52 protein-coding genes, 2 tRNA genes, 1 riboswitch and 1 other annotated feature (2 of these 56 only partly in view) are annotated in these 57,671 nt (G+C 40.1%); of the genes, 32 read left to right on the top strand and 22 right to left on the bottom strand.

Features of this window, described 5'->3' with window-relative positions:
* Window positions 1-347, top strand: the 3' portion of a protein-coding gene (locus tag AC1DOK_RS08860; RefSeq protein ID WP_477553892.1) for a hypothetical protein. Its footprint begins 85 nt before the window's first position; 347 of the gene's 432 nt are visible here — the last part of the coding sequence; its start codon lies off the left edge, out of view; the stop codon is at window positions 345-347.
* An 83-nt stretch (window positions 348-430) separates the two neighbouring features.
* On the opposite strand, the gene rsgA is transcribed toward AC1DOK_RS08860, so the two are convergent.
* Window positions 431-1,495, bottom strand: coding sequence for a ribosome small subunit-dependent GTPase A (gene rsgA / locus AC1DOK_RS08865; RefSeq protein ID WP_477553893.1), 1,065 nt, complete (start codon window positions 1,493-1,495; stop codon window positions 431-433).
* Window positions 1,496-1,724: 229 nt separating this feature from the next.
* Between rsgA and AC1DOK_RS08870 the strand changes: the two genes are divergently transcribed.
* Window positions 1,725-2,468 (top strand): sigma-70 family RNA polymerase sigma factor, encoded by a 744-nt coding sequence (locus tag AC1DOK_RS08870; protein WP_477553894.1) that lies wholly within the window; start codon window positions 1,725-1,727, stop codon window positions 2,466-2,468.
* Window positions 2,465-3,655 carry an anti-sigma-I factor RsgI family protein gene (locus AC1DOK_RS08875; RefSeq protein ID WP_477553895.1) on the top strand — a complete coding sequence of 397 codons (1,191 nt, stop codon included), beginning with the start codon at window positions 2,465-2,467 and terminating at the stop codon, window positions 3,653-3,655. The genes AC1DOK_RS08870 and AC1DOK_RS08875 overlap by 4 nt, the downstream gene beginning before the upstream one ends.
* A gap of 69 nt (window positions 3,656-3,724) precedes the next feature.
* Here the strand turns inward: AC1DOK_RS08875 and AC1DOK_RS08880 are convergent, their stop codons facing one another.
* Window positions 3,725-4,288 carry a hypothetical protein gene (locus tag AC1DOK_RS08880; protein WP_477553896.1) on the bottom strand — a complete coding sequence of 188 codons (564 nt, stop codon included), beginning with the start codon at window positions 4,286-4,288 and terminating at the stop codon, window positions 3,725-3,727.
* 149 nt (window positions 4,289-4,437) lie between these two features.
* Between AC1DOK_RS08880 and AC1DOK_RS08885 the strand changes: the two genes are divergently transcribed.
* From AC1DOK_RS08885 to AC1DOK_RS08895, 3 genes are all read left to right on the top strand, one after another.
* Window positions 4,438-5,718: an MFS transporter gene (locus tag AC1DOK_RS08885; protein ID WP_477553897.1), complete on the top strand. Its 1,281-nt coding sequence runs from the start codon at window positions 4,438-4,440 to the stop codon at window positions 5,716-5,718.
* 79 nt (window positions 5,719-5,797) lie between these two features.
* Window positions 5,798-6,757: a thymidylate synthase gene (locus tag AC1DOK_RS08890; protein ID WP_477553898.1), complete on the top strand. Its 960-nt coding sequence runs from the start codon at window positions 5,798-5,800 to the stop codon at window positions 6,755-6,757.
* 15 nt (window positions 6,758-6,772) lie between these two features.
* Window positions 6,773-7,255, top strand: a complete 483-nt coding sequence (locus AC1DOK_RS08895) for a dihydrofolate reductase (RefSeq protein WP_477553899.1) — start codon at window positions 6,773-6,775, stop codon at window positions 7,253-7,255.
* Window positions 7,256-7,422: 167 nt separating this feature from the next.
* On the opposite strand, the gene AC1DOK_RS08900 is transcribed toward AC1DOK_RS08895, so the two are convergent.
* The 5 genes from AC1DOK_RS08900 to AC1DOK_RS08920 form a co-directional block, all read right to left on the bottom strand.
* Window positions 7,423-8,577 carry a hypothetical protein gene (locus tag AC1DOK_RS08900; RefSeq protein WP_477553900.1) on the bottom strand — a complete coding sequence of 385 codons (1,155 nt, stop codon included), beginning with the start codon at window positions 8,575-8,577 and terminating at the stop codon, window positions 7,423-7,425.
* A gap of 17 nt (window positions 8,578-8,594) precedes the next feature.
* Window positions 8,595-9,329 (bottom strand): glycerophosphodiester phosphodiesterase, encoded by a 735-nt coding sequence (locus tag AC1DOK_RS08905; RefSeq protein ID WP_477553901.1) that lies wholly within the window; start codon window positions 9,327-9,329, stop codon window positions 8,595-8,597.
* Window positions 9,330-9,442: 113 nt separating this feature from the next.
* Window positions 9,443-10,273: a carbohydrate ABC transporter permease gene (locus AC1DOK_RS08910; RefSeq protein WP_477553902.1), complete on the bottom strand. Its 831-nt coding sequence runs from the start codon at window positions 10,271-10,273 to the stop codon at window positions 9,443-9,445.
* A gap of 8 nt (window positions 10,274-10,281) precedes the next feature.
* Complete coding sequence (locus tag AC1DOK_RS08915) at window positions 10,282-11,136, bottom strand: carbohydrate ABC transporter permease (RefSeq protein WP_477554121.1); 855 nt, start codon at window positions 11,134-11,136, stop codon at window positions 10,282-10,284.
* Between the two features lie 163 nt (window positions 11,137-11,299).
* Window positions 11,300-12,619 (bottom strand): extracellular solute-binding protein, encoded by a 1,320-nt coding sequence (locus tag AC1DOK_RS08920; protein WP_477553903.1) that lies wholly within the window; start codon window positions 12,617-12,619, stop codon window positions 11,300-11,302.
* A gap of 684 nt (window positions 12,620-13,303) precedes the next feature.
* Between AC1DOK_RS08920 and AC1DOK_RS08925 the strand changes: the two genes are divergently transcribed.
* From AC1DOK_RS08925 to AC1DOK_RS08970, 10 genes are all read left to right on the top strand, one after another.
* Window positions 13,304-14,656: an ABC transporter substrate-binding protein gene (locus AC1DOK_RS08925; RefSeq protein WP_477553904.1), complete on the top strand. Its 1,353-nt coding sequence runs from the start codon at window positions 13,304-13,306 to the stop codon at window positions 14,654-14,656.
* A gap of 118 nt (window positions 14,657-14,774) precedes the next feature.
* Window positions 14,775-18,338 carry a lamin tail domain-containing protein gene (locus AC1DOK_RS08930; RefSeq protein WP_477553905.1) on the top strand — a complete coding sequence of 1,188 codons (3,564 nt, stop codon included), beginning with the start codon at window positions 14,775-14,777 and terminating at the stop codon, window positions 18,336-18,338.
* A gap of 156 nt (window positions 18,339-18,494) precedes the next feature.
* Complete coding sequence (locus AC1DOK_RS08935) at window positions 18,495-19,391, top strand: carbohydrate ABC transporter permease (RefSeq protein WP_477553906.1); 897 nt, start codon at window positions 18,495-18,497, stop codon at window positions 19,389-19,391.
* A gap of 21 nt (window positions 19,392-19,412) precedes the next feature.
* Window positions 19,413-20,225 (top strand): carbohydrate ABC transporter permease, encoded by an 813-nt coding sequence (locus AC1DOK_RS08940; protein ID WP_477553907.1) that lies wholly within the window; start codon window positions 19,413-19,415, stop codon window positions 20,223-20,225.
* A gap of 9 nt (window positions 20,226-20,234) precedes the next feature.
* Window positions 20,235-20,990, top strand: coding sequence for an MBL fold metallo-hydrolase (locus tag AC1DOK_RS08945; protein WP_477553908.1), 756 nt, complete (start codon window positions 20,235-20,237; stop codon window positions 20,988-20,990).
* A 259-nt stretch (window positions 20,991-21,249) separates the two neighbouring features.
* Entirely contained in the window at window positions 21,250-22,908 is a 1,659-nt protein-coding gene (locus AC1DOK_RS08950; RefSeq protein ID WP_477553909.1) for a glycerol-3-phosphate dehydrogenase/oxidase, read from the top strand.
* A gap of 186 nt (window positions 22,909-23,094) precedes the next feature.
* Window positions 23,095-23,895, top strand: a complete 801-nt coding sequence (locus tag AC1DOK_RS08955; protein WP_477553910.1) for an HAD-IIA family hydrolase — start codon at window positions 23,095-23,097, stop codon at window positions 23,893-23,895.
* A 9-nt stretch (window positions 23,896-23,904) separates the two neighbouring features.
* Complete coding sequence (locus tag AC1DOK_RS08960; RefSeq protein ID WP_477553911.1) at window positions 23,905-24,537, top strand: glycerol-3-phosphate responsive antiterminator; 633 nt, start codon at window positions 23,905-23,907, stop codon at window positions 24,535-24,537.
* Window positions 24,538-24,582: 45 nt separating this feature from the next.
* Window positions 24,583-25,290, top strand: a complete 708-nt coding sequence (locus tag AC1DOK_RS08965; RefSeq protein WP_477553912.1) for an MgtC/SapB family protein — start codon at window positions 24,583-24,585, stop codon at window positions 25,288-25,290.
* A gap of 84 nt (window positions 25,291-25,374) precedes the next feature.
* The gene (locus AC1DOK_RS08970) at window positions 25,375-26,169 is read left to right on the top strand and encodes a sugar phosphate isomerase/epimerase family protein (RefSeq protein ID WP_477553913.1); all 795 of its coding nucleotides are present in this window, start codon (window positions 25,375-25,377) and stop codon (window positions 26,167-26,169) included.
* 121 nt (window positions 26,170-26,290) lie between these two features.
* Here AC1DOK_RS08970 and AC1DOK_RS08975 read toward each other — a convergent pair whose 3' ends face one another.
* On the bottom strand, window positions 26,291-26,959 hold the full coding sequence (locus tag AC1DOK_RS08975) for a response regulator (protein WP_477553914.1): 669 nt from the start codon (window positions 26,957-26,959) through the stop codon (window positions 26,291-26,293).
* 5 nt (window positions 26,960-26,964) lie between these two features.
* Entirely contained in the window at window positions 26,965-27,759 is a 795-nt protein-coding gene (locus AC1DOK_RS08980; protein WP_477553915.1) for a sensor histidine kinase, read from the bottom strand.
* A 232-nt stretch (window positions 27,760-27,991) separates the two neighbouring features.
* Here AC1DOK_RS08980 and AC1DOK_RS08985 point away from each other — a divergent pair, with 232 nt between their 5' ends.
* Window positions 27,992-29,197, top strand: a complete 1,206-nt coding sequence (locus AC1DOK_RS08985; protein WP_477553916.1) for a copper resistance D family protein — start codon at window positions 27,992-27,994, stop codon at window positions 29,195-29,197.
* Between the two features lie 6 nt (window positions 29,198-29,203).
* Here AC1DOK_RS08985 and AC1DOK_RS08990 read toward each other — a convergent pair whose 3' ends face one another.
* From AC1DOK_RS08990 to AC1DOK_RS09000, 3 genes are read right to left on the bottom strand one after another with little or no spacing between them, the layout of a single operon-like run.
* Window positions 29,204-29,797, bottom strand: a complete 594-nt coding sequence (locus AC1DOK_RS08990) for a TVP38/TMEM64 family protein (protein ID WP_477553917.1) — start codon at window positions 29,795-29,797, stop codon at window positions 29,204-29,206.
* 15 nt (window positions 29,798-29,812) lie between these two features.
* Window positions 29,813-30,613, bottom strand: coding sequence for a lipid II flippase Amj family protein (locus tag AC1DOK_RS08995; RefSeq protein ID WP_477553918.1), 801 nt, complete (start codon window positions 30,611-30,613; stop codon window positions 29,813-29,815).
* Window positions 30,614-30,667: 54 nt separating this feature from the next.
* Complete coding sequence (locus tag AC1DOK_RS09000) at window positions 30,668-31,588, bottom strand: aldo/keto reductase (RefSeq protein ID WP_477553919.1); 921 nt, start codon at window positions 31,586-31,588, stop codon at window positions 30,668-30,670.
* A gap of 117 nt (window positions 31,589-31,705) precedes the next feature.
* Here AC1DOK_RS09000 and lepB point away from each other — a divergent pair, with 117 nt between their 5' ends.
* The 3 genes from lepB to AC1DOK_RS09015 all read left to right on the top strand — a co-directional run bounded on the left by lepB (window position 31,706) and on the right by AC1DOK_RS09015 (window position 32,515).
* Entirely contained in the window at window positions 31,706-32,224 is a 519-nt protein-coding gene (gene lepB / locus AC1DOK_RS09005; RefSeq protein ID WP_477553920.1) for a signal peptidase I, read from the top strand.
* 105 nt (window positions 32,225-32,329) lie between these two features.
* Window positions 32,330-32,406, top strand: a tRNA-Pro gene (locus tag AC1DOK_RS09010).
* Window positions 32,407-32,444: 38 nt separating this feature from the next.
* A tRNA-Gly gene (locus AC1DOK_RS09015) sits at window positions 32,445-32,515 on the top strand.
* Between the two features lie 182 nt (window positions 32,516-32,697).
* On the opposite strand, the gene AC1DOK_RS09020 is transcribed toward AC1DOK_RS09015, so the two are convergent.
* The 8 genes from AC1DOK_RS09020 to AC1DOK_RS09055 form a co-directional block, all read right to left on the bottom strand.
* On the bottom strand, window positions 32,698-34,074 hold the full coding sequence (locus AC1DOK_RS09020; protein ID WP_477553921.1) for a sensor histidine kinase: 1,377 nt from the start codon (window positions 34,072-34,074) through the stop codon (window positions 32,698-32,700).
* A complete protein-coding gene (locus AC1DOK_RS09025) occupies window positions 34,062-34,724 on the bottom strand; it encodes a response regulator transcription factor (RefSeq protein WP_477553922.1) in 663 nt (220 codons plus the stop codon). Before AC1DOK_RS09025 ends, AC1DOK_RS09020 begins: the two co-directional genes overlap by 13 nt.
* An 82-nt stretch (window positions 34,725-34,806) precedes the next feature.
* Window positions 34,807-35,574: a lantibiotic immunity ABC transporter MutG family permease subunit gene (locus AC1DOK_RS09030; protein ID WP_477553923.1), complete on the bottom strand. Its 768-nt coding sequence runs from the start codon at window positions 35,572-35,574 to the stop codon at window positions 34,807-34,809.
* 1 nt (window position 35,575) lies between these two features.
* Entirely contained in the window at window positions 35,576-36,313 is a 738-nt protein-coding gene (locus tag AC1DOK_RS09035; RefSeq protein ID WP_477553924.1) for a lantibiotic immunity ABC transporter MutE/EpiE family permease subunit, read from the bottom strand.
* Window position 36,314: 1 nt separating this feature from the next.
* Complete coding sequence (locus tag AC1DOK_RS09040) at window positions 36,315-37,022, bottom strand: lantibiotic protection ABC transporter ATP-binding protein (RefSeq protein ID WP_477553925.1); 708 nt, start codon at window positions 37,020-37,022, stop codon at window positions 36,315-36,317.
* A 303-nt stretch (window positions 37,023-37,325) separates the two neighbouring features.
* Window positions 37,326-37,799: a hypothetical protein gene (locus AC1DOK_RS09045; RefSeq protein WP_477553926.1), complete on the bottom strand. Its 474-nt coding sequence runs from the start codon at window positions 37,797-37,799 to the stop codon at window positions 37,326-37,328.
* A gap of 28 nt (window positions 37,800-37,827) precedes the next feature.
* Window positions 37,828-38,544 (bottom strand): DUF1266 domain-containing protein, encoded by a 717-nt coding sequence (locus AC1DOK_RS09050; RefSeq protein WP_477553927.1) that lies wholly within the window; start codon window positions 38,542-38,544, stop codon window positions 37,828-37,830.
* 335 nt (window positions 38,545-38,879) lie between these two features.
* Complete coding sequence (locus AC1DOK_RS09055) at window positions 38,880-39,638, bottom strand: helix-turn-helix transcriptional regulator (RefSeq protein WP_477553928.1); 759 nt, start codon at window positions 39,636-39,638, stop codon at window positions 38,880-38,882.
* Window positions 39,639-39,866: 228 nt separating this feature from the next.
* Between AC1DOK_RS09055 and AC1DOK_RS09060 the strand changes: the two genes are divergently transcribed.
* The 4 genes from AC1DOK_RS09060 to zapA all read left to right on the top strand — a co-directional run bounded on the left by AC1DOK_RS09060 (window position 39,867) and on the right by zapA (window position 46,856).
* Window positions 39,867-40,493 carry an NUDIX hydrolase gene (locus AC1DOK_RS09060; protein ID WP_477553929.1) on the top strand — a complete coding sequence of 209 codons (627 nt, stop codon included), beginning with the start codon at window positions 39,867-39,869 and terminating at the stop codon, window positions 40,491-40,493.
* Between the two features lie 162 nt (window positions 40,494-40,655).
* Window positions 40,656-40,935: a binding site (T-box leader), on the top strand.
* A gap of 64 nt (window positions 40,936-40,999) precedes the next feature.
* Window positions 41,000-42,031, top strand: a complete 1,032-nt coding sequence (gene pheS, locus AC1DOK_RS09065; protein WP_477553930.1) for a phenylalanine--tRNA ligase subunit alpha — start codon at window positions 41,000-41,002, stop codon at window positions 42,029-42,031.
* 32 nt (window positions 42,032-42,063) lie between these two features.
* Complete coding sequence (gene pheT / locus AC1DOK_RS09070; protein WP_477553931.1) at window positions 42,064-44,577, top strand: phenylalanine--tRNA ligase subunit beta; 2,514 nt, start codon at window positions 42,064-42,066, stop codon at window positions 44,575-44,577.
* Window positions 44,578-44,675: 98 nt separating this feature from the next.
* Complete coding sequence (gene zapA / locus AC1DOK_RS09075; protein ID WP_477553932.1) at window positions 44,676-46,856, top strand: cell division protein ZapA; 2,181 nt, start codon at window positions 44,676-44,678, stop codon at window positions 46,854-46,856.
* 183 nt (window positions 46,857-47,039) lie between these two features.
* On the opposite strand, the gene AC1DOK_RS09080 is transcribed toward zapA, so the two are convergent.
* Complete coding sequence (locus AC1DOK_RS09080; protein WP_477553933.1) at window positions 47,040-47,420, bottom strand: cupredoxin domain-containing protein; 381 nt, start codon at window positions 47,418-47,420, stop codon at window positions 47,040-47,042.
* A 145-nt stretch (window positions 47,421-47,565) separates the two neighbouring features.
* Window positions 47,566-47,934: a phage holin family protein gene (locus AC1DOK_RS09085; RefSeq protein ID WP_477553934.1), complete on the bottom strand. Its 369-nt coding sequence runs from the start codon at window positions 47,932-47,934 to the stop codon at window positions 47,566-47,568.
* Window positions 47,935-48,104: 170 nt separating this feature from the next.
* On the opposite strand from AC1DOK_RS09085, the gene AC1DOK_RS09090 reads away from it, so the two are divergent.
* From AC1DOK_RS09090 to AC1DOK_RS09125, 8 genes are all read left to right on the top strand, one after another.
* On the top strand, window positions 48,105-50,465 hold the full coding sequence (locus tag AC1DOK_RS09090; protein WP_477553935.1) for an endonuclease MutS2: 2,361 nt from the start codon (window positions 48,105-48,107) through the stop codon (window positions 50,463-50,465).
* Between the two features lie 42 nt (window positions 50,466-50,507).
* A complete protein-coding gene (locus tag AC1DOK_RS09095) occupies window positions 50,508-50,924 on the top strand; it encodes a DUF350 domain-containing protein (RefSeq protein WP_477553936.1) in 417 nt (138 codons plus the stop codon).
* A 148-nt stretch (window positions 50,925-51,072) separates the two neighbouring features.
* Window positions 51,073-51,591: a hypothetical protein gene (locus AC1DOK_RS09100; RefSeq protein ID WP_477553937.1), complete on the top strand. Its 519-nt coding sequence runs from the start codon at window positions 51,073-51,075 to the stop codon at window positions 51,589-51,591.
* Between the two features lie 414 nt (window positions 51,592-52,005).
* On the top strand, window positions 52,006-54,078 hold the full coding sequence (locus AC1DOK_RS09105; RefSeq protein WP_477553938.1) for a sensor domain-containing protein: 2,073 nt from the start codon (window positions 52,006-52,008) through the stop codon (window positions 54,076-54,078).
* A 167-nt stretch (window positions 54,079-54,245) separates the two neighbouring features.
* The gene (locus tag AC1DOK_RS09110) at window positions 54,246-54,737 is read left to right on the top strand and encodes an Lrp/AsnC family transcriptional regulator (RefSeq protein WP_477553939.1); all 492 of its coding nucleotides are present in this window, start codon (window positions 54,246-54,248) and stop codon (window positions 54,735-54,737) included.
* Between the two features lie 13 nt (window positions 54,738-54,750).
* The gene (locus tag AC1DOK_RS09115; protein WP_477553940.1) at window positions 54,751-55,944 is read left to right on the top strand and encodes an aminotransferase class I/II-fold pyridoxal phosphate-dependent enzyme; all 1,194 of its coding nucleotides are present in this window, start codon (window positions 54,751-54,753) and stop codon (window positions 55,942-55,944) included.
* A 75-nt stretch (window positions 55,945-56,019) separates the two neighbouring features.
* The gene (locus tag AC1DOK_RS09120; RefSeq protein ID WP_477553941.1) at window positions 56,020-56,283 is read left to right on the top strand and encodes an aspartyl-phosphate phosphatase Spo0E family protein; all 264 of its coding nucleotides are present in this window, start codon (window positions 56,020-56,022) and stop codon (window positions 56,281-56,283) included.
* A 393-nt stretch (window positions 56,284-56,676) separates the two neighbouring features.
* A riboswitch (cobalamin riboswitch) is annotated at window positions 56,677-56,971 on the top strand.
* A 165-nt stretch (window positions 56,972-57,136) separates the two neighbouring features.
* A protein-coding gene (locus AC1DOK_RS09125) for an ABC transporter substrate-binding protein (RefSeq protein WP_477553942.1) crosses the window boundary here: on the top strand, window positions 57,137-57,671 show its 5' portion. Its footprint extends 476 nt past the window's final position; only the first 535 of its 1,011 coding nucleotides appear in the window; the start codon lies at window positions 57,137-57,139; its stop codon lies beyond the right edge, outside the window.

Genomic DNA, 57,671 nt, shown 5'->3' on the forward strand with positions numbered 1-57,671 from the left:
TGTTCTGTCCAGTATGTCATCGAGTTGAGGTGCATTATCTAGTTGAACAAGAATATGAGCTATTAGCTGAATTCGCCCACGATGATGGGGCGACAGAAATTGATTTTATGCAATATGTTGAAGAGGACTCTGAGCTTGGATTGTTTGAAAATTGTGTGAACCATGATGAAGAGGATCCGCTTCAGGTAGTGAAAAGTCAGATTGATATGGCGCTCGATTTGTTATCTATAGCTAAGGGAATGCAAGATGAGGCATGGGAAGAAGAACTTAAGAAACGATTAGTTATGCTCAGCTCAAGACGCAGTAAATTAACTCGAAGAAAATCACCCAAAGGTTCTCATAAGTAAGGAAAGATTAATTCAAGCTATTAATTAGGAATGCCCAGGCACGTTATTGTGCCTGGGCATTTGATATTGGTCAATTATTAGTGTTAGTAATGTTTAGGTTTATTCCTTATACTTTGGGTGAGTTTCTTCCATTTATCTTTCTCAGCTAGTTGCGCTCGTTGATCTTCTTTACGAGATAAGTAAGCAAGCTCACGTTGGAGCTTAACATAGTTATCATAGCGTCTACGCTCTAATTCTCCTGATGAGATTGCACCTTGGACAGCACAGCCAGGTTCTGTTCCATGTGCGCAGTCATCAAATCGACAATGCTTAGCTATATCTTCAATATCATCAAAGGCAGTTTGGAGACCGGCTTCACTATCCCACAGTCCAATTTCCCTCATGCCGGGTGTGTCTATGATAAGACCACCTAGATCAAGGGGCATCATTTCACGGTGTGTTGTCGTATGTCTGCCTCGGTCATCACCTGATCGAATAGCTTGGACCAGCATAACACTTTCACCAATCAATCGATTAACAATCGATGACTTACCTACGCCTGAAGAACCTAGTAAAGCGACGGTTTGGCCTTCCGTTAAATAGGGATGTAATTGTTCAAGTCCCTCATCCTGTAGACTCGAGATTGCATGTATGGGTACACCAATGGCGATTTTCTCGATTTCGGCTATTTTCTGTTCGATATCGGAGCATAGATCAGCTTTGCTTAAGACAATTACAGGATTTGCTCCACTTTCCCAAGCGAGAATCAAGTATCTCTCTAAGCGTCCAATATTAAAATCATTGTTTAGTGCATTTACGATAAAAACAGTGTCTATATTCGCAGCCACAATTTGTTCATCTATGACTTGGCCTGCTATTTTACGTGAAAACTTGGTTTTCCGCGTAAGAATGGCATGGATTGTTGCTTTGCCTTCAGCAATCCTTGGACTGACCATAACCCAGTCGCCTACAGCGGGATAATCCTTACGACCATCAGCGTTAAATCGCATTTTGCCAGTGATTTCGGCGTTAAGCTCTCCATACTCTGTAATTATTCGATAAAGTTGCTTCTGCTCAGCTGCAACCCGTCCTGCAATTAGACCGTCTTTATTATTGTCAGTTAATTGTTGTTCATAAAATTTGTTCCAACCTAGTGATGTTAAATTCAAATAGAATTCCTCCATTAAATGTTTTTGGGTAATTGTCGTTACAGAATTCAGCATTATACATATAACATCACTCCTTAAGTAAGTTGATTTAATTAATACGTTATTTTTACTGATTTTTACTTTTTGATAATAACATTTATTTCCTTAGAAAGCGATAGTTATGTGAAGACTATGTTATAATAGTAAATCGGAAATAGTTGACTTAGTAAACTAGAATGAGGTGACATGGTTGTTACTTATAGGTATAAAACGATTTTTTGGAAAAGGCCAATCAGACCTCTCAAATGTGCTTCGAACGAATTTGCCGGAGCAGATCGTTACACAGATCCAGACAGGTAATCTGACATTACGGAATGCCTTTATTGCTGAGCATCAGCAATATGTTGCTAGGACTGCAAGTAAGTTCTATAAACGACATATTAATCCCGCGACTGATGATGAGTTTACAATTGCACTTGCTGCTTTTGATGAAGCTATCAATCAGTACAATTCACAAATGGAAAGATCGTTTCTAGATTTTGCAGGAATGATAATGCAACGCCGTATGGCAGAATACAAGAGTAAAGATAAAGAAATGTTTGTGGAGTCGTTCGTTCATTCCGATACGTATGAGAAACAGAGTGGATTAGCTGAGCGTACAAGTGAAATTTCAAACTTAACTGAGGTGCTGAATGAGTTTGGAATGGAGTTCGCTGAATTAATTGAAGAATCTCCACAGGATGAGGAATTAAGTTTTGAATTATACTCGGCAGCTAGGAAACTAGCAGATGATGCAGAATTAATGAGGCAACTACTAAAAACCAGGAAATTACCGATTAAAGAACTAGCATCTAAAGTAGGGATATCGCGAAAAACGCTTAATCGCCATCAGCATTACATTGTTATATTAGCTATTCTAAATAATGGTCCCTTCCCAGCGCTACGAGCTTATCTAGAGCTCTCTTCTCCTAGGGAAAGGAGGGGGAAAATATGAATAATAGAGGAATCGTTCTTGAAATAGAGGACAACCAGTTAATCATCATGCGTTCAACTGGACAAATTGATCGCATACCTCGTGGTAAGCGTATTTGCGAAGTCGGAGAGGAAATTGTTTATATCATTTCTCCGAAATCATCTATTAAAGGACTTATCATTACTATTATTGGTTTATCTATAGCACTAATAGCTTGTTTCTTCATCATTATCAAGATGACTGGGGCTGCTGCAGGTGATGATATAATTGCTTACGTATCTATAGACGTCAAGCCAAGTATTGAATTAGGTATCGATGAGAATGAAATTGTACGTGAAATACGTGAGATAGGTAAAGACAGTAAAGAATGGATTAGCGACATTAAGTACGAGAACCAAAGTCTTGAAGACGTAACGGCTGCGATTCTGAATAAAGCAGAGAAAGGTTCTCTAGCTGGACGGGAAGGCGATATCGTGGTTGCTGCTGCAATAAAGACAGAGAACGCGAAGATTAGTGACGTTGTTCTGGCAAATAAATTAAATGAGCAAGTGACTAAGCATATCCGAGATACTCATCCGAACAATGCGAGTGAATTTATTGTTTTATCTATGGCAGTTCCGAATGAACTTAGAACAATTGGGAATGTTCAAGGTGTATCTATGGGACAATACGCTATTTATTTGAAAATGAAGTCAAATGGAGACCATATTTCATTTGAGAAAATAAAGGAACAAACTCTTCGCCAGCTTGAAACAGAAGTTAAAGATTTAGTAGCCACACTGACAGCCAATCAAGCCATGAGTAAGGCGGTATTAAGTGAATTATTACAAGATGAAAAAGCAGGTAAATTGGATGAGGATCTATCCAATAAGGGAAGCACGGTAGCACCAACTTCAACTAAGAAGCCTGTTTCGACACCTAAACCTACTATGAAACCATCTATTTCACCATCTCAATCTACTAAACCAACAACGACTCCTACTGGAAGTGCTAAACCTACATTTAAGCCAAGTAGTACAAGTAAGCCGACTGCTACTCCAGAGTCATCCATTAAACCGAGTCCAAGTAAGAATCCCGATTCAAGTCCGAAACCGACATCAACGCCAAAATCAACAGCAACTCCTAAACCAACAACAACACTCAAACCATCATCAACACCCAAACCAACTGATAATCCAAAAGAAAGTGATGAACCTTCTGTTGGATAAGCAAAATCCCGTTTTACGAACCATAGGTTCTGTATAACGGGATTTTTTCCATAAGGTGCTATTCAGATGTTAAGCTTCGACATTACGACTTGCTGCAACTTTTCTTGTCGTTTTACGTTTGTTCGTAATTGCTGTAATATCAGCGACTCGAATCACTAAACGATTAACTTCATCCGTCGTATAGGATAAGTAATCAACTCGCTGAGCCAGATGAGACAGTTCAATACCAATCCATCCTCGTTTACTTGGATGCATAAATAAATCGTGTTTTAATACAGATAGTGAGGCGGCGTTATTATCATGGTGATCTTTCGTTACAGTAGCCACTTTACCAAGTGAGAAGTAGAGCGTTCTATTATCCCAATCAATATACCCATTTTGAAAAGTGATAATCAGTAAATCAGACTCTCTTGACTCGTTTGCTTGAATAATATATTGATCTACCTTGTCTGTATCTTTCCCGGTTCTAATCCACTGCGATGTACGTGAATTAGGAATTAAATAGACGATAATGATTGGGCAAGCACTTGCAATATAAATGAAAATGATAGATTCAAAAACAAAAGCTAGTGAACAAATAACGAGGAAGGCGATAATTGATAATATAAGACCTAAATAATTGTTTTTCACCAATGCATGTTACCTCCTGACATGATAGAATAGAATCCAAAGATAGAGATAATCTTCTCTTTCTCATCTAATCTGTCAATATTTTACCACAATTAAGCTAGGCTTTGAAGTTAGGAAAATAGGTTGTTAATGGGTAGAGGAGATCAGTCAGAATGAATTTAAGCAAACATATACCTATGGTAGCTCGTAAAAATTCGGAGACACGTAAAGGTTTGCGTGTGTTGGTATTTGAAGGAATGGTTGCAACGGTCGTGTTGCAGCTACTAGCAGGTCCATTTCAAACCGGATATTTGCTACATTTAGGAGCTTCATCGAGTCAGGTCGGATTAGTACTTGCGATTACTACGTTTGTTAATATGCTTCAGATTTTCGCTGCTTTCTGGATGCAGAAAAGCATGACGAATCGTAAATTATGGTTGACTGTATTCGGAGCATTACACCGTTATTTATGGGCTGCATGCGGATTAATCCCTTTTTTATTACCTCAAATGTGGTGGGTATCGGCTTATATTGTTCTATATACCTCGGCTTTTGCGTTTAATGCCTTTGGTGCAGTTATTTGGACTACACTAGCAGGCGATATAGTTCCAGCTACGATCCGCGGTCGCTTTTTTGGGATTCGGAATACCTTAATTGGTGCATGGGCGATTGTTGTTGTATTCTTAGGCGGTCAAATATTAAAATGGTATCCGGGTGAACTTGGATATATGATATTGTTTGGAATCTGTGGAGTGTTTGCTGTATTTAATATGATAGCGTATACAATGTATCCTAATGTACCCTTGATGAAGTCCACAGAAACTGATTTTTTGCCAATGATGAAGAAGCCATTTATAGACCGTGCGTTCATGAAAGCTATCGTGTTTCTGTCACTCTGGCTGCTGATCCAAGGGATTGCTGTACCGCTATTTTCTTTTGTTATGCTTAGTGTATTGCATGTGAGTATTGATATTGTATCGATCATTACAGTTGTACAAATGACAATTACAATGATTGCTTATTATATATGGGGTAACCTTAATGCCAAGTATTCAACTCGTAAGGTACTCTATTGGACATTGCCTTTTATAGCTTTATCCTGTATAAGCTGGGTTGGACTAACGATATTGCCGATTTATGTTGTACTTATCACAGCCCATTTGTTCTTAGGAATTGGACTTGGAGGGTATAATCAATTAGTATTCAATTTTATTATTGGTGATACACCTAAGAGCGAGCGTCCGATGTTTATTGCGATTTATTCAGCTCTAACAGGCTTTGCAGCATTCCTAGGACCACTCATAGGTGGCTGGCTTTATGGCTTGTTTGATAATTCTCCGAGATGGATCCAATCTTATGGTATAGCCTTTACCGCTGGATGCTTATTGCTTCTATTAGCATTAACATTAGGCCGAGTGATTTTTGGTTCGGAGAGCCATTTATCGAAACAATAGGATGAGGATCTAGCCCTATTTCAGGTATTATGAAATTGATTCATTTGTCCCTAAATAAATTCAAGGAGAGATTAACTATATGTACGAAAATGAACAATCCTATTTAAACTTATGCAAACATGTATTAGAGAATGGCACAGTAAGGGAAGATCGGACAGGAACGGGTACGATCAGTACGTTTGGATATCAAATGAGATTTGATCTGAGTAAAGGTTTTCCTCTTCTAACAACGAAGCGAGTTCCATTCAAATTAATTGCAAGTGAGCTTCTGTGGTTTATTAAAGGAGATACCAATATTAAGTATCTATTAGAGAATAACAATAATATATGGAACGAATGGGCTTTCAAAAAGTGGGTTGAGAGCTCGGACTATCAAGGTCCTGATATGACTAACTTTGGGCTTCGTTCTCTTGAAGATGAGGCGTTTAAGGCGGAGTATGAAGAGCAACTCGAGAAATTTAAACAGCTCATTGTAGAAAATAATGAATTTGCTCAGAAATACGGCGAGCTTGGGAATGTATACGGTAAGCAGTGGCGAGCATGGAAGACTTCTACAGGTGAAGTTATTGATCAGCTGAAACAAGTGATTGAAGACATTAAGAAGAATCCTTCTTCCAGACGTTTAATCGTAACTGCATGGAACCCAGAGGATGTACCAACGAATATGGCGCTTCCACCTTGTCATAGTTTATTCCAATTTCATGTATCTGACGGAAAGTTATCTTGCCAGTTATATCAAAGAAGTGCTGATATTTTCCTCGGAGTTCCATTTAATATTGCAAGTTATTCGCTACTCACGCATTTAATTGCTCAGGAGTGTAATTTACAGGTTGGAGAGTTCATTCATACACTAGGGGATGCACATATTTACTTGAATCATATCGAACAAGTGAAGATTCAACTTAGTAGAGATCCTAGGGAATTACCTGTTTTGAATATTAACGAAGATCTACAAAGTATCTTTGAATGTGAGATGGAGCATTTAACCATTGAGAACTATAATCCCCATCCTACAATTAAAGCACCTATTGCCGTATAAAGGAGGCTATTCAGAATGAGCATATCTTATATTGTGGCTATGGATCGTAATCGTGTAATTGGGCGAGAAAATCAGCTGCCATGGCGTCTACCAGCAGATTTGAAATTTTTCAAGAATACGACTATGGGACATACGATCGTCATGGGGCGTAAAACTTATGAGTCTATTGGAAAGCCTCTACCTGGTCGTACGAACGTCATTATGACGCAGAACCGTGATTATGAGGCCCCAGGATGCGTGATCGTGCATTCCATAGAAGAATTAATGGATCGGTATGGAGATGAAGAAGTATTCGTCACCGGAGGATCGGAGCTGTTTAGACTCTTTATGCCTTATGTAGATAAAATGTACATAACGCGGATTGAGCATGAATTCGAAGGTAATACCGTTTTCCCAGAGTTCGATGAACAGCAGTGGGAGATCACATGGAGTGAACAGGGAATTAAAGATGAGAAGAACCCTTATACGTACTTTTTTCAAAAACATGAGAAGAAATGAAGCTATCCCAAAGGTCATGATAAAAGACTGACGGACGCCTCACTTTAACAAAGAGAAACCTTACCAATGGATAATGTTAAGAGGACCTAACATTAATTCATAGGAGAGGTTTCTTTTTTGTCCAATCATATTCTATGGACCAACTTAGCTTACCGAGGGTGAAGAGATTATCGCTTGAGGTCAAATGTATAGATTCGATCTAGAGGATAGCTGCCCGATGTTCTGAATTTTGTGGCACCCGACTCGAATAATACGTACAGCATATTATCATGCTCTACAATTCCTTCTGTCATCGGAGGACCTGTGATGGTTTCGATATGATTTTTACTATCTAAGAACCATAAAGGCACTTGTTTAGTTCCAAAATCTACCTGTTTATGCGGCTTCTCAGCAAGAGTATTCTTATGGAAGACGAGAGAGCCATCTGTATTTCGACCAAAGGATTCACTTACAATGATTTTGTCTGATCGTACAGTCATTCCTTGAATTCGGTTAGGTATTGCAAGCACATAGTCTGGTACAGTAACATCTTCTTCTATTTTCTTATTAGGAGGAAGATCCGTTTGTTCATCCAGTTTGAATCCTTCCGCCCAAGCGCGATATTCTGCATCGTCACGGTTCGTTATATAGTGCTTTGGACTCGTAGGGTAATCAGCGGTTCCGTTGGCAAATTCGCCAACCCACAGTACTCCATCTGCGTAGGAAGTGTACGAAGCTCTTAAATCTGTCTTAAAGCTTCCTTGGAAATAGATCTTATCTTCCTTAGCGCTCTGGATCAGATCTTCCTTCTTCATGTAGTACATATTACTATTGGAGGAAATCCAAACATATTTGCTGCTTACTGCTACGCCTCCTGCATGTTCGTTGTACGCCTGTTTATCCGCATTATAGAGTTGAAGGGATTTAACAAGCTCTCCGGTTTTAGCATCGACGACAGTCAGTATACTCGGGCTTTTATCTTCACGATAGTAGGATACTAGAATCCAGTTCTGCTCTTTCATATAAGCAATACCTTGTGGAATATAATCCTGAAGGAGTCCAGGTACAATAGGTCCAGGCTTAGCTAACTTTAAGAATGGTTCGAATTCTGGTTTATTCACACGTACTTTAATATTCGTGTCTTCTTGTGTAATGACCGATAGATCTGGTTTTTTCTCAGTAGGCTCCGATGTAGTTGCAGCTGAAGGAGAAGCTACTACAGAAGCTGCTGCAGAAGCAGTAGGTGCTACGGTTTCAGCTGACTGATTTCCTGATTTGGAACAACCAGTTATAACGGTTAACAGTAATAAAGAAATGGTAAATACCTTTGTAATCCGCTTCATCGTACCCTCCATAGCTATTATTCTGCTGAAATAATCGAACGTAATTGTGCAGGGAAGTTCGTAATGATACCAGAGACACCATAGGAAATTGCTTGTTTCATTTCCTTCTCTTCATTAATCGTATAAGGGAATACTTTCAAACCATGTGTAATGGCATCGGTAATATCCTCTGGATCGATGTTGTGAAAATTAGGATGCAAGGAATACACAGGAACTCCCAATAGTTTTGCAACCTCACGATGTTGGTTGAAGTTACAGTTATAGATCAGTCCAATTCTCACATTAGGTTCTGACTGTTTCAGAAACTGAAGTGTTTTAAAATTAAATGAAGACAAAATTACATTGTCTACACGGTTTTTCCTCTTCAATAATTCGAGTAATTTGGGTTCAAGCTGGCGGCCATAGGATTGTTTAACTTCGATATTAATCACGATATGAGGAGGGACTAAATCGAACACTTCCTCAAGCAGAGGAAGCCGTTCTCCTTCGTATTGCTCATGAAACCAACGACCTGCATCCACTTTCTTCAATTCAGATACGGTCATCTCGTTAATATATCCTGTGTGATCTGTTGTTCTATCAAGTGTAGCATCATGACAGACGATGATTTCACCATCTTTGGATAGATGAATGTCAAGCTCAAAAGCATTACAGCCGTGATCCAAACCAAGCTGGAACGCTGCCATAGTATTTTCAGGGGCTTGTCCCATACTTCCGCGATGGGCCATGATCAGAAAGTCTGAATTTGTCATTGGTAGTTCTCCTTCAATTACTTAAAATATAAGAACTTATATCGCCAGGCTCCTAAGTTCTTAAGTATTTCTCGCAGAAACTTGACCGTCTTATATAGACGGCAGAACCGTTTCTACTTAAATGTAGAATTAGCCATTGCAGCGACAATATGTTTCTGAGCGAATATGAATACCAGAACAATTGGTAGAATGACCATGATGCTCGCAGCACTGATGTAGTGGAAATTAAGTGCTTCATCACCTGCGACAGCTTCTCTCATCATCGCGATCCCTACAGTTAGAACTCGCATTGTATTGGAGTTCGTCATAACTAGCGGCCAGAAATAGGAATTCCAGCTGGAGATGAAGGTTAGTACAACGAGTGTACTAATGGTAGGCTTCGCCATAGGTACTAATATGCCATAGAGAATACGTAGACGACCGGCTCCGTCTACACGAGCAGCTTCGATTACATCATTATTAATAGATTTAAAGGTTTGTCTGAGTAGAAAAATCGCATATGCGGAAGCAGCATGAGGAATGATTAGCGCTGCATATGTATTTAACCAACCAACTTTAGCAAGCATGACATAAACGGGAACAAATATTACTTGATCAGGTACGATCAAAGCAGCAAGGATTAATAAGAAGAGTTTATCTCTGCCCCAGAAATTGCCCTTTGCAAAAGCAAACGCCGTGAAGATGGCGATATTAATTTGAAAAAACAGAATTCCAGCTGTTTGTATGACTGTATTGAGGAAGAAACGGTCAAATGGAGCCGTTTTAAATGCATTTACATAGTTAGACCAATTAAATACCTCAGGCCAGAAAGATGGAACTGCTAGTCTTAGCTCATGAGTTGACTTCAAAGAAGTAACAAGTAGCCAATAGATTGGGAAGAACATAATTATAGTTACAATAAGTGCTAATACTAATTGTAGGGTTTTAGAAATTCGGAATGTCATCTATCTGCCTACCCTTCATAGTGAACTCGTTTATTAGATACTACAAATTGTACGATTGTTAATACAATGATAATCAGGAAGAAAATAATGACGAGTGCAGATGCTCTACCTGTCTTAAATTCTTTGAATGCCATCTCATAAATCCAGTAGACCATGGCTTTGGTGGTATCGAGTGGTCCCCCAAAAGTCATAATGTTAACGGATTGGAATACTTGCATGGATGAAATAAAGTTCGTTACAACCAAGAATAATGTAGTTGGCGAAAGCAATGGAAGCGTGATTTTGAAAAACTGTCTTACTTTGCTTGCCCCGTCAATGCTAGAAGCTTCATAATATTCGAGTGGAATTCCACGAATTCCAGCAATGAAGATCAGCATAGCGAATCCTACGCTTTTCCATAAGGATACAGTGATTAGCGACCACAAAGCTGTTTTGGGATTGTTAAGCCAATTGACAGGGTCTAATCCAAACCATCCAATGACCATATTAGCTAAGCCGTATTGGGAGTTAAAGATCCAGACAAAGATCATGGCAGCAATAACCATAGAGATGTAATACGGCATAAACACGATCATACGCATAAAACCATATATTTTTTTGGTCGAATTAAGCAAAAGTGCTAATAGAAGACCGATCACAAGTGTTAATATAACGTCGATAAACGTATAAGAAAAAGTAACTTTTAACACGTTGTAGAAGTCGTCATTAGTCAGAAGCTTCTCGTAATTTTCAAGGCCAATGAACTTTTTAGCAGGCTTCGTCATGTTCCAGTTCGTAAAGCTGATATAAAGTGAATAAAGAAGTGGATAGTACACAAAAACACCTAGGAAAAACAGAGCAGGGACAGCAAACGAAAAATCCATTAATTTATCAAAAAACTGGTAGTTTAATTTTTTATGCTTTGTGTGTGTTTGTAAATTCACACTCTTTGATGTTTCCATTCACTAACCTCATTTCATACAAATATCCTTTGAAGAAGTGTAGGTGCGAAATGAAATTCGCACCTACAGTTGCTAATTCTCTAGTTTATAGATCGTCTAGTACTTCATTCATTTTGGTAGCAGCTTCCTTCATAACTGTTTCAGGGTCTGCCTTCTCAAGCACTATTTTAGCCATTGCATCTTTGTAGAAGTTACTTAATTCTGTATAAACAACGTGCTGCAAGCGAGGTGTTACATTATCAAAGTTATCTAGAACTGCTTTATATTGCGGCCATGTTTCTTGATATTTCTTACCTTCTTCAGATGCTACTGAAGATTTATGAGTTGGTAAGTATCCAACTTTCTCTGCCCATTGAATGTTAAATTCAGCAGAGGTCATATGTTTAATGAATTTCCATGCAGCTTCTTTCTGATTGTCCTTGGCACCTGACATCATGACGATACCAGCACCACCGATGTTAGCAATACGCTTTTTATCCCCTGGAATGAAAGATACGCCAACTTCAAATTTAGCATTTTCTACATAAGTTTTGATAATTGAAGAAGAATGCTGTACCATTGCGATTTTTTCCTCTAAGAACATTTGACGCATAGTATCAGAAGCACCTTTACCTACGCCAATATGCATGGAGCCTTCATCAAACCATTTTTTGAAGTTCTTAATGTAACGTAAGCTTTCTGGTGAATCAATATTTGATTTGGTCATGTCTGCATTAAGGATTGAACCGCCACCGTTAATCATCCACGGGTCATAGTTCCATACGTCCCAACCAGGTACTGAGAATGCATAACGAGTTGTTTTGCCGCCTTCTTTGACAGTAGCTTTCTGATTGAACGCTTCAATCTCGTCCCAAGTTTGTGGAGGTGTAATTCCTAATTTATCGAACAAGGTTTTGTTATAGATGTTAACGCTTGTACTAACGATTAGTGGGAAACCAAATTGCTTTCCATTATATGCATAAGCAGCTAGCATGCCTTGGGAGAAATCAGCAGTATCAACTTTATCACGTTTGATGTAACCATCTAGATTCTCGAAAGCACCGCCTTCTGAGAAGGTTGCTAGTGAAGCAACTTCAACGTTCGTTACAGCAGGTACATCTTTTGCTGCAATCGCTGCTTGAAGCTTTTGGTGTAAATCGGCATAAGCACCTTGGAAGACCGGCTCAACTGTGATATGAGGATATTTCTTTTTGAATTCCTCGATCATAAAGTTAACGCCTTTCATTTGTGCTTCAGCATGAGCATGCCAATACTGAATCGTTACAGGTGTTGTATCTTCAACAACAGCAGGTGCTGGTGTTGCTTCTCCTGCATTCGAACCAGCTGTTGAATTTGATCCTGAGCCAGAACAAGCTGCTGTGACCATGAGCATCACAAGTGTTAACAACGTGAACAACTTTTTCATTGTAATCTCCCCCAAAATGAATTTTTATTAAAATTACACAAATAATTCTCTAGGTACTGAACACTATAAGCTTTATTTGTAAATTATAATCCGTGAATTTGTAAGATTAATGCTATAAATGCTCTGGATAAATCACAACCTTCCAAAAATTACTAATAATCTGATAAAAATAAAAAAAACCGAAGGAGCCTATTACTTTTCTTTGTACTACAAAGAAAAGTAGATAAGTTCTCTGGGTCTTCTCATTTTCTCCACCCGGAGCGTAAATAGGTTTTCTTGAAAGCGTTTGCTGATAGTAAGTATATGTTAAGAATGTTTATAACGTCAACTAAAATGTAAAAATTGTGAATAATTATTTTTTTATGTTTAGAGAAAATAACGAAAATCTAAGATGTGATAATAAATTTAGAAAACCTCTTGTCAAGATTGCTTAATAAATGTAATATTTTGATTGTTCAAATTAAATAGTTTGGGTAGAGATAATGAGAACCCTTTACATGATTTAGCACTTCTTATAATGGAAGCGCTATTATGTCTTGGGTTCTCATTAATTTTATATAGAATAGGAGGTTCAGATAAGTAACTATTTAATTTTTACGTAATTTTGATAAATACATTAATTTAAATTTACACAAGCATTCTATACTAACCTGAGCAAGTTGCTATATTCTAAGGGGGAAAATCATGAAAAAATTAGTGGTATTAATGTTTGCAATCGTACTTATTATTTCTGCGTGTAGCAAAGGGGATTCAGGGAAGTCTACCCAAGGAAGTGCGGCTCCTAGTGGATCGACAGCTCCTCAAAAAGATAAGAAAGAAGGCGGAGACAGCGGTAAAGCTGTTGATCTCGAATTCTTTTTCCCAGTTGCTGTAGGTGGTCCAATCACTAAAATTATTGATGCATTGGCTAAAGATTTTGAAAAAGAAAATGAAAATATTAAAATCAAACCTATCTATGGTGGAAGCTACCAAGATACGGTTACGAAGGTTATGACGGCTGTTCAAGGAAATAATGCACCAGATATCGCGGTTCTATTGTCAACTGACTTATATTCCTTATTGCAAATGAATGCAATTGAGGAATTGACACCGAGATTCTCTAAAGAGTATTTGGGTGGATTCTATGAAGCTTTTATGGGTAATACCAAATCGGGTGATAACGTATGGAGTATCCCATTCCAACGTAGTACGATCGTTCTATATTACAACAAGGAAATGTTCAAGAAGGCTAACTTAGATCCAGAGAAAGCACCAGCGAATTGGACTGAGATACGAGACTTTGCAAGTAAGCTGACCGTTAAAGATAGTCAAGGTAAAGTGTCACAATGGGGTATTGAAATCCCAAGTACGGGTTATCAATACTGGATGCTGCAAGCAATGTCTCTCCAAAGTGGGGAGAATATCATGTCTAATGATGGCAAACAAGTATTCTTTAATAAGCCTCATGTTGAGGAAGCACTACAAATGTATATGGATTTAGGCCAAAAGGATAAAGTTATGCCAGAAGGTACTTTGGAGTGGGCAACGGTTCCTTCAGATTTTATCAGTGGAAAAACAGCTATGATGTTCCATACAACTGGTAATCTGACGAAAGTGAAGACGGATGCGAAGTTTGATTTTGGCGTGTCTTTCTTGCCTGCTAACAAACAGTATGGCTCACCGACTGGAGGCGGTAATTTATACGTCTTCAAGGATATCCCAGAAGAAAACAAAAAAGCAGCTGTTAAGTTTATTGAATTTCTAACTCAGCCTGAGCGTGTGGCTCAATGGTCTATCGATACAGGATATGTAGGCACTACCAAAGCAGCTTATGAAACTGATCTACTAAAAAAATATGTAGAAGGATTCCCTCAAGCGAAAGTTGCAAGAGATCAACTTCAATATGCACATAGTGAATTGTCCACTTATCAAAATGGACAAGTGACGAAATTGTTTAACGATAACATTCAGGCTGCTTTGCATAGCAAGATGAGCGCAAAAGAAGCTCTAGAAAAATCGCAAACACAAGCAGATCAAATTTTGAAGAACTTTAAGTAGTTCATTTTGAATTCTAATATTGGCGACACGGTCATGAAAGCTATGGCGAGTGTCGCCAAATACTTACTAGGTTAATTTAAGGACGTCGAAGCCGTATCTACTTGTAGGAGGCAGAAAAATGAAGATATATGGGCTGAAAAAGATCATGGTTATGGCAATGATCGTTACAATGCTACTTAGTATGTTAAATGTTCCAATGCAAACTGTTTATGCAGAGAGCAATAGTGTGTCTGATCTGGTCATCACTGAAATTGTGCCTAATTCTTCTGGGGCGGGGCAGCTTTATGAGTATGTGGAAATTTATAATACAACTTCCCATCGAATTGATTTAAATGGTTATCAATTACAATACTTCACGACGGATTTTGCAAAACCAGCAAACAAATGGACGATTTCTAATAAGAGCATAGAGGCTAATAGTGCCTTGGTATTATGGCTTAAGAAGCTGAAGGATCCAGATGTATATGTTCCTTTAGAGGATTTTAATGCGAATTATCAGGTCAACTTGTTAACAGAACAAGTATTTGAAGTGAAATTGACGACAACTGCACAAGGTTTGGCGGATACATCGAAGAGAAGAGTGGCTATTACTGGCGCTGACCAGACTTTGATTACTGCAGCTTACTATAACTCTGATGTGACTACTGATGGAGCAAACAGCAATCGAGACAAAAGTGTGACTTATAGATACTCGGGTAGTATGGACATGGAGAAAATCGCTAATGGTCAAACAGCTACTCCAGGGATCTTAGCTACTGGTCAGATAGTGGGTCCAGAGGCGCCAACTAATTTATCTGCCCAGCCAGATAATGGAGCAGTTAATTTAACATGGACTTCTAGTGTCAGTGCAGATGCATATCATGTTTATTACTATTCTCTAGGTGATACAAGCCATGAGGTGCAGGTAACAGCATCGAATACATCAGCACAGCGAATTGAAAATCTGACCAATAATACAGAATATATATTTTGGGTTACTGCAGTAGCAGGTGGAGAAGAGTCCTCATCCTCATCATTTGCAAAGGTAATGCCGAAGGCGCCAATCGATGTGATTCCACCTTCCGAACCTACAGGTCTGACAGCAGAGCCAGGTACGAATCGAATTCTCTTAAGCTGGAATCCGGTTAGTGACTCCAATCTTGCGGGTTACAAAGTCTATGTTGATGGTGTTTTATATCAAACCTTATCAGCAGCAGAGAATCAAATTGGCATTGGTTCATTAAATAAGAATCAGGAATTTGAATTCAGCGTATCCTCGTTTAATCATTCGGGTATCGAATCCGAACACATGGCAGTAATCAAGGCAAAACCATCGGATCGCCTTCCAGAGCTGCTCATATCGGAGTTAGTAGCGGATACCGACAATTACGAAGGATTTGATGCATTTGAATATATCGAGCTCTATAATGCAAGTGATCTGGAAATTGATTTACAAGGATATAAAGTAATAGCTGGCTGGGAAAAGGTGATTGACCGATCAGTAAAGGTAGGATCTGGCGAGAGCGTAGTGCTTTGGACGAGAAGGGCAGAAATTGCTCCTATTTCGTTAGAAGCGTTTAACAGCTACTATTTCAATTCCTATACAAGCAAATATCTTTCCGAAGATCAACTTAACATCATTCATAATGTTGGCGGATTGGTTAACGGTGGTGGTAACGTTACAATTCAGGATCCGAGTGGATATGAAGTTAGCAAGGCTAGTTATGCGAAAGCTGATGTGCCACTGAATAGAAGCGCGATCTATAGCTACCCAATTGATGGTGGTATAGAAATGGTGCTTCAGGCAGGTAATCAGGCTATGACACCTGGAACACTTGCCCCAGATCAGGCACCGGAGAAGAGCAAGCAAGATGATGTGAAGCCACAGACGCCAAGCAATGTACAAGCAGTTGCTGGTAACGGTGTAGTGCTACTTCAATGGTCACCAAATCATGAGTCAGATATTTTCAAGTACAACATCTATAAGGATGGTATTCTGGAGCATTCGGTTCCTGCATCTAAGCAGGAATTTAGGGTATATGAACTGATTGGAAATAAAGCTTACACATTTGAGGTGTCTGCTGTAGATACCTCTGATAATGAATCTGATAAATCAGCTCCGCAATCTGTAATGCCGTTACATCAACAGATCACGCAAGTGCAAAGGTCGATTAACAACATGGATAGTAAATATAAGGCGGTATGGGATATAGGAGAAGATGGTCCGGTAATCCCTGGACTTCCACAGGATTTGGTACCACAAGCCCTAGCTTATTATGAAGATATGAATTGGATGCTCGTCGTCTCTTACATGACGGATGGCAGACCAACGACTCTTTCAATTCTTGATGCTGCAACAGGGGATTTGATTAAGTCAGTTGTTCTTTATCAGCAGAATGGTGAGCCTTATACAGGTCATGCTGGTGGGATCGCGATTAGTAAAGACTACGCTTGGATTTCTTCGAATTCCTCTTTATTTAAGATCAAGCTTGATACACTCATTCAGGCACAAGATAATGACGAGGTTACCTTTATTGAGCGAATCAGTGTACCCGTCAATGCGTCCTATACAACATTTGCAGATGGTATTCTTTGGGTAGGTGAATTCTATGAGGCATCCTACACAGTAGATCCTTCTCATACGCAAACGACACGAACAGGCGAACAGCATAAGGCTTGGACTGTCGGCTACAAGCTCGATCAGGATACGGACTCTCATGAGCAACTAGTAGGTGATAGAACTGAAAAGGCTGTACCTGATTTCATTTTATCAGTTCGAGAGAAAGTGCAAGGTGTTGTTGTAAGAGGGGATAGTATTATTCTGAGCACTTCTCTTGGAAGAAATAAAGATAGCAACTTGTTTAGATACAACAATCCATTAGGAGAAGAAGCTCATTTTACCGCGACAGTGGGAACAACTGAGGTTCCAGGCTGGTTCCTTGACGGACTATCCGCGAAGCCAAATAATAGTAATTTGACTATCGTCCCTATGGCTGAAGGTATCATCGATATTGGTGATGATCTCTATGTTGTACTAGAGTCTGGGGCTAACAAGTACAGGTACACGACGACTTATATTATGGACACGATGTTGAAGCTGAATCTGAATCAGTGGGATCAATACGGGGTAGCATCGATTAACGGCATTCCTTCGAATATGAAGATTGGAGAGAATGCTAGGGCAAGTGTTCTTGAGGCACGTGGCAAATCAGCACCAATCGACTTAACCGCATCCTACATCTTTGCAAGTAGCGATGAGACAATTGCTGAGATCACTTCTACAGGTGGAATTACGGCCAAGAGTCAAGGCGATGTGACGATTACTGCAACAAATGGTACTAACACTTTAACGTTTCAACTTAGCGTTGCCAAGACCCCTGCACCAGTAATTAGTACAATCAAATTGGCACAGGGCCAAATCAATAAAACGACTAAGGTGACAGGCTTACAGGAAGGTGTGACATACAAGTATTTGAAGGGTAAAGCGGGTTCTGTGGTTCAACCCAGCATCGGTGATCTACCAGACAAATATACTGCTACGTTAACAGCCTCAACGAATATAGAAGTGAAGAAGGATGATCACATCTTCATTGTAGAGCTTGATCAAAACGGCAAAATTGTAAGATGGGCAGATTTTAAAGTAGCCAAGAACGATATTAAGCATGGTAATGGACCCAAAAAGCCAGGCCAAGGTAAACCATAAAAATTTAATTATTGCATATACATTCGTTTGGCCAGAGACAATGAGAGGCCACGGTTACATATTTGAACTCTATCAATTAAATGGTAGGTCTATATGCATACGTGGTTTCTTCGTGTCTCATGATTATATTTATTAGCTTAGAAATGGGGAATTTCATTGACACAACGTAGTTTAAGCACAAAAGGGAGAATTAACTGGAAAGAAAATCTATTTGCCTATGCGCTACTTTTCCCGTCACTTGTGTTTCTTGCTTTGTTTACGTTTTATCCAATTATTAAATCCATTTATTTGAGTTTCCAAAGTTCTACGTTCGGTGCACAGACATTTGTGGGATTTGATCAATACTCGCAGGTTTTTCAAGATGAGATTTTTTATAAAGTTCTCACAAATAATATGCTACTCGCTATTGGGACGGTGCCAGCAAGTATTCTATTAGCTATTTACTTAGCTATATGGGTAAATAACAAAATGAAAGGGACGGGTATTCTTAGAGCAGCTTTCTTCTACCCGACTCTCATACCCATGATTGCGATCGCCAATATCTGGTTGTTTATTTACACCCCAGATTACGGACTACTCGATAAATTTCTAAATTTGTTTGGGATTGACAGTCCCAATTGGTTGGGAAGTCCGTCTTGGGTTATGTTTGCAATGATGTTTATGCTTATTTGGAAGGAAGCTGGATTCTTCATGCTTTTTTATTTGGCTGGTCTCCAAAATTTACCCGGTGAAGTCTATGAAGCAGCTAAAATGGAGGGTGCGCGTCCTTTTCAGGTATTCCGCAAAATCACATTCCCATTGTTAATGCCTACAACCTTGTTCGTTATGGTTATTGCAACTACAAATGCATTTAAGATGGTAGATCACCTGTACATCATGACCAAAGGCGGTCCTGACAATGCAAGTAACCTACTGTTATTCCACATTTATGAGACTGCGTTTAGTTTCTGGGATATGGGTAGAGCTTCCGTATTAACCGTAGTTCTTCTTGTCATACTACTTGCTATATCGATCTTTAATTATGCCTACTTAGATAAGCGAATCCATTACTAGGAAAGGGGAGGTTATCACATTATGAATTATATTGTTAATCGAATTATTATCATCCTAATAGGAATTATATTCATCGTACCGCTTGTATGGACAATTGTTACATCATTTACTCCTTCGAGTGAAGTAATTACTAGAGTTAACCCTTTTGCGATTGAAAGCCCGACATTTTCTAACTATACTGCAGCATGGGATACCATTCCTTTTCTTCAGTATTATTACAATACAATTGTTATTGTTCTTGGTATTTTAGTGGTACAGTTGTTTACAGTGACACTAGCGGCTTATGCCTTTGCTAGATTGAATTTTATTGGACAGAGCATTATGTTTATCGTCTTTTTAACACAGATTATGATTCCGCCTGATATTCTAATTTTTCCGAACTATGCAATAATGAAAGAGTTAGGATTAGTAGATTCTAAACTAGCCATTATGCTGCCTTATTGGGCATCTGCATTCGGTGTGTTTTTACTAAGGCAAACGTTCAAGCAGATCCCAATTGAACTTGATGATGCGTCTAGAGTAGATGGATGCAAATGGTATCAAACGTTATGGCATGTGTATTTACCTTCAGCTAAACCTACCTATATTGCTTTTGGATTAATTTCCGTAAGCACACATTGGAGCAATTTTATGTGGCCGCTCGTTGTTACCAATTCGGTTGAATCTCGTCCGTTAACCGTAGGAATCGCGATTTTTGCTCAATCATTCGAGACAGGTGCGCAGTGGGGAACTGTTACAGCGGCTACTATTCTTGTCATTACACCGCTACTTGCAGGATTCTTATTTTTTCAAAGACAGTTTGTGGAAAGCTTCATGCACTCTGGCATTAAGTAGGAGGTTCTAATGGAAATTATCTTGATGGGAACCGCATGTGCGGCTTCTGGAATTGAGCGAGACAATACGTATTTACTACTGCAGCAACCCGAGTCGTGCACGCTAATCGATGTCGGTGGTAACCCACTTGGCAAATTAAAAAAAGTGGGGATTCCAACGCATCATATTAAGCGTGTCGTGCTTACACATTTTCACATTGATCATATTTACGGCTTGCCTTCTCTATTATGGGGGATGTGGATCGATGGTCGTAGAGAACCATTAGACATCTATTGCACAGAGGAGAAACGAGGATGGTTGGAAGATTGGCTGTCATTGATGCAAATGAGTGAGTGGCCATGTTCATTTGAGGTTCGGATCAATTCGTTTGACTGGATGAAGCCGTCTCTTATTTGGCATAACGATGATTTATCATTGTCGGTATTCCCTAGCAGCCATGGCCAAGTACCTACGGTTGGGATCAAGGCCATATATAAAGATCAGGTAGTTGTATACTCATCCGATACTTCTATTAATCTAAAGTTAAATGAGATCCCGAAGATTGATTTACTTATTCATGAAGCAACGACAGCTTACAAGTCCTCGTCTTCACATAGTTGTCTACAAGATATAGTCCATTCGTACAATTTTGATGCAATCGATAAACTAGTAATCGTTCATGTAACAGATAATGAACCCTATAATGAGGTATTAAACGGATTAATTGCTGAGGTTCGGTCGAAGGTTTCAGTGGGGCAGGATTTGATGACTTTCACCCTTGAATAAGAGGTTTATATTGGTGAGCAAATAGATTATTTTGGTAATTTAGTCTACCTCTTTTAGTAGATTATAGACATTTTAGTTAGTACAGCATATAATAGTGTGTAAATTACATGAGTAAATGGGTGGAGACATTAGAGGACCCTTTTGCCGAAAACGCACTGTTAGTGCGTATTTCGCCTGCAAAAGGGTCTTTTTTGTGTGTGTTCTTCTTGGTTCCACTGACGTGATGATATGGGTTTTCACAAAAATGGAGGGAACTGAAATGGAATTATTTTCTGTTAATGATCGATTAAGCTATTTGAGCACAATGGCTGAGCAAGAATTAGATTTATTCGTCATTGGTGGAGGGATCACCGGAGCAGGTATCGCTTGGGATGCAAGTGTAAGGGGGATGAAGGTAGGTCTCGTTGAGATGAATGACTTTGCTTCAGGTACAAGCAGTCGTTCAACGAAATTGATTCATGGTGGACTTAGATACTTGAAGCAAGGCGAGGTTAGACTCGTTCAGGAGGTTGGCTCAGAGCGTGCACTATTACATAAGAGTACACCCTATTTGGTAGATCCAATCCCAATGCTACTGCCTATTTATAAGAAAGGAACTTATGGTTATTTCGCAAGTTCGATTGGCTTGTACATTTATGATTGGCTGGCAGGCGTCAAAAGAAGTGAGCGTCGCAAAATGTTTGGTCGCATAGAAACTATGAAACTAGAACCTTTGTTTAAAACCGAAGATCTTAAGGGTTCCGGATACTATTATGAATATCGCACAGATGATGCGCGATTAACGGTCGAAATTATTAAGAGTGCTAAAAATCGGGGAGCTGCAATCTCCAATTATGCCATGGTAACCGATTTTATTTATAAGAACGGTAAAGTAGTAGGTGTGAAGGTTAAAGAAAGAATTAGTGGGGGAAAATTCGATATTTATGCGAAGAAGATTGTTAATGCAGCGGGTCCTTGGGTCGATGAGCTGCGGAAAAAGGATAACTCCCTTAAAGGAAAGCATTTGCTACTAACAAAGGGAATTCATCTTGTTGTAGATGCCAAGCGACTACCTATTAAGCAAGCAGCGTATTTTGATGTACCTGATGGTCGAATGATCTTTGCTATCCCTCGTGGCAGTAAAACCTATATTGGGACGACAGATACCTTATATGAAGGAAACCCTGAAGATCCAAGAATAAGCAGTGATGATCGCAAATACTTAATTGATGCTGTTAATGCGGCGTTCCCAACGGTTCGATTACAGGAATCTGATATTGAATCAGGTTGGGTAGGACTTCGTCCGCTTGTACATGAAGAAGGTAAAAGTCCATCTGAAGTTTCTCGCAAGGATGAAATGTTCGTATCTGAGCGCGGTCTAATTACGATAGCGGGAGGCAAATTAACAGGCTTCCGTAAAATGGCAGAGAAAGTAGTGAATTTAGTTTCAGCGCAGCTCCGAGACGAGGAAGGAAGAATATTTCCGCCATGCACGACGAATCGTGAACTAATCAGTGGAGGAATTTCGCAAGACGGGGAATCATTCGAGCAGAACAGAACTAGACTCGTAGAAGCTGGCGAAATACTTGGACTTAATAAAGAACAAGTACTAGACTTACTTACCCGTTATGGCTCAAATACAGGCGATGTATATCGTTATTTGCAAGCTATACAGGTCGAGTCTTTATCTAGCACTTTACTTGCGGATCAAGTGCTTCGTGCAGAAGTTATGTATTGTGTGGAGCATGAGATGACAGTTACGGCTTGTGACTTTCTCCTAAGAAGAACAGGTTGGGTATTGTTTGATCGGTTCAAAGCAGAACATGTCATGGAATCGGTTCTATTCATGATGGCAGAATTGCTTGCATGGGATTCATCGGAAATAAATAGACAGCGTGCTTTAGTAATCGAGCAGATGAAGATTGCACGGGGAGAATAGAATTAAAAGTCAGAAGACATCTTGTCACTCATATGGCGAATATGCAATAATAGCGTTAATTAAAATGAATAAGCCGGGTAGAGACCATGAGAACCCATTGCATGATGATACACTTCCTAATTTAGGAGGCGTTATTGTGCGATGGGTTTTTTGGTATTAAGAAACGAAACGCAAGGGGGAAACATAGTGAATCAATATTCAGGTTATATTTTTGATTTGGACGGTACAATTTATCTAGGTGATGAATTGATTCCCGGTGCATTAGAGACAATCGAATACTTGCAGTCTCAGAATAAGAAGGTATTGTTTTTAACCAATAAAACGATAGATTCAAGAGAAAAATATGTAGCGAAGCTTAATAAGCTTGGTATTCGTGTGGGGCTCGAGCATTTATTGAATCCAGCACTAGTTACGATTCATTACCTGAAGGATCACCATCCTGGAGCTAAGGTTTATGTAATTGGAGAAGATATCTTAAAGCAAGAAATGCTTCAGAATGGTATTGTGTTTGCTAACTCACCTGCTGAAACAGATGTTGTTGTCGTTTCATGGGATCGCAATTTCCACTATGATCATTTGGATTTTGCTTATCAATCTATTAAACAAGGAGCTGCCGTAATCGCAACTCATCCGGACCGTACATGTCCGATGCCTGGTGGAGATGTTCCAGACTGTGGCGGTATGATGGGGGCAATTGAAGGAACGACAGGACAGAAGATCGATATCATCATGGGTAAGCCTTCTATTCTAACGGCTAACACAGCTCTCGCTCTACTGGAGCTTTCAGCAGAGCAATGCTTAATGGTAGGAGATCGTCTGGAAACGGATATTCGAATGGGAATTAATGCAGGTATGGGTGCAGCTTTAGTTCTAACAGGCATAACAAGTCAAGCAGATGTTGAAGCTGCTACACAAAAACCAACTTATATATTGGATTCGGTTTATGATATCCTTAAATCATCCGTCGTGTACAATCCTAGTGAATAATGTAGAATAATGACGGTAATACAACATGGGGTGATGATGATGAAGGTGAATTCAGAAAGCTATGATAGACTTGCGTATTGTTTAAAACGTAAACCAATTATAACCTCCTTGGTGAATAAAGAGGAGCTTCCAAGCATTTTGCAGTCTACATCTAATATCGTATTTGTTCTTAAATCTGATATTTTTTCAATTGAGGCAATTGTTGAACAGATTAGAGATGCAGGAAAGCTATCATTTATTCATTTCGATTTAATTGATGGAATTGGTAAAGATAAGATGGGCGTCGCTTATATGGCTGAGAAAATTGGGATTGATGGCATCGTCACAACCAAAAGCTCGATTATTACGGAAGGTAAAAAACATGGTTTGATGACGATCCAGCGTCTATTTGTTTTCGATTCCGTTTCACTAGATAACGGTATTAAAATAACCAAAACATCTCAACCAGATGCGATTGAAGTGCTGCCAGGGATGGTATGTACGAGAATTATGCAGCGAATTCGTGATGAAGTTAATGTGCCTGTCATTGCAGGCGGTTTAATGGTGGATTTAACGGATCTTGAAGCAGCACTTAAAAGTGGTGCAATCGGTATATCCTCTTCGAGTAAGGAACTATGGAAATGGCAGGATGAACATGCATAGCTCATGTGAGCTAATATAAGTGAAAGTTATTGGAGGTCATAACTTATGATTCCTATTGAATTAGCCCCAGAGACGATGGTGTTTAGGTTATTGTTAGCTGCTGTTCTGGGTGGCATTATTGGCTGGGAACGAGAGAGAAAGAATAAACAAGCAGGATTAAAGACACATCTACTCGTTGCCGTTGGTTCAGCATTGATCATGTTGACTTCTATTTATGGGTTTGGCAACGAGCTGCTAGATCATATGAATGCTAGATTTGATCCTGCAAGGTTAGCTGCACAAGTCGTGAGTGGAATTGGATTTTTAGGTGCTGGTGCAATTCTAAGGCGATCCAACAATGTTATTTCAGGCTTGACCACAGCAGCTACATTATGGGTGGTCGCAGCAATTGGCTTGAGTGTGGGGGCAGGGTTTTATTGGCCAGCTGTTGTTACGATCTTAATTATCATATTTATCATTTGGATCATTAACAAATTAGAAAGTAAGTTGATACTTTTTAAAAAATATGGCAGTCTTAAGATCGTTATGTCGAATCGTCCTAAAAGTGTTGAGGTGATCACTGCCTTATTGCAAAAGGAAAAGATGGCTGTTGAACAAATGGCAGTGAGGGAAGAGATGGAATCAGGCAATAATAAGCGCGTATATATGGAATTCCGTATACATACATCCAGGCGCAAAGGAATGCTTGATTTATTTGATCATATTTGGAAGATTGATGGTATTAAAGAAGTGAACATTGACTGGAAAGAATAAGTAAAAAATCTATCATTATTTACTCAATATTCTGCTAGAATAGACTTAATCATTGATTACCGTCTCAGGAATGGAGTGGAGCAAATGACGATTTTTATTAATCTAGCACCTTATATGAATCAAGTAGACAATTCAGTAGAACTACTCAGGCGCTGGAACGGCGGAATCGAACTTATGATGGATGGTCCGAACTGGAGAGAACCCGTCGATTGGGAAGTTGAATTTAGGCGGTTTCAACATTTTCAAGGTCCTATAAGTGTTCATGCACCCATATGGGAATTGAATCTGGCCTCTGCACGTTATGCTTCAATTCGTGAATATTCTTATGAAGTTTATAAAGAATGTCTGGATTGGTGTGCACGCATAGGCGCTGAGCATATGGTACTGCACCCTAATTTGTATTCAACTCCTTTATTTGCACGGCAAGCATCACAAGAGTTTGCAAAGGAGAACTTAAGACGATTAGGTGAGTATGCCGAGCAACTAAATATTGGTTTAGCTGTCGAGAATATGGGCATGGGTGATTATGCGCTATTTAATCAAGAGGAGTTTACAGCATTATTCAAAGAAATTCCTTCTATTGTTGCACTCGTCGATGTTGGACATGCGCATGTGAATGGATGGGATATACCAGCTCTTATTCGCCATCTTGGACCCTCTATTAAAGCTGTACATCTGCACGATAATGACGGGATCAACGATCTACATCAGCCTATTGGTCATGGCACAATTCAATGGGAATCGATCTGGGATGCACTGAATAGCTTAGACCATTCCTATCGTCCGATTCTAGAGTATAGCGAAGGTGTTTCACTTGAGCTTATGCTGGAGCATGGTGCAGAAGTTGAACAGAAGCTTTCAGGGAGAATCTTAGGATAAATGTTCAGCCATAAACAAAAAAACAAGCTGTCTCTTCAGTAGGAATTATCTACTGGTTAGACAGCTTGTTTGCTTATTTACCTACTCAGAAATTTAAGTGGCTCAACACCAAAATCAATGCTTAGGCTTGCGTTAATTCGTGTGTGTAGGCGTAAGCTGTTAACTGTACGCGGTTTTCAAGCTGTAGTTTTTCGAGAATATTCTTCATGTGGTTCTTGACCGTATTCTCAGAGATGAGCAGTTTTTCACCAATTTGCCGATTATTATCACCAACTGCAACGAGCTTGACAATTTCTCGCTCACGAGTTGTTAGTATACTTGCAGCAATACCTGTTTGCACAGAAGATGTTCGATCACGTACAGATTGAAATCGATGGAACATCGAGTCAGCCATCTGTCTAGCAACCTCGGAATTGTCATCAAGCAAAGCATGAAGGTAAGTTAACCATTCATCGGGATCCATATTCTTGAGCAAATAGCCTTGTGCACCGAATTGTAGCGCTGTGAATAGGTCTGCTACATCATCTGATACGGTTAACATGATAATGCGAATCTGGGGATACATTTGTTTTAATTGCCTAGTTGCTTCAAGTCCATTCATTGGTGACATGCGGATATCCATTAATATGAGATCAAGCAGCAGCTGCTTACATTGCTCAATCGCTTCACCGCCGCTGTGAGCTTCGCCAACTACAATGAAGGTATTATCTGATGCAAGTAAGGAACGTACCGCTTTGCGAGCTAAGGGGTGATCATCTACGATCAGTACTCGATAGGGATGTTGATTCACGTGATTTACTTCCTCTCTTCAGAGAACATGTAGAGCTTAGTTCCCTCATTTCCAGATGTTAGCTCCCATTTGGCACCTAATTCTTGTGCACGATTACGCATAAGGGAAATGCCATATTGTCTACTAGACTTCGGTGATGGCTGAATACCAATCCCATTGTCGATGATTGTTAGCTCCCAATTGAGTGTACTTGCTTGAAAGCTAATTGAAGCTTTACTTGCTTTGGAGTGCTTACGTATATTGGTGAATGCCTCTTGGACAATGCCGAATAATTGTGTTTCTTCCGATGTACTAAACTGTCCATCTTCAATCTGAATATTCGGTGTTAGTTCCACAGCAGTGAGCAGTTCCCAATCCCGAAGCCATGTCATTAAGCGATCGGTGAATGATATCGCATCATCTGGCGATGTTCGCAAATTGAATATCGCTTGTCGCAAATTGTTATCAATTTCAGATACAGCTTCTTTGGCTTCCTCAATCTGCCCTTGCTTTAATTTAACATTAAGGAAGAATAGGGTCTGWGCCAAATTATCATGCAATTCTCTCGCCAGTCGTTCGCGCTCCTCATATACTGCACGCCTCGCTTGTTCTTGTACAAGCTCCTGATTGGATCGTTCAAAGCTACTAAACATCCAAGTGCCAATTAAATACGATAGAATCAGAGTTAGTAATGTAATATAGAAATTCCCCGCTTCCATCGATAAATAGTCTAGCATAAATTCGTGACGAATATACTCGAACCCGCCAATTAATAGGGGAGGAAGTAGAATCGTAATTAATTTGAACATACGTAATGACATAGTTATAAAGCTCCATTCTTCTATCAATTAATCAGGATGAGAAAGCACCAAGTACATTTGTGCCTTTGCAGATTATGTACCATAAGTTGATGAGCTTGGCAAGGCTTGCCTAACATTTTGCCAATTTGTCAACTCTGTATGCGAAGTCAGTTACTTTTTTTGCTAGAATAGATAAAGTAAGTTTATTAGTTACTATTAAATTGTTTCATTTAGTTGGAGGTGTACTTAAGTAATGAGCTTGCATCAATTTTCTACGGATATGGGCGTTTCTTTGCTCATACAACTGGCTTCAAGAGGGATATGGTATTTAGCTGTATTAGCGCTTACTGGCTGGTTATTATGGATTAGCTTGTATAAATTAGGTGGAAACTCTCAATCGTCGGTAGCTCAAATATCACTTAATCTACAACGTTTTCATATTTTTGCACTTATTCTGATGATTTTATCACATTTAGAAGAACTACTCGATGGTGGAGGATTAGATGAAATACCAAGTATATTTCTTTCTACAAGTGTAGGAATCGGCTGGCTCATCCTGCTGGCGTTTTCTATCATTGGCCTATTCATTCTACCTCGATTACCTATGCTTAATTATGTTTGGATACTCGGATTGCTGCTAGTTTCTAGTATGTACGGACATTCTGCGACAGGGGATCCGCAATGGTTAACGATGTTCATAGGATTTATACATTTATCTGCATCGGCAATAGTTGTAGGTGGATTGTTTTATGCAATGATGATATGGAAGATTCAACGCGATCAATTGCTACCTTTTGCTCGTAAAATGCTGTTAGGTGTCATTTGTTCTATTATTGTATTAACAATTACCGGTATAATATCAACTCTGTTGTTATTACCTAGTATTTCCTATCTGTTTAGCACACAGTGGGGATGGTTGTTATTAGTTAAGGTAGTTCTAACATTATTTATGATTATACTTTGCATATTGTTGCTTAGAAAATTACGGAATAAGCAACCTGACTCTGTTGTGCAAGGTCTGAAAGTAAGCATTGGCTTTAGCATCGTTATTGTACTGATTGTTGGTTGTATTACGTATATGTCACCAACACCAACGAATAAACCATTGTTTTGGCATGAAATGGGTGAGACTGTCCATATGTCAGCACGGATTACCCCGATGTTTGTAGGACCCAATACATTCCGAGCTAAAATATGGGTTTCGAACGAAGAACAAGCTCCAGAGCTAGTACAAATGCAGCTGCATTGCCTAGATCGCATAGATCAGCCGCCAATCTTAATACCACTTACACCTTATATGGATACGAAGAAAGAAGCAGAGTTTGAAGGCTTTACTGAATACTCCTACAAAACAGAGGATAGGAAGATACCGTATAATGGAAATTGGAGAGTAGAAGTGCATGTGAAGCGAGTAACTGGTGATGAGGTTATTTATCCAAAAGAGTTTAAGCTGAACTGATCATCGTTATCTTGTCATATGAGCTTCAATAAGCTTGCTGGCGAACCATAAAGATGCTGCAAATGAGGCTAATATTAATAATTTAAGCGGACTATGAATGAGAGCCAGGAAATCGTGTCCAACGAATGAAACGATCATGATCATGATCGTTTTTCCTGTTGCAATAGCAATAAAGAAGGGAAGAATCGGTATTTTATTAATCCCTGCAGCAATATTAATGAGAAATGAGGGTCCCATAGGAAAGCAACTAAATAGAAAAATGGAACCAAAAGAGTTCTGCTCGACCCATTCAAGACTCTTATGTACGATCGGATTCACCTTCCATCTATTAATGATAGGGTGATCCGCCATTCGTCGAAAAAATAGGAAAACACAGAATGCCCCACTAACTACCCCAATCCATGAACTAATAAATCCAGGCCAAAACCCATAAGATGCTGAGTTGGCAGCGACAAGTAAGAAGAGGGGTAAGGGTGGAATGAAAGATTCGATAAAGGTTATCAGAATACCTGGAATGGGCCCGAATGATTTGTACTTTTCAAGGAGATATACGAGTGTGTCTTGGGTGAAGAAGGAGCGGATTTCTAACCAATCAGACATTGGGTATTAACCTCCCTAGTTGAGCATTTCAACGATCCATTTGATCCAATAGGCAGATGGAATGAATAATAGCTGAGCAAGAATGGTTCCTACGAAGCGGGATATCATCAGTAATCCGAACATTTTATTAAGAGTTTCAATATCAGCTTTGCCTGTTAATGCGCGGTCAGTTGCAACAGCGACTTGAGGATCTACAAACATAGCGAAAATAATAGTAGCAATTCCGTTAATAAGGCCAGAAGACATGATGGCTGCTGATTGGTTCTCTGGTGTTAATACAGCGGCGTAAAGGGCAGCTAGTACACCGACTGTGTATACCGCAGTGACAATACAGTTCAGCAGAAGAAGGCGTTTAGGTAAACCCCCAATTCGCAAACGTGATAGCATAGCTAGACGAGGTCTACGAATATGATGACTTGCACTTTTAATCCGTTCTACTGTAACGGAATGCTTAATCATTTCTGGTAATGATCCAGCAACTTCCAAATGAGAGATAATTCTTGCTGAGATGAACACCAGAGTGGGAAAGAGTATGAGAGTTAATAGAGTACCAATAGAGGCAGAAATTAAAATAACACGAAACGGTATAATGATATCAGCTATTCTCCCATGGATCGCATCATCAACCATCGTCCCAGTTAGTATGCCTTGTAGAAGGTTAGATGTTCTGGATACAAGGACAATGATTCCAGCCAAAGAAAGTGCGACAGCTAGCTTGCCTACGCGTATACCTGCTAGCCGGATTGCGTAAGAAGCTGTGTCTGTCGCATGAATGATAGCTGTAAGAACACACAGCATGATCACTTGTTGAACCACTCTAGTACTCCTTTCAAAGCTTCCCTTATTGGGAAGCTTTTCCATATACTTCTTTTATTCAACCCACGCCTGAGGATGAGTGCTTGGAGCGTATTTAGCGGCTTTACTATTTGCTTCTACTTGTGCTGGTGATTTACAGCCCGGAATGACAGCAGTCACCGCTGGATGCTTTAAACACCAAGTGAGTGCCCAAGTTGCCATATCCATTCCTGGAGGTACTTCATGCTCATGTATGGATTGCACTTCCTGGAGGCGCTGTTCAACCAGCTCCTGATCATGACGATGACGTACATCGTTGTTCGGAAATACAGTTCCAGGCTTATATTTACCGCTTAGATACCCGCTGGCAAGCGGCACTCGAGCAAGTACACCAAGATCTTGCTCCATACAGCTAGGGAATACTTGTCCTTCAGGGACACGGTCTAGTCGATTGTAAACTACTTGGATCGCTTCTGAGCCTACTTTGGTTGAAGCCGCTGTTTGGTGAAGGTTATCATTCTTGCCAATCGAAGTGCCAAGATGACGTATTTTACCCGCTTGTTTTTGTTTATCAAGCATGGTCCATAAATCATCATTATCGAATACCTCATCTGAACCAGAATGGAACTGGTAAAGGTCGATATAGTCTGTACGTAATGACCTAAGCGACTCCTCAAGCTGCTCTAGTACTTGTTCAGGTGACCATTCTTGTGTACGGTCAAACAGATTGTGAAAGTGATGACCGAATTTAGACGCAATCACAAAATCTTCTCTACGATTTCTTGCTATATAATTACCAACAAGTCGCTCAGCAAGATGATCACCATAGCATTCGGCCGTATCAATTAGATTAATCCCGACTTCCTGTGCACGATCAAGAATCGCATCTGTTTCTTGTTGATTGAAAGCTTGTCCCCACTCTCCACCGAATTGATAAGTACCTACTCCAATGACCGAAACCTTCACCCCGGTTTTACCAAGTCTGCGATATATCATTTACAAACACTCCTTATGTCAATTAATTGTATGCGTAACAGTTTTATTATGGCATATTTATCATATATAATATAGGATAATAATGGATAATTAGAATAGATATTGGAGTGATTATGGATGCGAGTCATTATTAAAATTATCAAAGAATATGGAATAAGCGTAGTTATTGCCATTGGAATTTCATTGTTCCTTAATACATATGTTGCCCAAGCAGTAAAAGTGCCTACAAATTCAATGGATCCTACAATTAAAGTGGATGATCGACTCGTGCTAGAGAAGTTATCCTTACATAATTTAAAGCATGGCGACATTGTTGCGTTCTGGCCTCCACTTCCTAATAATGAGGATCGTTATATCAAGCGGCTAATTGGCTTGCCTGGTGATACGATTGAAGTTAAGGGTGGTTATTTATATCGCAATGGAGATAAAGTAGAAGAGCCATATGTAAAAGAGAAGATTAATTACTCGTTTGGTAAAATAACAGTGCCACAGGATAAGTACTTCTTCCTAGGGGATAATCGTAATGTATCATTTGATTCCCATCTCTGGCCAACACCTTTTGTAGATGCTGATGAGTTGATCGGTAAAGCTTGGATTAGATTATTCCCGTTCGACACCTTTGGATCGCTTAATTAATCCAATTATTTTATTTGTAATAAATTACCTATATTTCATCTATTGCCTTCTGCGTGTAAAAATGATATATTAATTTTTGCCTTCGATAAAGGTCATAGCGAATATCGGGATGTAGCTCAGCTTGGTAGAGCACCTGGTTTGGGACCAGGGGGTCGCATGTTCAAATCGTGTCATCCCGACCATGAGACTTCTTGCAATTCGCCGACTGTTATCTTAACATGCGGGTGTAGTTCAATGGTAGAACTTCAGCCTTCCAAGCTGATAGCGTGGGTTCGATTCCCATCACCCGCTTCATACATACAAAGTAAGCTACCTATTAGGTGGCTTTTTTGTTGTTTGGAGCGGCTGCGGGGAAGTGAGCATAATTATACGTAAGCTGACGGACTCGCGTCCGCTTGGGACTTGAGCAGTTAGCGCCTAAGGGCGCTTCTGGTGAAAGAGATCGGAGTATCCCCATCACCACTTTAATCAAATTAGGGATGGATTGGAATTGTCATTGTCACTTTTCCGCCGCCGGATGGTTTAACATTTTCAAGCGTCAAAGTCCCGCCATGATTTCGTATAATAGATTCAGCAATATAAAGTCCCATACCGTGATGATTGCCACCCCCCCGGCTTTGGTTACCCATGTAGAATTGTTTTGTAGCTTCCTTTGAATCTGTAGGCGAAAAGCCGCATCCGCTGTCCGTAACGGTGAAACAAACGTTGTTCTGCATACTTCGGACAAGAAGAGTAATGCTGCCATTCGGCGGCGTATGTTCTGCCGCATTTGTTATTACATTTAAAACCGCTCGTAAAAACAAGTTCCTATCAATCATGATAAACTCCGGAAACTTCTCTTTTTGAATGAAAACTTGCAGGCTCTTTTGAGATGCAAGCGCCCTCATCTGTTCTTCCAGCTCCGTAAGCAGCTTGTCTGTTTCTACTCTGGTTACTTCTTGTATAATTCTGCTCTGCAATTTAGACAAGTCGATTAATTCCTTTGTGTATTTCTCAATCCGCGCCGCGTTCTTTAGGATATATTCATTATATTCTCTCTGTGCGTCGTCCTGTGCAGTGTCGTATAATAGTTCTGCATTGCCGCGAATGATCGTAAGCGGTGTTTTGATGTCGTGGGCAAGGGCAGAAATTTGCTCCCGGCGGGACTGCTCCATCTCCCACTGTTGCTTCAGAGAGGCTTTTAGCTCCTCTTTCATTCGCTCGAGTGAAGCCAATACATCATCAATTTCACGGATTCCGCAAGGCTGGATTGTGAATTCAAGATCCTGGTTCTGTATTTTTGTCGTTGCTTCCTGCAATCCTGTCATCTCCTGCGCAAGTTTCTTTACGAAACGAGAAGTCAGTACGGCAGCCTGAATCAAAAAGCTCAATATGAATACAAGAATTCCTAAAATTTGAGGGTTAGGTAAGTAGTTTCTTAAAAACGAGGAATTAAATTGCGGTACTAAGGAATATCGCAATATGCAGACCTGGTTTTCTCGTTGAATCACAAAATAAGAATGGGGGATATTAGATTTTTCACCATCCTGTATGCTCATCCATGCATGGTTTGCGTCTTCAACGGTTAGGTTTCCAGATACAAAATTCCCTCCCGAGGAAAACACAGCATATTTTACAGTGTCAGGAATCATGTCGGGCGTCACTTCAGCGCTGGAAGCGATACTTTCCTTGACTGCTGCAATTTGATTTTCAGCATAGTTAGCCGGCAAAATTGCACCGTAAGAAAGCCCCAAAGAAAACAATCCTATCAGCAGAGCTAGAAGCACGAGCGTTCCGATACAGAATAGAAATAAGTATTGTAAGAAAAAAGTACGGAGCCGTATTGTTTTGTGTCGTTTCATGATTTCCATTTATATCCTATCCCCCAAACCGTACCTATCGAATCAACTTCGAATATATGCAGTTTTGCGCGGATGTTTTTAATGTGTTCGGTAATAGCGGTGCTGTCGCTTTCTCCATCGAACCCAAAAACAGATTCATAAATCTTTTCCTTAGAGAACACTTGACCTCGGTTTCGGGCAAGAAATTCACAGATTTGATACTCGCTTTTGGTAAGCGGTATTCTCTTGTCATCCACGAGCATTTCTTTGCCGGACAGATTGAATTGAACGCCATCCACACAAAGCATATTGCGTCTTTCCCTGGTTTCCCGCCTTAGATGAGCATTCACACGCGCGCGCAGTTCGCCAGTACCAAAGGGCTTCAGGATATAATCATCCGCTCCCAGTCCCAGCCCGTACATAATATCGTCCTCTAGTGTTTTTGCCGTCAAAAACAGAATAGGGCAGTCGACAGCCTTTCGTATTCTCCGGCAGAGGGTAAAGCCATCTACACCCGGCATCATAATGTCCAGAAGGATCAGTTCAAATACACCAAGGTCGATTTTCTCTACTTCCTCCGGATCGGATATGGTCGTTACCAAATGCTTGTCTTTTGTGAGTGTGTTTTTGATGAGTGCCAGAATATCCAGCTCATCATCCACAGCTAGTATTTTTGCCATCCGCGTTTCTCTCTCTCGCAAGAAATTAAATAGGTTTCCCCATTATATTAAACTTCATGGGCTGTGTCGAAAGCATTTCCTACTATTCCTCTGATTTTCTTCCTTCCCAGCGCCAAAACCATACACATGCTAGTATGAAGGCTAACAGAGCAGCAAATATACAAATCCAAGTACCTGTACGCAGCTCGGATACAAATGCCGGCATAATTCTGGAGCCGGAAGCATGCGTTGTCCATAGGGATACAAAACGTACGCCCCATCCACAAGGAATAAACGGCCATATTCCGTCGCCCAATCCGGTTAGGAGCAGGGCGGATAACAAGCTTTCCACGATTCCAAGACCGATAGAAGCGCCTTTCCCAAAACGCAAGCTGACAAATAAATGCAGAACATACAGAAATAAATTACTTCCAAACAGAATACTTGCACCAATCAGGTAGAATCTGATTCCCAATGTATCCTGATGCAAAATTTCGCTGAATCCCCAGCCAAAAGCACCTGACGCAAAGAAGATGGCACCAAAGCCGAATAACAACAGTAAAAATAATTTACTTATGAACGCCAGAATCTTTGCCGTGGAAGCTGTAAGCATCCCCTGAAAATTTCCCGTTGCTGATTCCTGCTCCGCCGCCATTGAGCAGACAAGCCCAATCAATGTAGGAAATGCAATTGCCAGCACCTGTAGGTACCCGGAAGCTTTCTCAATTGGATTCCACGGAGAGAAAGAATAGTAGGCCAAAAACAGTCCCGCTCCGACAGCTGGAACCAGTAGGTGAATCAGCAACAACGATGTTCGTTTCGTTTTAAGTAGATCAGCCCTTAATAACCGAAACAATCCCAATCCTGTCATCTTATTTCGCCTCCTGCCTTTGAAACCATATAGTGGTAACAAGAGAAAGTACACCAAACCATGCAAGGGAAATCAAAACGCCAGGCAAAATGACCCCGGAATCCAGAAGCAAACTGTCTGCTTCAACAGGGAGCCCATTGGGCAGGATATTCAGAACAGGACACATCAACCGAATCGGAATCGAGTATGGCATCATCCACCATGATGTTTTATCGGCGAACAGAATGCCACATACAACATTACCGGCAAGATTCAGCAGTATCGTAACAAACATTCCGCACTTCCCGCTGAGATAAAGGCAAAGCGGAATTTGCCACAGGAAAGTCGTAAAAATCAACAAGCTGCCCGCGATGCTATTTAGGAGAGGGATGGATTGTCCGAGAAGCCGCCCTCCAGCCGTCACTCCTATAAAGAAAATCACGCAGGAAGCCAGAAGCAATCCGGCGCAGGCAAGGATTTTGCTTACCCAAATTTTCTTGAGGTCGAGCGGCATAGCGAGCACACTACGATACTTCATCCTTGCATCCTTTTGCATAACCAGTGAACAGAAAATGATGAGTGCGCCGGGTAGAAGTGTGGTATACCACCAGTTATAAGCTCCAATTTGAAATACACTTCCCGCCCCCAGAACAAAGCAAAGCAGCAGGGTTACAACCGGTGCAATCCAAACCAGCTTTGGTGCAAAGGTACGTTTCCACTTCAATCTTTCAGCCAGTATACAGTTAATCAGGTTAATCATCTTATTGATCCGCCTTTCGGTTGGCAGCAGCCACCTGCATAAACAGCGCCTCCAAATCCTTACCATTAGGAGCTGTCCCCTGATAACCCAGCACCCCACCGGCGATAATCCCAATTTCGTCTACTACCTGCTCCACTTCGGAAAGAATATGACTGGACAAAATCACCGTGATCCCCTGTTCAGGAAAGGAACGGATTAATTCCCGAAGTTCTTGAATGCCAATCGGATCAAGTCCATTAGTCGGTTCGTCAAGGATCAGAAGTTTGGGGCGGTTTAGTAATGCGATAGCAATACCCAGACGCTGTTTCATTCCCATAGAAAACTGTCCTGCGCGTTTTTTACCGGTATTGGTCAAATCAACCAACGCAAGCACTTCATCAATACGCGAGGGAGATATTCCAAGCGTTATGGTATGTACCTTCAAATTTTCTCGCGCGGTCAAGTTTTCATAAAGGGGCGGTGACTCGATCAGTACACCGATGTCCGTCAAATCTTTTCGGCTCCATTCATGTTCATTAAAAATGATTTTTCCAGAATTCGGTCGCAACATCCCCGCAATCATTTTGAGCGTTGTTGATTTTCCGGCGCCATTTGGCCCAAGCAGACCATAGACAGAGTTTCGCGGTACAGATAAGGATATATTGTCCACCGCTTTTTGATTTTTAAAGCTCTTACAAAGGTTTTGTGTTTGTAAAATCATTTGCTGCATAATTATCATCCTTTCTATGTGAATAGAATAAAGGACAATTATCAGGATTTTATAAGGAGTTAAAGTAGCAGAAAATAATAGAAACCCGGCAGTCACTTAGTAGCGCTGCCGGGTTTCATTGTTTTTTGTTGTGATCCTATGTTACTCAAAACCTTTTACAATCATGGAAAATCAGTTGTTCCTCGTCATGCAAGCTTGTCGTTTGCACAATTCGCTCGCTTATTATTACTGGATGAGCTTCCGAGTATATGGACTGTTAAGCTTGTACGCTTTCGGGTGCCCCAGCAATCTATGAAGTAGACTCTAAATATCTAAATGCCTTATAAATTTAGAGAGTTCTTGTTCATGATTGACACCAAAGCAATCTTTGTTTTGGTACTTAAAAGATTTGACTACATCTCCTATATGCATTCTGATTTTCTTCTTGTCTTGTGCTACCGACGAATTATTAATCGCCGAAAAAGGTATATAATCGATCCTCTCATCCTCATATCTCGTAATTGATTGTGTGTAAGGGTTCGATGAAGACGGGATAAAAAACATTCCGCTGTCGTTGTAAGCAACTACCCAAATATGCTGTGGTTGTATTGCGTCCTGAAGCAAATTAATGACATCCAATTCAGCACTTTGCATATCCGGAAGCTGTTCACGCACATAGTTCCTCATAACATCCTGAGCCACACCGGCAGAGCGACTCACCTTTTTATTCTGTAACACCATCACAATTACCGCAACAATCACCAGTGCTGCTGGTATAGCCAATAATCTTAAATCCATAGTAAATTTCCCCTTTTTTCGATTTATTTTATCGTAATGGATATTTTGACCAAGGACTGTCATCATCCTCAATCAACTCTTTTGCAATTTCCATAATCCCGTGCAGCATCACATTGGATCCGCCCCACATGCATCTCCCAATGATATAGCCATCAGCAAGCTCTTTCCAGTTAAAATAGGTGTTCTGACATTCTTTATAGGCTTTACGAATATAATTCCAAGCTTCTTCTTCTGAGAGATATGCCGTTTCATAACAGCAACGTGCAATCAGAACCAATCGCCCCATATCCCAGCCGACAATAGATTGTGTGCTCAAGTCTGCTCTTTGTTTGATAAACTTATTTTTAACCAGATCTTCGATTGTTCCATTTAGATTTTGTATATATTTGTATGTTCTTACCTTTTCATCTTCTTCCAAAATCGTCTCATCAATGGTTGTGGATTGACCTGAAACTAATTGTTTGATGGCCTCAAAATAGACTCTATGTCCCCTGCTACTCAGCCATTCCAAAGTCCTTAATGCAGTATCTCTATCAACAATGTCGTAATAATCAGCAAGATTTCGTCTTATTTCATTTTTGTCAGACCCGGTATGCAAACTATCACAAAAGTACATAGTCTGTTCTGCATTGATTGCTCCGACATTCAAAGCAGCATACTGTTCTACGGTTAAAACAGCAGCATTGGGGTTCTTTCGATACTTTTTATTGCTCAGTGCACCCATTAATTTTTTAAAAAAACCCATGTTTTCATCCTCGTTTCGTTCATAAAATATAAATACTCTCACATAATGAAATTACTTGAAACTAATAGACTCGATTAATTTATTTGTTTCTGCTTTGGACTCATCATCTACGTAAGTGATAATCAAGTTCAATGCATATCCATTCGTGAGCGTGGAGAAGAATTTTTGTGAAATACTCACACCTTTTCCTGTCAAGTTAGCTTCCAGAACGTCAAAATCTTTGCCGCCTACTTTAACAGAAGCAATCTCCTTGAACTCATAAGGAAGTTGGGATGCTATAAGATTATCAGGAAAAAAATATTTTTCTAGCTATATTTTTGTATAGTATGAATTTTCTAAAAATAATATAATCGAGCTGCTTTTAATACAGCTTCTGTGCTGGATTGAACGCCTAATTTGTCGAAAATGATTTTTTTGTGGTGATTGACTGTGCACTCCTTAATTTCTAATGTTAGTGCAATGGACTTTACTGTATGGCCATGTGCAATAAGCTTCAGCACGTGCAACTGACGGTCTGTTAACTTAATAGAACACTGCTCATCTGTTTGTTTCGTGATCTTGTTGTGGTAACCGCTCAGTATATGTTCTGGAAGAAGTTTAGCAATGGCGATTAATTCTGTTTTCATGTCCTCATTAACGGTGGACACATCCAAAAAACCGATGTTCTTGTTGCCGATGGTAAGCGGAGTCGAGAAGCAATGCCAAGTGTGGAAAAAGGCATTTTCATGCTGTTCAGGGCGCAGATAGATCGGACCGCTACAGGACATCGCTTCCGAGATGGCGTTGACACCGCAGCTTTTCTCTGAGAAACACATGCCCAGTCGTATTGGAGACCGCCTCACTGTGCTTTCAAGATTTTTACTGTAGTTCATTGTCAGCAGAACGCCGTGTGCATCAGTCAGCATAAATACGAACGAGCCTGTCAGGTATTCTTTGATGTCCGAGATGCACTTGGCAAATATAGAAATTAACGTTTGGTTATGCTCGCAGATGATGTCAAATTGAGATTGAGACACGAACAGAGCAGGCGAAGATACGCATGTTTTTGAACTTGTTTCATATCTCTGCGTTCGCACAGCCTGTATCTGAATCATAGGTGGTGATCCTCCTTATTTCCTCTCCTTGCTATAAAAAAGTCCATCTAATCATTATCAGCTTATTGGAGTGAGTTATAAATAAGCCAAATGTACTATTTATTATTTATTAATTCATAATTTTCGTAATTGTTGTAATTACTTAATTAAAAACTTAAAATTGACATGCGAAGATCTATAAATCACCTTTTGTTCAACCGACGACTTAGTTTCAGGGAGGAACCTTAAGTGGGATATGAGTGGCTGGATTGGGCGAAGCAAATTCAAAGCATTGCTCAGATTGGTTTAACCTATAGCAAGGATGTTTATGATCTTGAACGCTTTGAACAGCTGCGTAAGCTGAGTATGGAAATTATGGCTCGTTATACAGAGACTGAGCTGCACAAGCTGCCGAATTTATTTGCAGGCGAAAGTGGTTACGCGACACCGAAGGTTGATATACGTGCCGTCATCCTAAAGGATGGGCAAATTTTACTCGTCCAAGAAAAAGCAGATGGTGCATGGTCACTGCCTGGTGGCTGGGCGGATATTGGACTAACCCCTTCGGAGGTTGTTGTGAAGGAAGTACGTGAAGAAGCGGGAGTTGATGTTCGTTTCGTTAAGCTGCTCGCAGTTCTAGATACGAAGATGCATAATCACCCGCCATCTCCATACCATGTATACAAGATGTTTCTTCACTGCGAATTGCTACAGGACCAAGAGATTCAGGAATATGAAAGTGTGGAAACGAGTGGAATTCGTTTTTATGATATCAATAATCTACCTAAACTGTCGCTAGAAAGAAATACGGAAGCACAAGTGAGAATGATGGTTGAGCTTATCCATAATAACCAAGCGCAAGTCATCTGTGATTAGGTAATCCTATGCTGACGGATCCTGAATGTCAAAAATATCCTCGGTTTAAGAAGTCGGATGATAAAACAGGAATTTATATAACATTTGAAGCTTCGTCTAAATAAAGGAATACCCTTGCATCCTATGGGAAGATTGCATATAATAACTGTTAACTGTATATGGCTAAATGTGTCGACGGAGAAGAGTAAGCAGTGCCTCCCCACAGGGAGAAGATGCCTAGATTGAGAGCATTTTCAGGGAACTAGGCTGCCGAAGTTCGCTCCTGAGCAGTCCTTTGAACAAGTATACTTCAGTAGAAGGAACCGGATGAAGAATCCGTTAAGAGTAATGAAGTGAAATGTCTGTAGAGACGAAGAGCCGGTCTATGATGTCGGTCAATTGTTTCTTTTCTAAATAACAGATGTTTAATCAGGGTGGTACCGCGAGCTTTCTCGTCCCTTTTGTGGGATGGAGGGCTCTTTTTGTTTATGTAGATAAGAAAGTTTATTTTTTGAGGAGGGTACTAAATGAAAGAACGATTACAAGCATTAAAAGTGGCAGCATTAGAAATGTTATCGCAAGCTGTTACGCAAGAGGAGCTTAATGACCTTCGAGTTAAATATTTGGGTAAAAAGGGTCCATTAACAGAAATATTACGCGGGATGGGTAGCCTTAGTAGCGAGGAGCGTCCTGTCATTGGTCAAGTGGCTAATGAGGTGCGTGAAGCGATTGAATATCTAATTAATGAGAAAACGACTGCATTCGAGGAACAGGATACAGAAAACCGTTTACGTTCAGAGACGATTGATGTTACCTTAGCGGGTAGACCTTCAACTCAAGGAGCTGTACACCCCTTAAATCAGGTTATTGAAGAGATTGAAGATATCTTTATTGGAATGGGATATACAATCGTTGAGGGACCTGAGCTTGAGCAGGATTACTATAACTTCGAAGCACTTAACTTGCCGAAGGATCACCCAGCACGTGATATGCAGGATTCATTCTATATTACAGAAGATTTATTGATGCGGACACAAACTTCACCTGTACAAGTTCGTACAATGGAGAAGATGAAAGGTCAGCCGATCAAAATCATTTCTCCTGGTAAAGTATATCGCCGTGATGATGATGATGTAACTCACTCTCATCAATTTACTCAAATTGAAGGATTGGTTGTTGGTCGTAATATTCGCATGAGTGATCTCAAAGGTACATTGCTACAATTCGTTCGTGAGTTATATGGACCTGATACAGAAATTCGTATGCGCCCAAGCTTCTTCCCTTTTACAGAGCCAAGTGTTGAGCTTGATGTCTCTTGTTATTATTGCAAAGGTGCGGGATGTCGTACATGTAAGAGCTCAGGCTGGATTGAGATTCTAGGTGCAGGTATGGTTCATCCTCGCGTACTTGAGATGGCAGGCTACGATCCGAAGGAATGGAATGGATTCGCATTTGGTATGGGTCCTGAGCGTGTTGCTATGTTGAAATATGGTGTTGACGATATCCGTCATTTTTATACAAACGATGTACGCTTTTTGAATCAGTTCGTGCATCTATAAGAATTACAATTTAGAGGAGGCATCAATAACGAATGAAAGTATCCTATCAATGGTTATCACAATATGTAGATGTATCCGGTTATACGGGTGAGGAATTAGCAGAGAAGTTGACACGTTCAGGTATTGAAGTCGATGTTGTGGAAAATCGTAACAAAGGCATCTCTGGAGTGGTTGTCGGCTATGTAAAATTGAAAGAAAAGCATCCGGATGCTGATAAGCTGAATGTTTGTATCGTGGATGTAGGTCAAGAAGAGGATTTGCAAATCGTCTGCGGCGCACCTAATGTAGCTGTAGGTCAAAAAGTACCCGTTGCAGTCATTGGAGCTGTTCTGCCAGGAGATTTCAAAATTAAGCGTGCTAAGCTACGCGGTGTTGAATCCCAAGGTATGATCTGCTCTGCCAAAGAGCTTGGCATGAATGACAAACTCTTGCCTAAAGAAATTCAAGAAGGCATTCTAGTGTTGCCAGAGAATACTGAAATTGGTACATCCATTCTTGACGTGCTAGCGCTTGACGATAAAGTGTTAGAGCTTGACTTAACTCCAAATCGCTCAGATGCATTAAGCATGATCGGTGTAGCTTATGAAATAGCGGCAATCTTGGATCGTCCGGTTAAATTGCCTGATTCCGAGTGTGATATCTCAAATGCAGCTATTAGCGAAGAGTCCATAACAGCTGATCGCATTGGAGTTACCATTACAGATAACGAGCTTTGCTCCCATTATTCAATTCGCTTAATTGAGGGTGTAGAAGTAGCTGCTTCACCGCTATGGATGCAGAATAGGTTGATGGCCGCGGGAATTAGACCTATTAATAATATTGTCGACATTACGAACTACGTCATGCTTGAATACGGGCAACCTCTTCATGCGTTCGACGCAGATAAATTAGCGGATGATCGAATCGAAGTAAGACTTGCAGAAGCTGGTGAGAAGTTAGTTACGCTTGATGAAGTAGAGCGCGAACTTGAGCCGCATATGCTAGTCATTGCTGATGGTGAGAAGCCAATTGCGCTAGCTGGTGTGATGGGTGGAGCTAACAGTGAGGTTACAAGCGGTACAACAAGAATCGCATTAGAGTCGGCTAAATTTGCAGGTACTTCTGTAAGAAGAACTTCGCGTCAGCTTGGTCTTCGTTCTGAAGCATCCTTACGTTTTGAAAAAGAAGTTGATCCGGCTCGAGTAATTCCTGCACTGAACCGTGCGGCGGCACTAATGGCAGAATATGCACATGGTACGCTAGCCAAAGGTATTGCAGAAGCGCATGTGAATGCGTCTAAAGCAGTATCCATCGAGCTATCACTCAGTCGCTTAAATGGTTACCTTGGCATGGAACTTACACTTGATCAGGTGAAAGCAATCATGGGAAGATTGAATTTTGATTATGAAGTAAGTAGTGAAGATAGCTTACTCGTACATGTGCCAAGTCGCCGAGGAGACATTCTGTTTGATGTGGATCTGATTGAAGAAGTAGCAAGACTTCACGGATACGATCATATTCCGACTACACTCATGAGCGGTGAGACGACTCCTGGATCCCTAACGGGTGAGCAATCGATTCGTAGAATCATTCGTAATGTGATGACACAAAGCGGAATGAATGAGGTTATTACCTATTCCTTTGTACATCCAGACCAGAATCAGTTACTTCCAGGCTTGTATCCACAGGCTAAACCAATTAGCTTAGCGATGCCAATGAGTGAAGATCGCGCTGTACTGCGCACTTCGTTATTGCCTAACCTAATTGACACTGCTGTATATAATCGCAATCGCAAAAATGATAATTTAGCTTTATTCGAAATTGGTAAAGTATTTGTAACGGAAGAAGCGTCTATCACGAAGCAACCTGAAGAAAAAATGTTGCTATCTGCGTTAATCACAGGTAAACGTTTATCAGACCACTGGTCCTACAAATCGGTGAAAGTTGATTATTACGATCATAAAGATGAGCTAAAATGGCTTGCATCTTATTTTGGTAATGTTGATTTCTATGATTTGAAGGGCGTATTCGAGCGATTAATTTCGTATTTGGGTATTCAAACGATTACGTTCGAAGCTGGAGCCCCAGAAGGTTTTCATCCAGGAAGAACTGCTGAGATCGTAATAAATGGTCCAAAAGGTCGTCAGGTAATTGGTAGAATGGGTCAATTGCATCCTGCTTTACAAAAAAACAAAGATCTTGCAGATACCTACGTGCTTGAGGTTGAACTAGAGCCGCTGTTAGAACAAGCCAATGATTTGGTTGTGTATAAGACATTGCCACGTTACCCGTCCGTAGCACGCGACCTTGCACTTGTGGTTGAATCTTCAGTGCCAGTAGGATTAATGGAGCAAACCATTCGTGAAACAGCTGGCGAATTAATGGAATCACTTCGTGTGTTTGATATTTACACGGGAGACAGACTAGGTGGAAACAAGAAGAGCGTTGCATTCTCACTTGTTTACCGCCATCCAGAGCGTACATTACAGGATGAAGAGATTGCAGAGGTACAAGAAAAGGTAGTTGTAGCGTTACAAGATGCTTTTTCAGCTGAACTTCGAAAATAGAAAATTTTAGCATGTAGTTTGTAGCAGGAAATGAGGCTGGGCGTATCGAAGTTCTATTGGATACGACTAGCCTTCATTTTTGGGAGGAGGAAAAACAGATGAACGAGGATCGAACGCGCATCACGGTTGACATATATGGAAATCAATACAAAATTATGTCAAGCAAAAATACTAGTGTTGCTTATATCAAAAGAATCGCTGCTGAAGTAAATGAACATATGCAGCAAATTGCTACTAACAATCCTAAGTTAGATGTGCAGCGAATTGCTGTACTTGCAGCAGTACATATTGTCGATCAGAATATTCGAATGCAAGGTGAACTAGAGCCTTTGCAACGATTGAAAGAAACAAGTGAGAAACAGGCGGCGCAACTTAAGGAAGTAACGGAACAGCTTAAAGGCATGTCGGATGAGAAAGAAGCTGCTCTACAACAACAACGTGATGAATTTGAAGTGATGCTAACTAAGCAGCGCCTAGCTCATACAGCAGAATTGCAAGCGCAATCTACTAAGCTAGAAGATGCTTTAAAGAAATCACAATCGGAGCTTAAGGAAGTATCGGACAAGCACCAGCACGAAATTATGCAATTCAAGGATCGAATTCGTAAGCTCGAAGAAGAGTCTAAGCAAAAACAATCACTGTTTGACCAAGAACGACATAAATCCCAAACACAATTACAGGAAGAACGTACGAAATCCAAGGCTTTATATAATCAGGAAGCTCATAAATTACAGACACAGCATAATCAAGAGATGAGTAAATTGAAAGTTCATCATGATCAAGAGGTTCAAAGCCTAAAAGCGAAGTCTGAAAGTGAAATCAAGAGACTGCATGCTGAAATTGAACAAAAACACAATGCTCTGAAGTCTATTCATGATCAAGTAATTAGTGAACTACAGACGAAGCATGACCAAGAAATCATTGAATTGCAAACGAAGTATGATCAAGAAATCAGCAGCCTAAACACTCGGTTAGAGCAAGGGGTTAGCAGCTTAACCATCCAGTTAGAACAAGAGGCTAGTCTGAAAGCTCAGCTTGAGAAGGATCATCATCATCTTATAGATCTTCATACGGAAGAAAAGCGTAAATTACAAGAACAGCTTAAGAATGAAACGACAAAGCTACAATCTGAGCTTGAACAGGAAAAACATAAATCAGATCGTAGACATCAGGATGAGCGAATTCAGTCCAAAGCTATACTTGATGACGAAGTTAACAAGACTCGTATTCAGCTTGAACAACAAATGAATCAATTGCAGGAACAACACATTCAAGAGATGAATGAACTAGAAACGCTTTATAATCAAGAGTCTGATAAATTACAGACAAAGCTTGTTCAAGAAATCAGTAAGTTACAAACGCAATTAGAACATGAGCGTAGTGAATTGCATGGTAAGCTTGAACAAGAAGCTAATAAGCACCAAGCTCAAATTGAACAAGTACGTCTAAGCTCGGAGCAACAGCTTCAAGAAGAGCGTAAACTAGCCCAATTACTTCTTGAGCAAGAGGCTAATAAGACTCGTACACAACACGAGCAAGAAGTTAAGAAGCTACAGGCAAAGCATGATCAAGAAAAGGTAGATCTTCAAACCCAGTTTAATCTTGAAGCAAATAAGTTAAAGGATCAACAAGTTCAAGAGTCCCGTAAATTGCAGACGCAAATTGAGCAAGAACGCAGTAAATCACAGGTACAAATCGAACAAGAACGGATTAAATTGCAAGCCCAGTTGGAGCAAGCGGCCCAAAATTATCAAAAACAGCTTGATGAAGAGCAACGTCAGTTACATACGAAGCTTCAGCTTGAACGTAATCAAGCCAAGACTTTATACGATGAAGAGGTTAATAAGTCGAAGGCTCAGCTTGAGCAAGAACGCACTAAATGGCAAGTTCAGCTTGGACGTGATCGTGAACAGCTACAGTCAGTAAGAGCAGAACGTGATGAAATGCTTCAAAAGCTACGTAGCGCACAAGAATCAAGCGAGCAGCTAATCACTAGTAAATCCGCGATACAGCAAGAGCTAGATTTACTATTTGAGGAATATCAACAGATTAACCAACGCTTCGATATTAGAGAAGCTGAGTTTACACGGAGTCGTGAGGAATGGGAAGCAGCCTATTTGCAGGCTAGTGCTGAGCGATCCAGTTCTGAGCAATCAACAGAGCATGAACTCGAACATGTTCAGGAAGAATACCGTAAGCTACAAGAAGAATATGCTAAACTGCAAATTGAATATAATGAATGGATTGAACTAGTTGTCTCAGAAGATGAGAGTAAATAAACATTTAGATCCATTTAGATTCTTAATAAGTGTTATAAACAATAAGAGTGGCTTACTCAGCAGTAGATTATTACTACGGGTTAGCTACTTTTGTTGTTTAAGCAGATTTATAGAGAGAGAAAAAGGCTGTCCTAACATGAAGAGTTGTTCTTCAAGTAAACGACAGCCTTAAATTTAACCTATTTACGGTTCGACGATAAGTTTAGTTTTCATATTGGAGTGTCCAGTTCCACAAGATACGTTGCAGACAATTTGGTATGTCCCAGCTTCATTAGCTATTACTGTTTTGGATGATGGACTTCCTTTTTTGCCAGCCAAGCTGCCGCTTAGCCCTTCAAGCTTAATACCATGTACGCCATCTTGTATATCTAGAGTAAGCGTGAAAGCTTCACCCTTCTTTACTTTATACTCGGACTGATCGAATTTCCAATTGCTAGCAACAACCTTAACCTCTTTGGCAGGAGCGTCAGTTGTTTCACTGAATTTAGCAGTACCTCCGCCTCCGCAAGCTGTTAACGAAATCATAATCGCAACGCCGAGGAGCAATGTCCATAATTTCTTCATAAAGTTATTCCCCTTTACGTAAATCATATTTTGTGATAAATATCACATTAATATCATAACGCAGTGCAAGGGGAATTGCAGTGACAATTCTGTGAAATTAAATGAGGTTTGACCATTTAAATAATTCAACGAATATGGGGCATTTTTAAGTTTCATTATCCGAATTTTTATTTACAACTTCGAACGGTGTTTTAATCGGAATGAATAGATCAATGATCCCAATAATAAGTGCACTTAGGACAGCACCCAGAATGGTAATCTTTACACCAGAAACAAAAAACTGAGCTACATAAATAATCACAGCACTTGTTACAAACCCTACGATTCCTCTTCCGAAGGGTGTAATTGTTGTCTTGAACATACTCTCTACAATGAATGCCAGAACAGCGATGATAAGAGCGAGTAATAACGCACTCCCAAAACCTCCGACAAAAAATCCTTTAATGATCCAGGAAACAAGCATTAATACGATCGCACTTACAACGAATCTGACGATAGATCCAAGAATATTCATTATGAAACCTCCTGTTCCTTAATTGCTTATAGTTAATTTGTCCTTCATAGGGATGATTAAAAACGGAAATTTGTACCAAGGAATTAGCTAAATTAGCTATTCTTAGGGTATAATATGTTGTAGCAAAATGACGTAGAGGTACGGAGATTAGCTGAGAGGTTGGGAAAGTATTGAAGGGGAAAGTATTACAAACATTAGAATTTCACAAAATTATTCATAAATTAGGTACACATGCCGAAACTTCGCTGGGGAGTAATCTGGCTGCAGAATTAATGCCAAGCAGTGATTTAACAGAAGTCAAACGAAGACTTCAAGCTACTAGTGAAGCAGTCCATGTAGAGCGATTAAAAGGAAATGCCCCATTTGGTGGTATACGTGATATTGGTCCTAGTTTACATAGGGCAAGAATTGGCGGGATGCTTAATCCAACTGAGTTGCTAAATATTGCGACGACTATATTTGGTGGCCGTAGGCTTAAACGATTCTTACTATCGCTTCATGAGGAATATCCGATTCCATTGATGTTTGATATGGCGGAACTACTTACGGAACAGAAAGCACTTGAAGATCAAATTAACAATTGTATTGATGAAAATGCAGTTGTAGTTGATTCTGCTAGTGCTGCTCTAGCCAAAATTCGGAGTGAATTACGTACGAGTGAGGCACGAGTTCGTGAGCGTCTTGAATCAATGATTCGAAACACTTCTATACAGAAAATGCTTCAGGATTCACTCGTAACCATTCGTGGTGATCGTTTTGTAATTCCAGTTAAGCAGGAGTATCGTAGTCATTTTGGCGGAATGATTCATGATCAGTCGGCATCAGGTGCAACTTTGTTTATTGAGCCTGAAGCTATTGTGATGCTCAATAACAAAATTCGCGAGCTTAAGCTAAAAGAAGAAGCAGAAGTTGAGAAAATTCTGCGCATATTAACAGCGACTGTTGCGGACCTGACAGAAGAATTGGTGTCAGATTTAGGTGTGTTAACGCAGTTTGATTTTATTTTTGCCAAGGCTGGACTTGCTCGTGAATTGAAAGCTACAATGCCTATGATGAATGATCGCGGCTTTATTAAGATACGTAAAGGGCGTCACCCATTAATCGCCAAAGAGATTGTTGTGCCACTTGATCTAGAGCTTGGTAATAATTACACTTCAATTATTGTTACAGGGCCGAATACAGGTGGTAAAACAGTATCACTCAAAACAGTTGGCTTGCTAACATTGATGGCAATGTCAGGTATGTTCGTGCCTGCTGAAGAAGAATCTCAGTTATGCGTGTTTGATGGAATTTACGCAGATATTGGGGATGAACAAAGCATTGAACAGAATTTAAGTACATTCTCGTCACATATGACGAATATAATATCTATTCTGCGTGACATGACACCTAAGAGTTTAGTGTTGTTCGATGAGCTTGGAGCGGGGACTGATCCAGCAGAGGGATCTGCATTAGCTATTTCACTGCTCGAGTATATTCACCGTATGGGCTGCCGGATGATTGCCACAACACATTATAGTGAGCTGAAGGCATATGCATTCGAACGTGATGGAATTATTAATGCCTCAATGGAGTTTGATATTGCGACTTTATCACCAACGTATCGCTTGCTTCTAGGGGTACCAGGACGAAGCAATGCGTTTGCAATTGCAGAGAGACTTGGTTTACCCAAAACGATTATTGATCAAGCAAGAGGTCAGGTAGGCGAAGATGATCTTCGAGTTGAATCAATGATTGCATCACTAGAAGAGAACCGTCTGACAGCTGAAGCTGAGCGTAATTCTGCTGAAGAGCTTAAGCGTGAAGCAATGGAATTGCGTAAGGAATTGGACGCACAGAAAACGAAGTTCGAGGAGCAGCGTGATAAGCTGATGCAGAAAGCGGAGCAAGACGCATCGGCTGCAGTAGCAAAGGCTAGGCATGAGGCTGAAGAAATTATTGCCGAACTAAGACAGCTTGCTAAGGAAGAGGCGGGTAATGTCAAGGAGCATAAGCTTATTGACGCTAAACGACGCCTCGACTTAGCCACTCCGCAACTACGTGAAAAGCGTGCGCGTGCGAACACAAACCGTCCTGCCAGCATAGAGGTGGGCGATGAGGTGCGTGTTGTCCACCTGGGTCAGAAAGGCCACGTTGTGGAGATGAATTCTGATGCCGAGGTGCTAGTTCAGCTTGGCATCATGAAGGTCAAGGTCGCGAAAACTGACCTTGAGCTAGTAACATCCGCAGCACAGCAGCGCAAGGCGACGGTTCCTGCCGCGAGTGTCAAACGCTCGCGTGATGAGAATATTCGCACGGAGCTTGATATGCGCGGAATGAATGTAGAGGAAGGGTTGGTCGAGGTCGACCGCTTCCTCGATGAATCGATTATGGCAAACTTAGGTCAGGTTTACCTCATACATGGCAAAGGCACGGGTGTACTTCGTGCAGGAATTCAAGACTACTTACGTCGTCACAAGTTCGTTAAAGCATTCCGTCTAGGTGCATACAATGAAGGCGGAGCAGGTGTCACCGTTGTGGAGTTAAAGTAACGATAAAGTAACGAATTACCTTAGAGGGGTGAGGCATTCGCGATGGTGGATACACATATGATTTTTGATAATCCCTACTTATTTGCATTAGCCATGTTTTCAGTAGCCGTGCTAGCCTTAATTGTATTCTTAACCATCTTCGAGTTCGTAACGAAGTATGATGATTGGGCTGAGATTAAGGCAGGTAACGTTTCTGTAGCAATGGCTACTGGCGGTAAGATATTCGGGATTTGCAATGTGATTCATTTTACTATCAAGCATAATGATACACTCATTCAAACATTGATTTGGTCTGCAATCGGCTTTATACTACTTCTTGTTTCCTACTTTATATTTGAATTTTTGACACCTTATTTTAATATTGATGATGAGATCCGAAAGGATAATCGAGCAGTAGGCTTACTATCGCTTATTATTTCGGTTTCTATCTCGTTTGTAATTGGAGCTTGCGTCAACTAAGAACCCTTAGAAAGGAACGCTGTCTAGATGAAATATTTATGGGGAACGTTATTCTTGGTAGCAATTGGGTTTATAGTAGTTGGCGTTATCTATGTGATGAATAATACGTAAGAGACTCATATAGACTTTATAATCAGGAGGAATTGTAATGGAAGAACAGAAGGAAGTTATGTGTCCATGGTGTCTCACAGAGATCGTGTGGGACGAGGAGTTTGGACCGGAGGAATCATGTCCTCATTGCTTTAATGAATTAGGTAATTATCGTAGTGTTCAAATAGGGGCTAATGATCAGGATGATGATCTATTAGATGAAGATGATGTGATTGCTCCTAAAGAAGTACTAGTGGACTCAGATGACATTTGGGATGATGAGGATTTAAATCATAGAGATATTTATAGTGAAACGGTACAACAATGTATTGATGAGCAAGAAGAAGCACCTGAATGCCTAAGCTGCCGCGAGCTGCTCTTGTTAACGGGTCAAAGAAACGTTATAAGTACAGAATTCACATCACATATACCGAATGTGTTAGATCAAGCTTTCTTGGGAGCTCCGTTCACGATGAATGTATATATTTGTCCTTCGTGCTTTAGAATTGAGCATGTGCTGTCTGATAAAGATCGTTCAACTATGATCGAGCGGCTAAGTAAAGAGATTGTAAAGTAAAGATTTGCTGTAGTTTGAAGGGATACCTTGTTAGGTATCCTTTTATTAGTGATATAGAATTTATAACTTTCAAATCATAAATTCTAAGTATTACCTTAAGAAACACATCCGTCTTTTAAAGACGGTGAAACCGTTTCTTTTTGTGTAGAAAATTCAAAATATTTTCAGAAAATTGGCGAATATTGAGTACGTTTTATATAATAGAATAGTATAATCAAAATCATGTAAACCGCTTTCAGTTGAATTAACTATACGTATTTTAAAAAAATAATTTAACGAATCGTGTTCTTGTTGTGAATGAGGGTGAGGAAGAAATTGTATGGGGAAATATGGGTGAAAAGTGAAGTCAACGAAGATACAATATTTTATTTTACGATAGTCGAAAAAGCCCAATTGAAGGGGGCATCAAACTAGATGGTAAGAGTTTTAATAATTGAAGATAGTCTTGATGATATGGATTTAGTTGTTTATCATTTGGAGAAATATGGTTATGAGCTTCAACTGCAACGAGTAGAAACAAAGGAAGAAATGAAGAGTGCGATGGATGCTCATGAATGGGATATTATCATTTCTGACCATATGCTACCTAATTTCAATTCGGTCGAAGCGCTGATTATTCGAAACGAAGTAGATCCGAATATCCCATTCATTCTCGTGTCAGACAAAATCGGTGAAGAACACGCTGTTGAAGTGATGCGACTTGGCTGCAATGATTATGTTCTTAAGAATAACTTAATACATATTGGTGAAGTGATTAGACGAGAGCTGCAAGAGGCCAAGATCAGGCGATATAATGAACGTTATGTCCAAGAATTGACAGTGACTCATGATGCACTTCAGGTTAGTGAAGAAAAGTATCGTAATTTAGTTGATAATTCTTTGGACTATATATTTAGTTTTGATATGAAATATTGTTTTACGGCAGTTAATAATACATTATGCAAAGCTTTTAAATTGAACGAGAATGAGATCGTAGGCAAAAGTCTTCACGATTTGACCTTCATGGGGGATTTCAGAAAAGAGTGGATGGATCTACTGAATCAAGCTTATGATACAGGCCAAGTCGTTGTAAAAGAACATCAGAATTCAAGTTTGGACAAAACATTCGATTGCCGGATTTACCCGCTATATGAAGAGAATGGGATTCTTATTGGAGCTACAGGAACTTGCCGAGATATTAGTGAAATTAAAGAATATGAACAACATATTTATAAGTTGGCTTATTTTGATTTGTTAACGGGCTTGCCTAATCGAACTCATCTACTTAAAACATTGGATCGAATCATATCTGAACCATTGGTAGGGGATAGAACATCGGCCCTGATTTTATTGAATTTGGATGATTTTAAGAAAATAAATGATACCTTAGGTCATACTTTCGGTGATGAACTGTTACAATATATGGCTTTTTCTATAAGTGCACTCGTTAGTGAGAACGGGAGTGTTTATCGAATTGGAGGGAATACATTTGCAGTATTGCTTGATCCTATCCAAGCAAGCGAAATTATTGAAATTGCTGATCGACTGCATGACATGTTTTCCACTCCTTGGGACATTAATAATCATAAAATAGTACTTACTGCAAGCTTTGGAATTTCTGTATATCCATATGATGGTATAACTGTGTATGAGTTGATAAGTAATGCGGATACAGCGCTTAATAAGGCTAAAATGCTTAGAAAAAACAATATACAGGTTTTTAATGCAGCGATGAAAGAAGAAATGCTACAACGAATTCAAATTGAGAATGGTCTTCGCTCCGCTCTTGAGAATGATGAATTTGTTCTGCATTATCAGCCACAATATGATACAAGCAGAACGACAATTCGGGGAATAGAAGTGCTTATTCGCTGGAATAACCCGAAACTTGGATTTATTGCTCCATTAGATTTCATTGGAGTAGCCGAAGAGACGGGATTAATTATACCGATTGGTGAGTGGGTGCTTCGCAAGGCATGCGAGAAGAACAAAGAGTGGCAGGATCTTGGATTCCCCAAAATGATAATCGGTGTTAATATATCGCCCATTCAGCTTAGACAGAAGGATTTTCCTAGTCTATTAAAAAAGATTCTGGAAGAATCTTCACTCGAACCTCAATTTCTCGAACTTGAAATTACGGAGAATGTCATGATCGATTCTCTTGCAACCATTTCAGTGCTGAATGAAATTCGTGATTTAGGTATCAGGATTTCACTTGATGATTTTGGGACTGGATATTCTTCTTTAAATTACTTGAAGATTTTGCCTCTAGACAGTCTGAAAATTGATAAATCGTTCATAGAGGGATTAAACAAGGAATCAATTGAGAAAACAATCGTTGGGTCGATTATCTCTCTTGTTCATAAGTTGAAACTGGATGTTGTTGCTGAAGGTGTAGAAACCAAAGAACAGCTTCAATATTTAGAAGAGTGCGGATCGAACTATGTACAGGGATATTTATTCAGTAGACCTCTTAGCGAACAAGATTTATTGAGATTATTACAATAGGATTAAGGATACCATCAAGAAGTCTAACAGGATGTTATTTCTGTGAGACTTCTTTTCACATGCTTTCGTTACATTTATTGTGGATTTGAATGACGAACCGTTGTATTATGTTATCTAATGATTATTATCTTGACTTGAACGAATAACAATTGACTGGGGGACTTAAGATGGACGCGAGGAAGTTAAAAATTCTTGACCTTCTCAAAGAGGATGCCCGTCGTAGTAGCGATCTGATTGCAACGATGTTAGGCGAGTCAGAAGAGCAGGTAGCACAGACGATCAAAGAGCTTGAAGAAGAGAATGTGATTGTTAAATATGCGACTGTTGTTAATTGGAGTAAGTTTGTTAGTGAAACAGTAACAGCCTTAATTGAAGTACAAATAACTCCAGAACGTGGTCACGGGTTTGATGCGATTGCGGAGCGGATCTATTTATATCCAGAAGTGAAGTCAGTTTATTTAATGTCAGGAGCCTATGATTTACTTGTTGAAATTGAAGGAAAATCCTTGCAGGATGTTGCTTCGTTCGTTTCCAATAAGCTCTCACCTCTTGATCGTGTATTATCGACAAAGACACATTTTATTTTAAAGAAGTATAAGCAGGATGGCATCATCTTCGAAGATCATGAGGATGATCATCGTCTGCCAATCACTCCGTGAAGGATGTTGAATGATGAACATTAACCAGACCGCAAGCAAGCGTCAATCAATGAAAAACTACATATCACCACTCGTTCGTGATATTCCACCGTCAGGTATTCGGAGGTTTTTTGATTTGGCAGCAGGCTCCAAGGATATTATTTCTCTTGGTGTTGGTGAACCGGATTTCGTTACTCCGTGGCATGTTCGCGAAGCTGCTGTATATTCACTCGAACGTGGCAAGACACAATACACACCAAATTCAGGATTGCCAGAACTACGTGAAGCAATTGCCGAGTATTTATATACACAATTCGATCTTAAATATGAACCAACGAACGAAGTTCTCGTAACCGTAGGTGGATCAGAAGCGATTGATCTTGCGCTTCGTACACTGATCCAGCCAGGTGATGAGGTTCTAGTACCTGAGCCATGTTATATTTCTTATTCTCCCATTGTAACGATTAGTGGTGGTAAGTCGGTTGGAATCGAGACATCTGCAGAGGAGAACTTTAAATTGACTCCTGAGAGACTCAAGGCAGCAATTACCCCACGATCCAAGCTATTAATTCTTTGCTATCCAAGTAATCCAACAGGTGGAATAATGACCTATGAGGATTGGGAGCCAATTGCACGGATAGTCGAAGAACATGACTTAATCGTTATATCTGACGAAATATATGCTGAGCTAACGTATGATCAAAAGCATGTCTCTTTTGCTGCTATGCCTGGAATGGCTGATCGTACAATACTAGTTTCTGGTTTTTCTAAAGCATTTGCCATGACTGGGTGGAGAATGGGGTATGCTTGCGGGCATCCCGATTTGATTAGCGAAATGCTCAAAATCCATCAGTACACCGTCATGTGTGCGCCTATTATGGGCCAAATCGCTGCAATTGAAGCACTTAGGAATGGACTTGAAGATAAGGATCGAATGGTGGAAGCTTACAATCAGAGACGCAGACTTGTAGTCAAGGGCTTCCGTGAGATCGGTCTAGAGTGTCACGAGCCGCAAGGTGCATTCTATGCGTTCCCGTCTATCCGGTCTACAGGACTTTCTTCTGATGAGTTTGCTAGGTTATTACTTACAGAGGGGAGAGTTGCTGCAGTCCCAGGTGATGTATTTGGTCTAGGAGGAGAAGGCTTTATTCGCTGTTCGTATGCAACTTCAGTCTCACAGTTAACTGAGGCCTTAGATAGAATTGGAAAAGTAATTGGCAAATTGTGACGAATTTACTATTTTCAAGGCTTAAATAAAATGGTATATTTATACTAAATAAGTCGGAGAGAGGAAGATGGACATATGACCTTTATGGAATATCAGCTTCCACAGGCTTCTAATCAGTGGCTCATCAATGATTCTGTAAGTAAGAAGCGTTGGCTACTTAAGAAGACGATGCACATCTCCTCTCAACGAGATTTAGAAGAACAAATTCACGATTTGCGTTTACGGTTGGAGCGACTAGTTCTTGATGGACAGAAAATGACTTCAGAGCGGGTTATCGAGATTAGTATGGAACTTGATTTGAAGATTGTAGAATATATGAATAGTAAAGAAGAGGGCTGACATGTTGTCAGTCCTTTTATATGTGGGGATGTATCTCCTTCAGGTTTCGTTTATCATTGTACTTGCTTTTGTGCCACGATTGATCGGGTTCCAGCATAGATGCCATATACCATAAACATTTCACAGAATGAATGATGCCCATTTACCAATTGTAAAACGATGGTCTATTTTTTGTAAATGAGATAGTCCGATGAAGATGAACAAATAACCTAGTACATCTGGGAGGAGATCAATAGAAGTAATTAAATAACCGAATATTTAGTTGAATAAATAGGCAGTATGGCCAGTATGTTATGGTTCAATCATAGCATATTTGAAGTGTTCGTCTTGTAATATTAATGAAGTACGCATATAATTTACATGAAGCAAAACGCTTGAACGGCATTATTAACTAAATACCTATAACGGATAGGTGCCTTCGTATATCGTTCATTTGATATGCAAGGTTAAAAGGGAAGCTGGTGAAAATCCAGCACGGTCCCGCCACTGTAACTGGAAGCTAACTTCAGTGATATAGAATTTATAGCTTTTGCATTATAAATTCTATGTATCACCTTAAGAAACGCATCCGTCTTTAAAAGACGGTAAAATCGTTTCTTTTGCTAAGCCACTGTTTGATAACGGGAAGGCGAAGTATAGCGTGTGAATACCAGTAAGTCAGGAAACCTGCCTATCTGTTTAAACAACGAAATCCTTCGAGGAGAGGACTATCGCTAAACACGGAATCCAAGCTTTTGACTTAGCCACTATCTTCCGTATTTATCGTCCCCTCTGTTCTATATGAATGGAGGGGATTTCGTTTGGTACTTCTTAATCAAGCAGTCTTGCTCTAATACATAAGGGGGAAGAAGCGATGAACAAACAAGTGAAAAAAAGCAAGTTATTATTATCGTTATTAACGATGGCATTAGTTATCGTATTAACGGCATGTGGTGGTAAGGAAGCTGCACCTACAACAACGCCAGCAGCTGCAACAGTAGCTCCAACTGCTACACCAGAAGCTAAAACAGAGGCGAAAACACAGTTTCCACTAACAGTTAAGGATGTTACAGGTAAAGAATTTACATTTGATAAGGCACCAGAGCGTATTGTCTCTGTATCGCCAGCTGAGACAGAATCTTTATTCGCGCTTGGTTTAGGGGATAAGATTGTGGGTGTATCTGATTATGATGATTATCCTGAAGCTGCAAAGACAAAGCCTAAGATGGGTAGTATCGTGAAACCAACGGTTGAGGCTCTAATTGCTGCTAAACCAGATATCGTATTTACGGGTGTGTCGATGAAAGAAGCAACTGTTGAAGAGCTTCGCAAAGTCGGTATTCAGATTTTTAAAGTAGAGCCTAAGACATTGGACGATGTTATGAACAACATCTTACTTTATGGTCAAA

This window comes from Paenibacillus sp. P5_B5, from assembly GCF_056400365.1.

Coding starts and splice junctions, on each gene's coding strand:
- AC1DOK_RS08875 (WP_477553895.1), top strand. CDS start 2,465: ATGAATAATAGAGGAATCGTTCTTGAAATAGAGGACAACCAGTTAATC.
- AC1DOK_RS08885 (WP_477553897.1), top strand. CDS start 4,438: ATGAATTTAAGCAAACATATACCTATGGTAGCTCGTAAAAATTCGGAG.
- AC1DOK_RS08890 (WP_477553898.1), top strand. CDS start 5,798: ATGTACGAAAATGAACAATCCTATTTAAACTTATGCAAACATGTATTA.
- AC1DOK_RS08895 (WP_477553899.1), top strand. CDS start 6,773: ATGAGCATATCTTATATTGTGGCTATGGATCGTAATCGTGTAATTGGG.
- AC1DOK_RS08900 (WP_477553900.1), bottom strand. CDS start 8,577: ATGAAGCGGATTACAAAGGTATTTACCATTTCTTTATTACTGTTAACC.
- AC1DOK_RS08905 (WP_477553901.1), bottom strand. CDS start 9,329: ATGACAAATTCAGACTTTCTGATCATGGCCCATCGCGGAAGTATGGGA.
- AC1DOK_RS08910 (WP_477553902.1), bottom strand. CDS start 10,273: ATGACATTCCGAATTTCTAAAACCCTACAATTAGTATTAGCACTTATT.
- AC1DOK_RS08915 (WP_477554121.1), bottom strand. CDS start 11,136: ATGGATTTTTCGTTTGCTGTCCCTGCTCTGTTTTTCCTAGGTGTTTTT.
- AC1DOK_RS08920 (WP_477553903.1), bottom strand. CDS start 12,619: ATGAAAAAGTTGTTCACGTTGTTAACACTTGTGATGCTCATGGTCACA.
- AC1DOK_RS08925 (WP_477553904.1), top strand. CDS start 13,304: ATGAAAAAATTAGTGGTATTAATGTTTGCAATCGTACTTATTATTTCT.
- AC1DOK_RS08930 (WP_477553905.1), top strand. CDS start 14,775: ATGAAGATATATGGGCTGAAAAAGATCATGGTTATGGCAATGATCGTT.
- AC1DOK_RS08940 (WP_477553907.1), top strand. CDS start 19,413: ATGAATTATATTGTTAATCGAATTATTATCATCCTAATAGGAATTATA.
- AC1DOK_RS08945 (WP_477553908.1), top strand. CDS start 20,235: ATGGAAATTATCTTGATGGGAACCGCATGTGCGGCTTCTGGAATTGAG.
- AC1DOK_RS08950 (WP_477553909.1), top strand. CDS start 21,250: ATGGAATTATTTTCTGTTAATGATCGATTAAGCTATTTGAGCACAATG.
- AC1DOK_RS08960 (WP_477553911.1), top strand. CDS start 23,905: ATGACGGTAATACAACATGGGGTGATGATGATGAAGGTGAATTCAGAA.
- AC1DOK_RS08965 (WP_477553912.1), top strand. CDS start 24,583: ATGATTCCTATTGAATTAGCCCCAGAGACGATGGTGTTTAGGTTATTG.
- AC1DOK_RS08970 (WP_477553913.1), top strand. CDS start 25,375: ATGACGATTTTTATTAATCTAGCACCTTATATGAATCAAGTAGACAAT.
- AC1DOK_RS08985 (WP_477553916.1), top strand. CDS start 27,992: ATGAGCTTGCATCAATTTTCTACGGATATGGGCGTTTCTTTGCTCATA.
- AC1DOK_RS08990 (WP_477553917.1), bottom strand. CDS start 29,797: ATGTCTGATTGGTTAGAAATCCGCTCCTTCTTCACCCAAGACACACTC.
- AC1DOK_RS09000 (WP_477553919.1), bottom strand. CDS start 31,588: ATGATATATCGCAGACTTGGTAAAACCGGGGTGAAGGTTTCGGTCATT.
- lepB (WP_477553920.1), top strand. CDS start 31,706: ATGCGAGTCATTATTAAAATTATCAAAGAATATGGAATAAGCGTAGTT.
- AC1DOK_RS09020 (WP_477553921.1), bottom strand. CDS start 34,074: ATGGAAATCATGAAACGACACAAAACAATACGGCTCCGTACTTTTTTC.
- AC1DOK_RS09025 (WP_477553922.1), bottom strand. CDS start 34,724: ATGGCAAAAATACTAGCTGTGGATGATGAGCTGGATATTCTGGCACTC.
- AC1DOK_RS09030 (WP_477553923.1), bottom strand. CDS start 35,574: ATGACAGGATTGGGATTGTTTCGGTTATTAAGGGCTGATCTACTTAAA.
- AC1DOK_RS09035 (WP_477553924.1), bottom strand. CDS start 36,313: ATGATTAACCTGATTAACTGTATACTGGCTGAAAGATTGAAGTGGAAA.
- AC1DOK_RS09040 (WP_477553925.1), bottom strand. CDS start 37,022: ATGCAGCAAATGATTTTACAAACACAAAACCTTTGTAAGAGCTTTAAA.
- AC1DOK_RS09045 (WP_477553926.1), bottom strand. CDS start 37,799: ATGGATTTAAGATTATTGGCTATACCAGCAGCACTGGTGATTGTTGCG.
- AC1DOK_RS09050 (WP_477553927.1), bottom strand. CDS start 38,544: ATGGGTTTTTTTAAAAAATTAATGGGTGCACTGAGCAATAAAAAGTAT.
- AC1DOK_RS09055 (WP_477553928.1), bottom strand. CDS start 39,638: ATGATTCAGATACAGGCTGTGCGAACGCAGAGATATGAAACAAGTTCA.
- pheS (WP_477553930.1), top strand. CDS start 41,000: ATGAAAGAACGATTACAAGCATTAAAAGTGGCAGCATTAGAAATGTTA.
- pheT (WP_477553931.1), top strand. CDS start 42,064: ATGAAAGTATCCTATCAATGGTTATCACAATATGTAGATGTATCCGGT.
- zapA (WP_477553932.1), top strand. CDS start 44,676: ATGAACGAGGATCGAACGCGCATCACGGTTGACATATATGGAAATCAA.
- AC1DOK_RS09080 (WP_477553933.1), bottom strand. CDS start 47,420: ATGAAGAAATTATGGACATTGCTCCTCGGCGTTGCGATTATGATTTCG.
- AC1DOK_RS09085 (WP_477553934.1), bottom strand. CDS start 47,934: ATGAATATTCTTGGATCTATCGTCAGATTCGTTGTAAGTGCGATCGTA.
- AC1DOK_RS09095 (WP_477553936.1), top strand. CDS start 50,508: ATGGTGGATACACATATGATTTTTGATAATCCCTACTTATTTGCATTA.
- AC1DOK_RS09100 (WP_477553937.1), top strand. CDS start 51,073: ATGGAAGAACAGAAGGAAGTTATGTGTCCATGGTGTCTCACAGAGATC.
- AC1DOK_RS09105 (WP_477553938.1), top strand. CDS start 52,006: ATGGTAAGAGTTTTAATAATTGAAGATAGTCTTGATGATATGGATTTA.
- AC1DOK_RS09110 (WP_477553939.1), top strand. CDS start 54,246: ATGGACGCGAGGAAGTTAAAAATTCTTGACCTTCTCAAAGAGGATGCC.
- AC1DOK_RS09115 (WP_477553940.1), top strand. CDS start 54,751: ATGAACATTAACCAGACCGCAAGCAAGCGTCAATCAATGAAAAACTAC.
- AC1DOK_RS09120 (WP_477553941.1), top strand. CDS start 56,020: ATGACCTTTATGGAATATCAGCTTCCACAGGCTTCTAATCAGTGGCTC.